50 protein-coding genes are annotated in these 54,166 nt (G+C 60.3%); all 50 read left to right on the plus strand.

Translation table 11 applies throughout. The features are described 5' to 3' along the window. The first annotated feature begins 346 nt into the window (after window positions 1–346). Window positions 347–1,087 carry a flagellar basal body rod protein FlgF gene (locus tag PMI34_RS05460; RefSeq protein ID WP_008052828.1) on the plus strand — a complete coding sequence of 247 codons (741 nt, stop codon included), beginning with the start codon at window positions 347–349 and terminating at the stop codon, window positions 1,085–1,087. Between the two features lie 45 nt (window positions 1,088–1,132). Further along, window positions 1,133–1,918 carry a flagellar basal-body rod protein FlgG gene (gene flgG, locus PMI34_RS05455; RefSeq protein ID WP_008052829.1) on the plus strand — a complete coding sequence of 262 codons (786 nt, stop codon included), beginning with the start codon at window positions 1,133–1,135 and terminating at the stop codon, window positions 1,916–1,918. A gap of 52 nt (window positions 1,919–1,970) precedes the next feature. After that, window positions 1,971–2,666: a flagellar basal body L-ring protein FlgH gene (gene flgH / locus PMI34_RS05450; protein WP_008052830.1), complete on the plus strand. Its 696-nt coding sequence runs from the start codon at window positions 1,971–1,973 to the stop codon at window positions 2,664–2,666. Window positions 2,667–2,684: 18 nt separating this feature from the next. After that, on the plus strand, window positions 2,685–3,794 hold the full coding sequence (locus PMI34_RS05445) for a flagellar basal body P-ring protein FlgI (protein WP_008052831.1): 1,110 nt from the start codon (window positions 2,685–2,687) through the stop codon (window positions 3,792–3,794). 11 nt (window positions 3,795–3,805) lie between these two features. Further along, window positions 3,806–5,092, plus strand: coding sequence for a flagellar assembly peptidoglycan hydrolase FlgJ (gene flgJ, locus PMI34_RS05440; protein WP_008052832.1), 1,287 nt, complete (start codon window positions 3,806–3,808; stop codon window positions 5,090–5,092). 23 nt (window positions 5,093–5,115) lie between these two features. Next, window positions 5,116–7,173, plus strand: a complete 2,058-nt coding sequence (gene flgK, locus PMI34_RS05435; RefSeq protein ID WP_008052833.1) for a flagellar hook-associated protein FlgK — start codon at window positions 5,116–5,118, stop codon at window positions 7,171–7,173. Window positions 7,174–7,186: 13 nt separating this feature from the next. After that, window positions 7,187–8,758: a flagellar hook-associated protein 3 gene (locus PMI34_RS05430; RefSeq protein ID WP_008052835.1), complete on the plus strand. Its 1,572-nt coding sequence runs from the start codon at window positions 7,187–7,189 to the stop codon at window positions 8,756–8,758. Between the two features lie 124 nt (window positions 8,759–8,882). Continuing rightward, on the plus strand, window positions 8,883–12,455 hold the full coding sequence (locus PMI34_RS05425; RefSeq protein ID WP_008052837.1) for a glycosyltransferase: 3,573 nt from the start codon (window positions 8,883–8,885) through the stop codon (window positions 12,453–12,455). Between the two features lie 290 nt (window positions 12,456–12,745). Continuing rightward, complete coding sequence (gene rfbF / locus PMI34_RS05420) at window positions 12,746–13,519, plus strand: glucose-1-phosphate cytidylyltransferase (RefSeq protein ID WP_008052842.1); 774 nt, start codon at window positions 12,746–12,748, stop codon at window positions 13,517–13,519. Continuing rightward, window positions 13,501–14,583, plus strand: a complete 1,083-nt coding sequence (gene rfbG / locus PMI34_RS05415) for a CDP-glucose 4,6-dehydratase (RefSeq protein ID WP_008052843.1) — start codon at window positions 13,501–13,503, stop codon at window positions 14,581–14,583. Before rfbF ends, rfbG begins: the two co-directional genes overlap by 19 nt. Beyond that, entirely contained in the window at window positions 14,580–15,140 is a 561-nt protein-coding gene (locus PMI34_RS05410) for a dTDP-4-dehydrorhamnose 3,5-epimerase family protein (protein WP_008052844.1), read from the plus strand. The genes rfbG and PMI34_RS05410 overlap by 4 nt, the downstream gene beginning before the upstream one ends. Next, window positions 15,137–16,363 carry a class I SAM-dependent methyltransferase gene (locus PMI34_RS05405; protein ID WP_008052845.1) on the plus strand — a complete coding sequence of 409 codons (1,227 nt, stop codon included), beginning with the start codon at window positions 15,137–15,139 and terminating at the stop codon, window positions 16,361–16,363. The genes PMI34_RS05410 and PMI34_RS05405 overlap by 4 nt, the downstream gene beginning before the upstream one ends. Next, the gene (locus PMI34_RS05400; RefSeq protein ID WP_008052846.1) at window positions 16,360–17,211 is read left to right on the plus strand and encodes an NAD-dependent epimerase/dehydratase family protein; all 852 of its coding nucleotides are present in this window, start codon (window positions 16,360–16,362) and stop codon (window positions 17,209–17,211) included. The genes PMI34_RS05405 and PMI34_RS05400 overlap by 4 nt, the downstream gene beginning before the upstream one ends. Further along, a complete protein-coding gene (locus PMI34_RS05395) occupies window positions 17,208–18,278 on the plus strand; it encodes a class I SAM-dependent methyltransferase (RefSeq protein ID WP_008052847.1) in 1,071 nt (356 codons plus the stop codon). Before PMI34_RS05400 ends, PMI34_RS05395 begins: the two co-directional genes overlap by 4 nt. 17 nt (window positions 18,279–18,295) lie before the next feature. After that, window positions 18,296–19,033 (plus strand): cephalosporin hydroxylase family protein, encoded by a 738-nt coding sequence (locus tag PMI34_RS05390; RefSeq protein WP_008052848.1) that lies wholly within the window; start codon window positions 18,296–18,298, stop codon window positions 19,031–19,033. A 51-nt stretch (window positions 19,034–19,084) separates the two neighbouring features. Further along, window positions 19,085–22,021, plus strand: a complete 2,937-nt coding sequence (locus PMI34_RS05385) for a TIGR00180 family glycosyltransferase (RefSeq protein WP_008052849.1) — start codon at window positions 19,085–19,087, stop codon at window positions 22,019–22,021. Between the two features lie 30 nt (window positions 22,022–22,051). Beyond that, a complete protein-coding gene (pseB, locus tag PMI34_RS05380; RefSeq protein ID WP_008052850.1) occupies window positions 22,052–23,053 on the plus strand; it encodes a UDP-N-acetylglucosamine 4,6-dehydratase (inverting) in 1,002 nt (333 codons plus the stop codon). Further along, window positions 23,050–24,213, plus strand: coding sequence for a UDP-4-amino-4,6-dideoxy-N-acetyl-beta-L-altrosamine transaminase (pseC, locus tag PMI34_RS05375; protein ID WP_008052851.1), 1,164 nt, complete (start codon window positions 23,050–23,052; stop codon window positions 24,211–24,213). Before pseB ends, pseC begins: the two co-directional genes overlap by 4 nt. A gap of 6 nt (window positions 24,214–24,219) precedes the next feature. After that, window positions 24,220–24,915, plus strand: coding sequence for a pseudaminic acid cytidylyltransferase (gene pseF, locus PMI34_RS05370; RefSeq protein WP_008052852.1), 696 nt, complete (start codon window positions 24,220–24,222; stop codon window positions 24,913–24,915). Then, a complete protein-coding gene (gene pseG / locus PMI34_RS05365) occupies window positions 24,912–26,417 on the plus strand; it encodes a UDP-2,4-diacetamido-2,4,6-trideoxy-beta-L-altropyranose hydrolase (protein ID WP_008052853.1) in 1,506 nt (501 codons plus the stop codon). Before pseF ends, pseG begins: the two co-directional genes overlap by 4 nt. Beyond that, on the plus strand, window positions 26,410–27,462 hold the full coding sequence (gene pseI, locus PMI34_RS05360; protein ID WP_008052854.1) for a pseudaminic acid synthase: 1,053 nt from the start codon (window positions 26,410–26,412) through the stop codon (window positions 27,460–27,462). The genes pseG and pseI overlap by 8 nt, the downstream gene beginning before the upstream one ends. Before the next feature lie 226 nt (window positions 27,463–27,688). Beyond that, complete coding sequence (locus tag PMI34_RS05355) at window positions 27,689–28,615, plus strand: ketoacyl-ACP synthase III (protein WP_008052855.1); 927 nt, start codon at window positions 27,689–27,691, stop codon at window positions 28,613–28,615. Between the two features lie 91 nt (window positions 28,616–28,706). Next, the gene (locus tag PMI34_RS05350; RefSeq protein WP_008052856.1) at window positions 28,707–29,999 is read left to right on the plus strand and encodes a motility associated factor glycosyltransferase family protein; all 1,293 of its coding nucleotides are present in this window, start codon (window positions 28,707–28,709) and stop codon (window positions 29,997–29,999) included. Further along, a complete protein-coding gene (locus PMI34_RS05345; RefSeq protein ID WP_008052858.1) occupies window positions 29,996–30,265 on the plus strand; it encodes a hypothetical protein in 270 nt (89 codons plus the stop codon). The genes PMI34_RS05350 and PMI34_RS05345 overlap by 4 nt, the downstream gene beginning before the upstream one ends. Window positions 30,266–30,520: 255 nt before the next feature. Next, window positions 30,521–31,366: a flagellin domain-containing protein gene (locus PMI34_RS05340; RefSeq protein ID WP_008052859.1), complete on the plus strand. Its 846-nt coding sequence runs from the start codon at window positions 30,521–30,523 to the stop codon at window positions 31,364–31,366. Between the two features lie 71 nt (window positions 31,367–31,437). Continuing rightward, window positions 31,438–31,803, plus strand: a complete 366-nt coding sequence (locus PMI34_RS05335; protein ID WP_008052860.1) for a flagellar protein FlaG — start codon at window positions 31,438–31,440, stop codon at window positions 31,801–31,803. Window positions 31,804–31,885: 82 nt separating this feature from the next. Next, the gene (fliD, locus tag PMI34_RS05330; RefSeq protein ID WP_008052861.1) at window positions 31,886–33,328 is read left to right on the plus strand and encodes a flagellar filament capping protein FliD; all 1,443 of its coding nucleotides are present in this window, start codon (window positions 31,886–31,888) and stop codon (window positions 33,326–33,328) included. 130 nt (window positions 33,329–33,458) lie between these two features. After that, the gene (gene fliS / locus PMI34_RS05325; RefSeq protein ID WP_008052862.1) at window positions 33,459–33,854 is read left to right on the plus strand and encodes a flagellar export chaperone FliS; all 396 of its coding nucleotides are present in this window, start codon (window positions 33,459–33,461) and stop codon (window positions 33,852–33,854) included. A gap of 10 nt (window positions 33,855–33,864) precedes the next feature. Continuing rightward, a complete protein-coding gene (fliT, locus tag PMI34_RS05320; RefSeq protein ID WP_008052864.1) occupies window positions 33,865–34,161 on the plus strand; it encodes a flagellar protein FliT in 297 nt (98 codons plus the stop codon). A gap of 172 nt (window positions 34,162–34,333) precedes the next feature. Further along, a complete protein-coding gene (locus PMI34_RS05315) occupies window positions 34,334–35,809 on the plus strand; it encodes a sigma-54 dependent transcriptional regulator (RefSeq protein ID WP_008052865.1) in 1,476 nt (491 codons plus the stop codon). A 128-nt stretch (window positions 35,810–35,937) separates the two neighbouring features. Further along, a complete protein-coding gene (locus tag PMI34_RS05310) occupies window positions 35,938–37,143 on the plus strand; it encodes a sensor histidine kinase (protein ID WP_162130369.1) in 1,206 nt (401 codons plus the stop codon). 5 nt (window positions 37,144–37,148) lie between these two features. Further along, window positions 37,149–38,534 (plus strand): sigma-54-dependent response regulator transcription factor FleR, encoded by a 1,386-nt coding sequence (gene fleR / locus PMI34_RS05305; protein WP_008052867.1) that lies wholly within the window; start codon window positions 37,149–37,151, stop codon window positions 38,532–38,534. Between the two features lie 214 nt (window positions 38,535–38,748). Continuing rightward, on the plus strand, window positions 38,749–39,075 hold the full coding sequence (gene fliE / locus PMI34_RS05300; protein WP_008052868.1) for a flagellar hook-basal body complex protein FliE: 327 nt from the start codon (window positions 38,749–38,751) through the stop codon (window positions 39,073–39,075). Window positions 39,076–39,091: 16 nt separating this feature from the next. Further along, window positions 39,092–40,879 (plus strand): flagellar basal-body MS-ring/collar protein FliF, encoded by a 1,788-nt coding sequence (fliF, locus tag PMI34_RS05295; protein WP_008052869.1) that lies wholly within the window; start codon window positions 39,092–39,094, stop codon window positions 40,877–40,879. Then, complete coding sequence (gene fliG, locus PMI34_RS05290) at window positions 40,872–41,891, plus strand: flagellar motor switch protein FliG (RefSeq protein ID WP_007983391.1); 1,020 nt, start codon at window positions 40,872–40,874, stop codon at window positions 41,889–41,891. Before fliF ends, fliG begins: the two co-directional genes overlap by 8 nt. Before the next feature lie 7 nt (window positions 41,892–41,898). Then, window positions 41,899–42,699 carry a flagellar assembly protein FliH gene (fliH, locus tag PMI34_RS05285; RefSeq protein WP_008052870.1) on the plus strand — a complete coding sequence of 267 codons (801 nt, stop codon included), beginning with the start codon at window positions 41,899–41,901 and terminating at the stop codon, window positions 42,697–42,699. Continuing rightward, entirely contained in the window at window positions 42,689–44,047 is a 1,359-nt protein-coding gene (fliI, locus tag PMI34_RS05280) for a flagellar protein export ATPase FliI (RefSeq protein ID WP_008052871.1), read from the plus strand. Before fliH ends, fliI begins: the two co-directional genes overlap by 11 nt. Window positions 44,048–44,053: 6 nt before the next feature. Continuing rightward, window positions 44,054–44,503 (plus strand): flagellar export protein FliJ, encoded by a 450-nt coding sequence (gene fliJ, locus PMI34_RS05275; RefSeq protein WP_008052872.1) that lies wholly within the window; start codon window positions 44,054–44,056, stop codon window positions 44,501–44,503. Between the two features lie 89 nt (window positions 44,504–44,592). Further along, window positions 44,593–44,892, plus strand: coding sequence for an STAS domain-containing protein (locus PMI34_RS05270; protein ID WP_008052873.1), 300 nt, complete (start codon window positions 44,593–44,595; stop codon window positions 44,890–44,892). 5 nt (window positions 44,893–44,897) lie between these two features. Next, the gene (locus PMI34_RS05265) at window positions 44,898–46,604 is read left to right on the plus strand and encodes an ATP-binding SpoIIE family protein phosphatase (RefSeq protein WP_008052874.1); all 1,707 of its coding nucleotides are present in this window, start codon (window positions 44,898–44,900) and stop codon (window positions 46,602–46,604) included. Window positions 46,605–46,634: 30 nt separating this feature from the next. After that, a complete protein-coding gene (locus tag PMI34_RS05260) occupies window positions 46,635–46,985 on the plus strand; it encodes an Hpt domain-containing protein (RefSeq protein WP_008052875.1) in 351 nt (116 codons plus the stop codon). Window positions 46,986–47,085: 100 nt separating this feature from the next. Next, complete coding sequence (locus tag PMI34_RS05255; protein ID WP_008052876.1) at window positions 47,086–48,450, plus strand: flagellar hook-length control protein FliK; 1,365 nt, start codon at window positions 47,086–47,088, stop codon at window positions 48,448–48,450. Window positions 48,451–48,685: 235 nt separating this feature from the next. After that, window positions 48,686–49,189: a flagellar basal body-associated protein FliL gene (fliL, locus tag PMI34_RS05250; RefSeq protein ID WP_008052877.1), complete on the plus strand. Its 504-nt coding sequence runs from the start codon at window positions 48,686–48,688 to the stop codon at window positions 49,187–49,189. Between the two features lie 9 nt (window positions 49,190–49,198). Then, the gene (gene fliM / locus PMI34_RS05245; RefSeq protein WP_008052878.1) at window positions 49,199–50,167 is read left to right on the plus strand and encodes a flagellar motor switch protein FliM; all 969 of its coding nucleotides are present in this window, start codon (window positions 49,199–49,201) and stop codon (window positions 50,165–50,167) included. A 66-nt stretch (window positions 50,168–50,233) separates the two neighbouring features. Further along, window positions 50,234–50,680 carry a flagellar motor switch protein FliN gene (gene fliN, locus PMI34_RS05240; protein ID WP_008052879.1) on the plus strand — a complete coding sequence of 149 codons (447 nt, stop codon included), beginning with the start codon at window positions 50,234–50,236 and terminating at the stop codon, window positions 50,678–50,680. 30 nt (window positions 50,681–50,710) lie between these two features. Then, window positions 50,711–51,124, plus strand: a complete 414-nt coding sequence (fliO, locus tag PMI34_RS05235) for a flagellar biosynthetic protein FliO (RefSeq protein ID WP_008052880.1) — start codon at window positions 50,711–50,713, stop codon at window positions 51,122–51,124. Further along, complete coding sequence (gene fliP / locus PMI34_RS05230; protein WP_008052881.1) at window positions 51,124–51,882, plus strand: flagellar type III secretion system pore protein FliP; 759 nt, start codon at window positions 51,124–51,126, stop codon at window positions 51,880–51,882. Before fliO ends, fliP begins: the two co-directional genes overlap by 1 nt. After that, the gene (gene fliQ / locus PMI34_RS05225; protein ID WP_007948918.1) at window positions 51,879–52,148 is read left to right on the plus strand and encodes a flagellar biosynthesis protein FliQ; all 270 of its coding nucleotides are present in this window, start codon (window positions 51,879–51,881) and stop codon (window positions 52,146–52,148) included. Before fliP ends, fliQ begins: the two co-directional genes overlap by 4 nt. A 3-nt stretch (window positions 52,149–52,151) precedes the next feature. After that, window positions 52,152–52,934, plus strand: a complete 783-nt coding sequence (fliR, locus tag PMI34_RS05220) for a flagellar biosynthetic protein FliR (RefSeq protein WP_008052882.1) — start codon at window positions 52,152–52,154, stop codon at window positions 52,932–52,934. Between the two features lie 3 nt (window positions 52,935–52,937). Further along, window positions 52,938–54,077: a flagellar biosynthesis protein FlhB gene (gene flhB, locus PMI34_RS05215; protein WP_008052883.1), complete on the plus strand. Its 1,140-nt coding sequence runs from the start codon at window positions 52,938–52,940 to the stop codon at window positions 54,075–54,077. Window positions 54,078–54,166 lie beyond the last annotated feature (89 nt).

Genomic DNA, 54,166 nt, shown 5'->3' on the forward strand with positions numbered 1-54,166 from the left:
GCCTGCGAGGCTGCGTTCGGCGGCGAAGCCGTCGTGAGACCAGACGCAGCGGTGTGCCAGGAAGACCAGGCATGCGGAATTTACGACGGCTTCGCCGCCGAACGCAGCCTCGCAGGCTCGGCAGCTGCTACAGGGGGGGCGGCGAACTCTTGAGGTCGACGTTTGCCGTAAGCGGCATGACACCGCCGGTTTTTCGTCTCTGATACAAATCACAAATCCCCTCTGAATCCTCCAAGTCCCCTGTTTGCCGGGCCTCGCACCACCAAAAACAAGTTGGTCTGCAAATTGCTTATGGCTCAGCAACACAGCAGTGGGCGGCAAACGTCCGGCAGGCAGAGGAAAGAGTGTGGACAAGTACCTTTATGTGGCAATGACCGGCGCCAGCCAGAATGCACTGGCGCAAAAGGCGCATGCCAACAACCTCGCGAACATCTCCACCAACGGCTTCCAGAAAGACCTGGAGCAGGCCCGTTCGATGCCGGTGTTCGGTGACAGCTTTCCGGCACGTGCGTTTGCCATGTCCGAACGCCCGGGCACGGACTTCTCCCCGGGTTCACTGGTGGAAACCGGTCGCGACCTCGACGTTGCCGTACAAGGCAACGGCTGGATTGCCGTACAGACCCCCGATGGCGGTGAAAGCTACGTGCGCACCGGCAGCCTGAACGTTGACGCCCTGGGCGTGCTGCGCGCCGGCAACGGCATGCCGGTCATGGGCAATGGCGGGCCGATTGCCGTGCCGCCCGAGCAGCAGATCGAAGTCGGCGAGGACGGCACCATCAGCATCCGCGCGATGGGCGAAGGTCCGCGGGTGATGGCCGAAGTCGACCGCATCAAACTGGTCAACCCGGACCTCAAGAACATGAGCAAGGGCCTGGATGGTTCGATCCACACCAAGGACGGCAAGCCTGCGCAGGCCGATGCCAACGTCAGGCTGGTGTCCGGGTTCCTCGAGTCGAGCAACGTCAATGCCGTGGAAGAGATGACCTCGGTTCTGGCCTTGTCCAAGCAGTTCGAACTGCACATCAAGATGATGAACACCGCCAAAGACGATGACCAGGCCATGGCTCGGGTCTTGCAGATCAGCTAATTACCAGAACGTCGCGCCGTAAAACAGGCGCACGAGGAGAATCGAATGCTTCCGGCTCTATGGGTTGCCAAGACAGGCCTGTCCGCCCAGGACACCAACCTGACCACCATTTCCAACAACCTGGCCAACGTGTCGACCACGGGTTTCAAACGTGACCGCGCCGAGTTCCAGGACCTGCTCTACCAGATCAAGCGCCAGCCAGGCGCACAGTCGACCCAGGACAGCGAGCTGCCGTCGGGTCTGCAACTGGGTACCGGTGTGCGCATCGTCGGCACCCAGAAAAACTTCACCGCCGGCAGCCTGCAAACCACCGAGCAGCCGCTGGACATGGCCATCGACGGTCGCGGGTTCTTCCAGATCCTGCAGCCGGACGGCACCACGTCCTACACCCGTGACGGTACGTTTCACCTGGACTCCAACGGCCAGATCGTGAACGCCAGCGGCTTTGCCCTGGAGCCGGCCATTGTCATTCCGAACGAAGCGCAGACCTTTACGGTCGGCCGCGACGGGACCGTGTCCATCACCGTTGTCGGCAACCCGGCTGCCCAGGTGATCGGCAACCTGCAAACCGCCGACTTCATCAATCCGGCCGGCTTGCAAGCCGTGGGCAACAACCTGTTCCTGGAAACCGCCGCCAGTGGCGCGCCGCAAGTTGGCACACCGGGCCTGAACGGTTTTGGCTCCACGCTGCAGAACACCCTGGAAACGTCCAACGTCAGCACCGTTGAGGAGATGGTCAACATGATCACCACCCAGCGCGCCTACGAGATGAACTCCAAGGTGATCTCCACCGCCGACCAGATGCTCTCGTTCGTAACGCAGAATCTGTAATCCAGTCTATGTGGCGGCCATGAGGCTGCCTGCAACACCGTGAGGTAGGGTCATGAATCGTTATGTATCTGTTCTGGCACTGAGTGGGATCACCGCGCTCGCAGGTTGCGTGCCTGCGACGCCCAAGCCCAATGACCCTTACTACGCTCCGGTGTTGCCGCGTACGCCGTTGCCGGCGGCCGCGAACAACGGCTCGATCTATCAGGCCGGTTTCGAACAGAACCTCTACACCGACCGCAAGGCGTTCCGGATCGGTGACATCATCACCATCACCCTGAACGAAAGGACCCAGGCCAGCAAAAACGCCAACTCGCAAATTGGCAAGAACAGCAAGGCCAACATCGGCCTGACTTCGCTGTTCGGCAGCAGCGCCACCACCAACAACCCGTTCGGCGATGGCGACCTGAGCCTGAGTGCCAGTTACGAAGGTGATCGCGCGACCAAGGGTGACAGCAAGGCGGCGCAGGGCAACACCCTGACCGGTTCGATCACGGTCACCGTCGCCGATGTGTTGCCCAACGGCATCATCGCGGTACGCGGCGAGAAGTGGATGACCCTCAACACCGGTGACGAACTGGTGCGGATTGCCGGCCTGGTTCGCGCCGATGACATCGCCACCGACAACACCGTGCCGTCGACCCGTGTCGCCGATGCGCGCATCACCTACTCGGGCACCGGTTCGTTTGCCGATGCGAGTCAGCCAGGCTGGTTCGACCGTTTCTTCCTCAGCCCGCTGTTCCCTTTCTAGGTGGCTTTCCAGTTGAGCATGTTGAACTTCAAACACCTGATGGTGGCCGCCCTGATGTTGTCTGCCGCCTTCAACGCTCAAGCCGAGCGCCTGAAGGACATCGCCAGCATTTCCGGCGTGCGTTCCAACCAATTGATCGGTTACGGCCTGGTGGTCGGGCTTAACGGCACCGGCGACCAGACGACGCAGACCCCGTTCACCCTGCAGACCTTCAACAACATGCTCTCGCAGTTCGGTATCAAGGTACCGCCGGGCTCGGGCAACGTGCAGTTGAAGAACGTCGCGGCGGTGTCGATCAGTGCCGATTTGCCGGCGTTCGCCAAGCCGGGTCAGCAGGTCGACATCACCGTTTCGTCCATCGGTAACTCCAAGAGCCTGCGCGGCGGCACCTTGCTGCTGACGCCACTCAAGGGTATCGACGGTAACGTCTATGCGGTGGCCCAGGGCAACCTGGTGGTTGGCGGTTTCGATGCGGAAGGGCGAGACGGCTCGAAGATCACCGTCAACGTTCCGTCGGCCGGTCGCATCCCCGGCGGTGCGTCGGTGGAGCGTGCGGTGCCGAGCGGTTTCAACCAGGGCAATAGCCTGACGCTGAACCTCAACCGTTCCGACTTCACCACCGCCAAGCGCATCGTCGACAAGATCAACGACATGCTCGGCCCTGGCGTGGCCCAGGCCATCGACGGCGGTTCGATTCGCGTCACCGCGCCGCTCGATCCTAGCCAGCGGGTCGACTACCTGTCGATCCTGGAAAACCTCGAAGTCGATCCGGGCCAGGCGGTGGCGAAAGTCATCATCAACTCCCGTACCGGCACCATCGTGATCGGCCAGAACGTCAAGGTTTCTCCGGCCGCCGTGACCCACGGCAGCCTGACCGTGACCATTACCGAAGACCCGATCGTCAGTCAGCCCGGCCCTCTGTCCAATGGCACGACGGCGGTGGTACCGCGCTCGAAGGTCAACGCCCAGCAGGAGGCCAAGCCGATGTTCAAGTTCGGTCCGGGCACCACTCTCGACGAGATCGTGCGGGCGGTGAACCAGGTCGGCGCGGCACCGGGTGACTTGATGGCGATCCTCGAAGCGCTGAAGCAGGCCGGCGCCCTGCAAGCCGATCTGATCGTGATCTGAGGACGGCCATCGTGGATATGCGCAAGAGCGGTCTGGTCAGCAGCAGCGATTCGGGCTCCTATTCGGACCTCAATCGTCTGAATCAGCTCAAGGTCGGCGACAAGAACAGCGACGGCAATATGCGCAAGGTGGCGCAGGAGTTCGAATCGCTGTTCCTCGGTGAGATGCTCAAATCCATGCGCTCGGCAACCGAAGCGCTGGGGCAGGACAATCCGATGAACACGCCGGCGGCCAAGCAGTACCAGGAAATGTACGACCAGCAACTGGCGGTTTCCATGTCCCGCGAAGGTGGAGGTATCGGCCTGGCGGACGTGCTGATGCGTCAGATGTCAAAGAACAAGCCAATGGCCCCTGGCGAGGCCGCCGCTGCATCGCTGGCCAGGCAAGAGGCTGCCAGGGCCGCCGTGGAAACGCCAGTGGCGGCAGGTACGGTGGCAATCAATGGCCCACTGTCGCGGGTCAATGGCCAGCGTCCGTTGTGGGCTTCGCGTTCAGTCCATACGCCGCAAGAAGCGGGTGAGGGTGCTCATCGCAATGACATGGCGCTGATCAATCAGCGACGCCTGGCACTGCCGCCGAAACTGGCTGACCGGTTGTTGGCCGGGCTGGTGCCTTCGGCGACGACCGCCGCCACGACGATCAACAAGACAACCCTGCCACAGCGCACGACGACCGCCGGCACGGGACCGTTGTACAACGGCGACTGGCTGGCGACCGCGCAACAATCCTCCACTGGCGGCATGCAGATCTACGGGCGCGCCATGGCGCAGATTCCTCTGGCGCCGGCGAAAAAAGCCTTCAGTTCCGCCGACCAGTTCGTCAACACCATGCTGCCGATGGCCAGGGAAGCGGCGGCCCGCATTGGTGTCGATCCACGTTACCTGGTGGCCCAGGCGGCCCTGGAAACCGGCTGGGGCAAGTCGGTCATGCGTGCCCAGGACGGCAGCAGCAGCCACAACCTGTTCGGCATCAAGGCCGGCAACAGTTGGCAGGGCAATTCGGCGCGGGCGATCACCAGCGAATTCAGGAACGGGGAGATGGTCAAGGAGACGGCCGAGTTCCGTTCCTACGACTCCTACAAGGACAGTTTCCATGACCTTGTGACTTTGCTGCAGACCAACAATCGCTATCAAGATGTCGTGAAGTCGGCCGATAACCCAGAACAGTTTGTACGCGAGTTGCAGAGAGCCGGTTACGCAACCGACCCGAACTACGCGAGCAAGATTTCGCAGATAGCCAAGCAGATGACGAGTTACCAGAACTACGCTGCGGCGGGCGTTTCCACCACGCCTTTATAGGCACAAGGTATAAGGTCTGAACCATGAGTTTGCTCAATATCGGGATGTCGGGGCTGAGTGCCAGTCATAGCGCCTTGGCGACTACCGGCAACAACATTGCCAACGCCGACACCGCCGGTTACTCGCGCCAGCAAACCGTGCAGGGCACCAAGGGGTCGATTCAGTACGGCAACGTCTACGTAGGCACCGGCACGACGCTGGCCGATGTGCGCCGGGTATACAACAGCTACCTCGATGCACAGTTGCAGACCACGACGTCGCTCAACAGTGATTCGGCGGCGTACCTTGGGCAAGTCACGCCACTCGATACCTTGCTGTCCGACAGTGGCACCGGTCTCAATGGTGCCTTGACCAAATTCTTCGCCTCGGTACAGAACGTCAATGCCAAACCGGGCGACGACGCCTCCCGCCAGTTGTTGCTCAGCGATGCCCAGGCCCTGAGCAATCGTTTCAATTCCGTGTCCAGTCAGTTGAGCACGCAGAATGCGAACATCAACGGCAACCTGACGAACATGGCCGATCAGGTCAACAAACTGGCCACGACCGTGGCGCAGTTGAACCAGAAAATCAGCGAGATTTCGAGCGCAGGCGGTACGCCGAATGAACTGCTCGACGCCCGCAACGAAACCATGCGCCAGCTGTCGACCTTCACCGGCGCACAGTATGTCGAGCGCGACGGCAACGTCGATGTGTACCTGGGTAGCGGTCAGCCACTGGTGATCGGCAGTACCGTCAACAAACTCGAGGCGGTGCCGGGTAAGGATGATCCGGGACGGTTGTCGCTGCAGCTCAATCGTGGCTCGAGCACTATCGACATCACCTCGATCATGACCGGTGGTGAAATCGGCGGCCTGCTGCGTTATCGCAGCGAAGTACTCGATCCGGCCATGAACGAATTGGGTCGTGTGGCGCTGGTCGTCGCCGATCAGATGAACAGTATCCAGGCTCAGGGCATCGACAAGAACGGTGATTTCGGTTCGAACCTGTTCAACAACATCAACAGCGCCGCGCAGATGTCTCAGCGCAGTATCGCTTCCACCGGCAACAGTGCCGGCTCCGGTAACTTCGATGTGAGCATCGAGGACACGGGCAAGCTGACCATCAACGATTACAAGGTCACGTTCACCAGTGCTACCGACTACACCGTTCAGCGCCTGCCCGATAACACGTCGATGGGCAGCTTCAGCACCACGACGACACCTGCGCCGGTGATCGACGGGTTCTCGATGACGTTCAACGGTGGGGCTGCCCAGGGCGACACTTTCAAGCTCACCCCGACACGTAACGCCTCGGCCAATATCAAAACCGAGATGACCGACTCCAAGCGTCTGGCCATCGCCGCACCGCTGGGTGCAGCGATTGCAGCGGGGGGCAGCGGCACGCTGACGATTCCGGCCAGCGGTCAACCGACCCTGACTACCAGGTTCGACCTCTACGACGCGGCCACCACCACCGCGATGCAGAACGGTATGAAGTATTCGACGCCGGTCAAAGTGGTGTTTGGCGATCCGTCGGCTGACGGCACGACCCAGAGCTATCAATTGCTGGATGCCAAAGGTGGCGTTCTCAGCAGCGGTACCATCCAGCCGGGCCAGAACAACACCTTGAACCTGAGCATTCCACTCAAGGACTCGACCGGTGCGCCGATCCCGCCAGCGCCTGCCACGCAGTACACCGTTAATTTCGACATGACCGTCGCCGGTTCACCTGGCAAGGGCACGGCGATCAATGTCAGCCTGAGCCAGCCAGGTTCCCTGGACAATCGAAACGGCACGGTTCTGGCGGGTCTGCAGACTGCGCAAACGGTCGACACCGGCTCGGCAAGCAAAGGTATTTCGCTGAATGATGCCTACGGCAAACTGGTCGAGGGTGTCGGTTCCAAGGCGGCACAAGGCAAGCTGGACAGTGCTGCGACCACCGCCATTCTGGCGAACGCCAAGGGCGCACGTGACTCGCTTTCGGGTGTCGACCTCGACGAGGAAACCGGCAACCTGGTCAAGTACCAGCAGTACTACACCGCCTCTTCGCAGATCATCAAGGCTGCGCAGGAAATCTTCAGCACACTGATCAACAGTCTTTAAGGAGTCGTAGCCCATGCGCATTTCTACCGCCCAGTTTTACGAGTCCTCGGCAGCGAACTATCAGAAAAATTTCGCCAACGTGGTCAAGAGCAGCGAAGAGGCGAGCAGCCTGGTTCGCGTCAACACCGCAGCGGATGATCCGGTTGGCGCTTCGCGTTTGCTGCAATTGGGTCAGCAGGCTTCGATGCTCGACCAGTATTCGACCAACATGACCACCATCAAAGGCACGCTCGGTCAGACCGAGGCGGTGATGACCAGCATCGGCAACGTGTTGCAGCGGGCCAAAGAGCTGGCGCTGGGTGCGGGCAACGCCGGTTTTACCGATGCCGACCGTCAGGCGAACGCATCCGAGCTGGGTGAGATCGAAGAGCAATTGCTCAGCCTGATGAACAGCAAGGACGAAAACGGCAAATACATCTTCGCCGGCTCCAAGGGTGATGTGGCTCCGTTCAGCCGCAACACCGATGGCACCTACAGCTACAACGGCGACCAGGTGACCCTCGACCTGCCAATTGGCGACAATCAATCGATGGCTTCCAACAGCACCGGTTGGGACGTGTTCCAGCAGGCGATCAACACCAACCGTACGTCCGCCACGCTCACTTCGCCAGCGGTGGATGACGGTCGTGTCGCGTTGTCCAACGGTCAAGTCGCGTCGGATGTCACCTACAACGCCAAGTTCCGTAGCGGTGAGCCTTACACCGTGGAGTTCTTGAGCAGCACTCAGCTGAAAATCACCGATGCGCTGGGTAACGACGTAACGTCTGAAGCGGGCCAGAACGGCGTGTTCAACTCCAACAACGCAGCCACGCAAACCGTGAGCTTTCGCGGCGTTGATCTGAAGCTCAATATTAACCTCAAGGCAGGTGACAGTGCCGACCCGGACGCGGCAATTGCCGGCCACAGTTTCACCCTGGCGGCCAAACCGGACAGCTTCAATACCTCGCGCAGCCCGGGCAATCCTTCGAGCGCCCTGGTGACAGGAGCCTCGGTGACCAACAGCACTGACTACCATGCCAGCTTCCCGGGCGGCGGTGCCGTGCTCAAGTTCACCAGCGCTACGGATTTCGAGCTGTATGCCGCGCCGGTGACGGCTGACAGCACGCCAGTGTCGACCGGCACCATGGCCGGCACTACCGCAACCGCATCGGGTGTTTCGTTCACCGTCGCCGGCACACCGGGCGCAGGTGACCAGTTCTCGGTAGCGGTCAACACGCACCAGACCCAGAACGTTCTGGATACGGTCAGCCAACTGAAAATGGCCCTGTCGACACCGACCAACAATAATCCGATCGCCATTCAGAAAATGAATGCGGCAGTCACAGCCGGTATCGGCAACCTGGCCAGCGGCATCGATCAACTGGCCGCCGGTGTCAGTTCTGTGGGTGGTCGCGGTGCATCGCTGGTGACCCAGGCTGACATCAATCAGAGTCTGGTACTGGCCAACACGCAGACCCAGGGCGCCATTCGCGACTCCGATCCGGCTGAAGTGATGACCCGCCTGACCCTGCAGCAAACCATGCTGCAGGCATCGCAATTGGCGTTCAGCAAGATCGCTCAGTTGGGCCTGTTCAACAAAGTCTGAGTCAGGGCCTTCCCGATGACCTCGCGAAGGCTTTCGACAACCGAGTGAAAACCGTCTTTCTTCTGCGGTTCAGGGAGTCTTGCTTCATCCAGGCAAGCTCCCGCCGCTCGCGAGTTCCCCTGCCGTGAAACCAGCACCTCTTGTCACCATCGCCATTCCCGCCTTCAACCCGCGGTTCTTCCTCGTGGCACTGGAAAGCGCCCTGAGTCAGACCTACGCCAATCTTGAAGTGATCGTCTGCGATGACAGTGGCGGTGACGAGATCCGCGAGATCGTCGATGCCTGTGAAGTGCCTGCCTCGATTCGTCTGCGTTATGTGCGCAATCCACGGCGCCTGGGTTTTCAAGGCAACCTCACCGCGTGTGCGCAAGAAGCCAGCGGCGACTATCTGAAATTGTTGTGCGATGACGATCAGTTGCTGCCTGAGTGCATTGCGCAACAGATCGCCGGATTCATCGATCACGACGACGTCAATCTGGTCATCGGCCAACGGCAGTTCTACGACGAAGACTGCATCCTGTTATCCGACCGTGTGGAAAATAGCTGCTTTTCCAAAGGTGTCACCTTGTTCAAGGGTGAGGATCTGTTGGGGATTCTGGAAACCAGTGTCCTTAATTTTCTCAGTGGCCTCAGTGGGGCCTTGCTGCGAACTCTGCATGCACTGGAATACTTGCCGACCCTGACACAGATCGGCGAGGGCTTTGTTGCGAACCTGGATTTTGCTTTGTTCGCGTGCCTGTTGCGACGTGGCAATCTTGTGGTGGTCGGGCAGATCCTGAGTCTTGAGCGTTTGCATCCGGCGCGTCTGAGCAACCAGCCCGCGGTCAAGGCTGCGGTCGTGACCGAACTCGACTGGCTCAAGCAAATGCTCGCTCTGCGCAGTGGCGAGCCAGCGCCGGCACCGGGCTGGGTGCGTCATGTTGCGCTGGCCGATGCCATTGAAGGGCAGGCTTATGCGTGGGAAGAGGCGGCCCTTGGCCGACAACTGGGTTTCATTCAAACCCTGGTGAATTCCCGGGTCGGCCCGGATTGCGAAAGTTTCGCTGACATGTATCGGCAATGGCTGTCCTGCCGTCATCTGAATCCGGCCCAGCAGAGTCTGCTTGATGCTCGCGTGCAGAGTTGGAGCTGGCGTCCGCGCGTCGTGCCGATCGTGCTCGACAGCGAAGGTGATTTGTCGGCGTTGGAGGACACCCTCAAAAGTCTTCGTCAGCAAGCCTACAGCGCTGAGCAAGTGGTGGTGCTTTCCCCATTGCGGCACGTACCTGTCGACGGTGTGCGTCATGTGCCACTGGAGGCGGACGCGGTTGCCCGGTTCAACCACCTGCTGGCCGAGTTGGACAACGCGGACTGGATCTATCTGGTTCGCGCCGGTGACCGCGTGCATGAACTGGCGTTGCTGTTGCTCGCCGAGCGCATGGTGGAGATGCCGGATGTGCGCTGCCTTTACAGCGACGAAGGCGGTTTGCGTGACGAGATCTCGATCGAGCCGGTGTTCAAGCCGGATTTCAATCTCGACTTGATGCGCAGCTTTCCTTATGTCGGCCGTGTGCTCGCGCTACAGCGCCAGTGCCTGCTGGAACTTGGCGGGATGGCGCCGGGCTTTGGTGAGCTTGGCGTGCACGATCTGCTCTGGCGCCTGGTCGAAAACAACGGGCCACACACAATCGGGCACATTGCCGAAGTTCTGGTGGAGTCCACCCTGCGCCTGTCCCAGTGGCTGACACAGCCACAGGTCATTGATCAGGCCCCGGTAGTGTTGGCCGCGCATCTGACGCGCCTGGGTGTTCCTCACCGAATCCGCACCGGCAGTCAGCTGATGATCAGTCGTGTGGATTACCTCCATGTTCAACCGGCCATGGTGTCGATCATCATCGCGACCCGTAATGAGCTGGCGTCTCTGGAGCGTTGCATTGAAAGCCTGCTGGAGAAAACCACCTGCCAGCGATTTGAAGTGCTCATTGTCGATAACGGCAGCACGGCGCTGGATGCCTGCAACTGGCTGTCGGCCGTGGAGCAAATGGGAAGCGACAAGCTGCGCGTGCTTCGTTGTGATCATGGCGACAATCTGGCAGCGGTGCACAACTTCGCCGCCGGCCAGGCTCGCGGTGACTACCTGTTGTTTTTCAGCCCGTGCAACCGCGTGGTCAATCCGGACTGGCTCGACGAGTTGCTCAACCATGCCCAGCGTCCGGAAGTCGGCATCGTCGGCGGCCGTCTGGTGAGTCCGCAAGGGCGCATCGAAGGGGCTGCGCTGGTGTTGGGGCTGCGGGGGGCAGTGGGGGTGCCCAATCGTGGCGAGCTACTGAATACGCCGGGCTACATGCAGCGCCAGCAGACCGTGCAGAACTTCAGCGCGGTGGGCATCGACTGCCTGCTGGTGCGCAAGAAGGTCTTCGACGAAGTGCTCGGCCTCGACGAAAAAGACCTGTCGCAGGCACTCAATGGCGCAGACTTCTGCCTGCGGGTGAAGCAAAACGGATACCTCGTGGTATGGACGCCGTACGCCGAACTGATGCGAGTGTCAGTGGCTTCCTATGCGGAACCGGCCCCGCGCACCCTGCAAAACGAGCAGAAAAGCTTTTATCAGCGTTGGTTGCCTCTGGTCGCCAGAGATCCGGCTTACAACCCTAACCTGAGTCTGGGCAGCAGTAATTTCAGTCTCGAACCCGGATTCAAAAACGGTTGGGATCCGTTCTTCCGCCAGTTGCTGCCCAAGGTGCTGGCGATCCCGATCAACACGTCAGCCGTGGGCCATTACCGGGTTGCCCAGCCGTTTCTTGAACTGGAAGCGGCCGGACGTATAGTCGGACATTTGAGTTATCACACGCCGACGAACATCGAGCTTGAGCGCAGTTCGCCGGACGTGATTGTGCTGCAGGGTCGCTATAGCCAGAACGCGGTCGACGAAGTGGAGCGCGTCAAAGACGCTTCCCGGGCATTCAGGATTTTCGAGCTGGATGACTATGTGATCGATGTGCCGAAAATGAACGCACACATTCGCAAGGCTGAAGTCGGCGTCGACAATATCGTGCGTCGTGGCATCAGTATGTGTGACCGGGTGGTGGTATCGACCCAGCCACTGGCCGATGCATTGCGTGGCATGCACCACGACATCCGGGTCGTCCCGAACATGCTGGCGCCACACCTGTGGGCCGGCCTGAGCAGTCGTCGACGTACTTCGCGCAAACCTCGCGTCGGCTGGGGGGGCGGGACCAGTCATGACGGCGACCTGGCGATCATTGCCGATGTCGTCCGTCTGTTGGCCAACGAAGTCGAGTGGGTGTTCTTCGGTATGTGCCCGCCGGCGCTACGTCCGTTCGTTCATGAATTCCATCCAAGCGTTGGCCTCGACGCCTACCCGGCCAAACTGGCCAGCCTGAACCTTGACCTGGCACTGGCGCCGCTGGAATTTCATATCTTCAACGACTGCAAGAGCAACCTGCGCCTGCTGGAATACGGTGCCTGCGGCTACCCGGTGATCTGCACCGAGACTGAGGCCTATCGCGGCTATCTTCCGTGCACCAGGGTCGTGAGCAACAGCGCCGAGGAATGGCTTGAGGCGATCCGCATGCATCTGTCCGATCCAGAGGCCAGCTACCGTATGGGCGATGCGTTGCGCGAGGAAGTGCTGCGCGATTACATGCTCAAGGGCAACAACCTCAATTACTGGGCCGAGGGTTGGCTGCCCAACTGATCCGAAGTGAATATTGGTGTTTTAGCAGGCGGCCTTGGGCCGCCTGTTTTGTTTGTGTCGAAAACGTCGCAAATCCCGCTGATGGACTCATCCCTTTTTGCATGGTCGATTACGCCACCGACATAGAGCCTGCGCGGCTGGCGCGTTTCCTGCACGTCCCCCTCAAATCGCCATAAAACGAGCGCTCGCGGTCATTCCACCAGCGCCCGGAACGGTAGAAGGTTTAGCCAGAAGGCCCGCAACGCTCAAGAAAGCGGCGCGCAGCCCGGTGAAGAACAAGAGGGGAGACGATGAAGGCAGTTATTTTGGCGGGTGGCCTCGGCACGCGCATCAGTGAAGAGTCGCACCTCAAGCCCAAGCCGATGATCGAGATCGGCGGCAAGCCAATTCTCTGGCACATCATGAAGCAATATTCCGCCCACGGAATCCACGATTTCGTGATCTGCCTTGGCTACAAGGGTTATGCGATCAAGGACTTCTTCGCCAACTACTTCCTGCACACCTCCGACGTCACCTTCGACATGCGTAACAACCGCATGGACGTGCACCAGAATTACAGCGAGCCGTGGAGCGTCACCCTGATCGACACCGGCGAAGAAACCATGACCGGTGGCCGTCTGCTGCGTGCCGGTCGTTACCTGAAGGATGAAGAGGCGTTCTGCTTCACCTACGGCGATGGCGTTTCCGATCTGAACATTCGTCAATTGGTGGACTACCACCGAGCCCATGGCCGTCTGGCAACCGTCACTGCCGTGCAACCTCCCGGCCGTTACGGCGCGCTGGACCGTCACGGTGATCAAGTGCTCGGGTTTACCGAGAAACCGCGTGGCGACGGTGGCTGGATCAATGGCGGATTTTTCGTTCTGTCTCCCAAAGTGCTGTCGTATATCGCCGGTGACGGGACTACATGGGAAGCCGAACCCTTGGCGCGTCTGGCCCAGGAAGAACAGTTGAAAGCCTTTGAACACAATGGTTTCTGGCAACCGATGGACACCCTGCGTGACAAGAACCATCTCGAAGCGCTGTGGCAGAGCGGGGAGGCCCCATGGAAGCAATGGGCCTGAGTACGGATTTCTGGCGTGGCAAGCGCGTCCTCGTTACCGGCCACACCGGTTTCAAAGGCAGCTGGCTGACTCTGTGGCTGCAAAGCCTCGGCGCACAAGTCAGCGGTTTTGCCCTTGATCCTTCAACCGGGCCGAACCTGTTCGAACTGGCGCGCGTCCACGAAGGCATCAACGATCAGCGCGGCGATCTGCGGGATCTCGGCGCCTTGCTGGAAATCATCGCCGAAACCGAGCCTGAGATCGTCCTGCACCTGGCCGCTCAGCCTCTGGTGCGTGAAGGTTATCGCGATCCGCTCGGCACTTATTCCAGCAACGTCATGGGCACGCTCAACTTGCTCGAAGCGATTCGACAGGTCGGCTGTGTGCGTGCCTGCGTGCTGGTGACCACCGACAAGGTCTACGCCAACAAGGAATGGCTGTGGCCGTACCGCGAAGACGAAGCCCTCGGTGGCCACGATCCTTACAGCAGCAGCAAGGCCTGCTGTGAACTGTTGGCGCAGTCTTATGCCGCGTCGTTTTTTCCGGCCGACAAATACGCCGGGCACGGTCTGGCCCTGGCTACCGCCCGTGCCGGCAATGTCTTGGGCGGCGGTGACTTTGCGCCTGAGCGACTGATTCCCGACGTGCTCAGAGCCTGGACGGCAGACGAGCCGGTGACCCTGCGCTACCCGCAAGCCGTGCGCCCGTGGCAGCACGCGCTGGAGCCACTGGCCGGTTATTTGCAGTTGGCCGCCGGCCTCTACGAGCAAGGCCCGGAATACGCCGGCGCGTGGAATTTCGGTCCGGGCGAAGCGGACATGTGCAGCGTCGGCGAAGTCGTCGAATTGCTTGCCAATCGCTGGCCACAAGCCCGCGGTCTGCGCATCGAGCCGAGTGAATTGCACGAGGCCGGTCTGCTGCGTCTGGACAGCAGCCGCGCGCGCCAGTTGCTCGGCTGGCAGCCACGCTGGACCTTGCAGCAATGCCTGACTCAAACCCTCGACTGGCATCTGGCATGGCAGAACGGCGATGACATGCGCGCCGTGACCCTTAGTCAATTGAACCTGTACCGAGGCGCACTGTGAGCGAGTTTTCCTTGCACGCGTTACCGCTGACCGGACTGTTCAGCGTCCAGCACAAGCGCTTCGAAGATCAGCGCGGGCACTTCGCCCGACTGTTCTGCGAGGGCAGCCTGAGCGCGTTTGGCAGTGAATTTCACATTCGTCAGATCAACCATTCCTGCACCCGCGAGAAGGGCAGTGTGCGCGGTCTGCATTATCAGAATGCTAATGCGCCGGAAGCCAAACTGATCACCTGCCTGCGCGGTGAAGTGTGGGATGTGGCGGTAGACCTGCGCCCCGAATCCGAGACCTTTTTGCATTGGCACGCCGAGCATCTGAAGGCGGGTGACGGTCGCAGTCTGCTGATTCCGGCGGGGTTCGCCCACGGTTTCCAGACACTGACTGAAGACGCCGAATTGCTTTACCTGCACAGCGCCGATTACGCGCCGGAACATGAGGGCGGTCTGTCGGTGAACGATCCACGGCTGGCGATTGCCTGGCCATTGCCTGTCAATAATTTGTCAGCGCGTGATTCCAGCCATCCCGCGCTCGATCAACACTTTGCTGGAGTGCCTCTATGAACTGCCGTGGTTGCGCCGCACCGCTGAGCCTGCCGCTGATCGACCTTGGCACCTCGCCACCGTCCAACGCCTACGTGCATGCCGATCGCCTGGAGCAGGCTGAACAGTGGATGCCACTGAAGGTCGCCGTGTGCCGGCAATGCTGGTTGGTACAGACCGAGGATTACACCCGCGCCGACAGCCTGTTCGACGCCGAATACGCCTACTTCAGTTCGTTCTCCAGCACCTGGCTGGCCCATGCCGAGCACTATGTCGCCGAAATGGTCGAGCGTTTCGGCCTGACTGCCGAAAGCCGCGTGGTTGAAGTCGCTGCCAACGATGGTTATCTGCTCCAATACGTGGCGGGTCGCGGCATCCCTTGCCTGGGTGTCGAGCCAACGCGCAGCACAGCGAAAGCGGCGCGGGAGAAGGGCCTGGAAATTCGCGAGCTGTTCTTCGGTCGTGAAACTGCCGCGCAGTTGAACAGCGAAGGCTGGGGCGCCGACTTGATGACCGCCAATAACGTGCTCGCGCATGTGCCGGACATCAATGATTTCCTCGGTGGTTTCGCAACGCTGCTCAATCCAACCGGCGTGGCCACTTTCGAATTCCCGCAACTACTGACGCTGATGGCCGGCGCGCAATTCGACACGCTGTATCACGAGCACTATTCCTACCTGTCTTTGACTGCCGTGCAGACCCTGTGCGAACGCAATGGCCTGGAAGTGTTCGACGTCAGCCAATTGAGCACTCATGGCGGATCGCTGCGGGTGTTTGTGCAGCGCAAGGACGGCGAACGTCGCGCGGTACAAGCGGCCGTGCAGCAACAGTTGCAGGCCGAGCTCGATGCCGGGGTGAAAACCGCCGAGTACTACGCGACCCTCGCACCCGCCGCTGAACACATCAAACATGAGCTGCTGCGCTTCCTGTTGCAGGCCAAGGCCGACGGCAAGCGCGTGGTCGGTTACGGCGCGGCGGCCAAGGGCAACACGCTGCTCAATTACGCCGGGGTCAAACCCGACTTGCTCGCCTGGGTGGCCGACGCCAATCCGCACAAGCAGGGCAAGTTTCTGCCGGGCAGTCGCATCCCGATTGTCGCACCGGCGCAGATCGATATCGAAAAACCGGACTACGTGCTGGTGCTGCCGTGGAACCTGCTGCACGAAGTCAGTCAGCAACTGGTGCAAGTGCGTCAGTGGGACGCCCGCTTCGTGATCGCCGTGCCTGAGTTGAAAGTGCTGTGAAGGTTCTGGTCACTGGCGCCACAGGCTTCGTTGGCCGGCATCTGGTCGCGCAATTGCTCGCCCGTGGCGACGACGTTCGCGCCGTGGCACGCAATGCAGACACGGCGCAGGGCATGCCGTGGATTAACGATGTCGAGTTCGTAAGCGCGGATATTCACGCCGCCGATCTCGATATCAGCGCGCTGACCGACGGCATCGACGCGCTGGCGCATCTGGCCTGGCCGGGGTTACCGAACTATCGGGCGCTGTTTCATTTTGAACACAACCTGATGGCCGATTACCGTTTTATCAAAGGCGCGGTCGAGGTGGGCGTGAAGCAGGTTCTGGTCACCGGGACTTGCTTGGAGTACGGTATGCAAGGCGGACCGCTCAGCGAAAGTACCGAGCCGCGCCCAAGCAATCCGTACGGTCTGGCCAAACACACGTTGCACCTGTTTTTGCAGAACCTGCAGCAGGAACATCCGTTCACCTTGCAGTGGGCGCGATTGTTCTATCTGCATGGCGAAGGGCAGAACCCCAACAGTCTGCTGGCGGCACTGGACTGTGCGATCGATGCCGGTGAGCAATCGTTCAACATGTCCGTCGGTGAACAGCTACGCGATTTTCTACCGATTGAAACCGCGGCCGGTTACCTCGCCGCAATCGTGCATCAGCGCGACTTCGACGGCGTTATCAATTGCGCCAGTGGTCAACCGGTGTCGGTACGGACGCTGGTCGAACAACGCCTGCGCGAGCGCGGCGCGACGCTGAAACTGAACCTTGGCCACTACCCATACCCGAGCCACGAACCGATGGCGTTCTGGGCCGTGACCGAGCGTTTGCAACAGTTATTGGGAGAGCCGCAATGAGGCACGAGTTGTATCGGGTCACCGACCTGCCGGTGCTGCAGAACCGCACTTTTACCGATGCCGAGTCGGCGCGAGCCTCTGCCAGTGCCGACATGTTGCTGGTACAGGACGAGCGCAGCGGCCTGATCTTCAATGCCGCCTTTGACGCCGACAAGCTCAGCTACGACGCTGACTATCAAAACGAGCAGGCACATTCAGGCCGGTTCCAGAAGCACCTGAGCGACGTCGAAGGCATCATCGCCAGGCGCTTCAAGGGCCAGGAACTGATCGAAGTCGGCTGCGGCAAGGGCTACTTTCTTGAGCTGCTCAAGGGCCTGGGCTATTCGATCACTGGCATCGATCCGGCTTACGAAGGCGATAACGCCAATGTGATCAAAGCCCCGTTCACTCGCGGTCTCGGTCTGGCTGCGGACGCCATCGTCCTGCGGCATGTTCTGGAGCACATTCAGGATCCGGTGAGCTTCCTCGCTGAAATTGCCAATGCCAACCAGGGCGGGCAGATCTACATCGAAGTACCGTGCTTCGACTGGATCATTGAGCATAAAGCCTGGTTCGATCTGTTCTACGAACACGTCAATTATTTCCGCCTCGATGACCTGCGCCGGATGTTCGGCACTGTGCACGAGGCTGGTCACCTGTTCGGTGGCCAATACCTGTACATCGTCGCCGATCTGTCCACGTTGCGCCTGACCCCGGAGCAACCGGTACCGCGCCTGACGCTGCCGCAAGATTTCACCGCCAGCCTCGACCGTGCGGTGCGGATCGTTCAATCCGCGCCCGGGCAGGGCTCGGCGATCTGGGGCGCCTCGTCCAAAGGCGTGATCTATTCGCTATTCCTGCAACGCGCGGGTGTGGCGGTTGATCGAGTGGTGGATATCAACCCGGCCAAGCAGGGACGTTATCTGCCGCTGAGCGGTGCCCGCGTGTCTTCGCCGCAAGAGGCCATGGACGCGTTGCCCGAAGGCGCCAACCTGTTTGTGATGAACTCCAACTACCTCGAAGAAATCAAGCGGATGACCGGTGGACGCTACGTCTATCACGCCGTTGACAGCGCTTCGTTCCAGTGACCCTTGAGATTTTGATAATGACCGACAACAGCATCAATAAAGCCTTCGAAGCCGAGTGCCGGGAACAGATTGCCCAGCAGGGTGACGACCAGAAACTCACTGGCCTGGCCCGAGATTTCTTCAATGAATCGGCCAGGCACAAGTACAGCTACCACTTTTCGTGGATGGGCCGTCCGATCATCCAGTTGCCACAAGACATGATGGCGATGCAGGAAATCATCTGGCAGGTCAAACCGGACCTGGTCATCGAGTGCGGCATCGCCCACGGTGGTTCCATCATCTACTACGCCTCGTTGCTGGAGCTGCAAGGCCACGGCGAAGTACTGGGCATCGACCTCGACATTCGCCCGCACAACCGCGAAGCGATCGAAAGCCATCCGATGGCCAGGCGCATCAGGATGATCGAAGGTTCCAGCATCGACCCGGCCATCGCCGCTCAAGTGCAAGCTGCCGCCAAAGGCAAAAAAGTCATTCTGGTCCTCGACTCCAACCACACCCACGACCACGTACTCGAAGAGTTGCGCCTGTACGCGCCGCTGGTCTCGGTCGACAGCTACTGCGTGGTGATGGACACCGTGGTGGAAGACATGCCGGCCGATTTTTTCCCGGATCGTCCATGGGGCCCGGGCGACAACCCGAAAACCGCGGTATGGAAATACCTGGAAGAGAACAAGGATTTCGAGATCGACCAGCAGTTGCAAAACAAGCTGCTGATCACCGTGGCGCCGGACGGCTATCTGCGTCGCGTTCGTTAATCAAAAACAGTTTCAGGCGTCAGGCGACTGGCCGGTTGTGGGGATAGGAAAATGCAGGTTCAAAGCAGTACGCAAACCAACGTGACACCGCTGGACGAATTGTTCACGGTGGTGCTGATCACCCACAACCGCAAGGCGTTCCTGCGACGCGCGTTGCAGTACTACAGCAGTTACTCCGCCAAGGTCCTGGTGCTGGATTCATCGGTGCAGGGCGATGACAGCATCGCGGGCGATTTTCCTTCGGTCGATTATCGCCATTTGCCTGATTACACCTATCTGGGGTTTCAGCAAAAGCTTGCCTATGGGGTCAGCCAGGTTACTACGCCCTACATGGTGCTGGCCGCTGACGACGATTTCATGCTGCACGGTGCATTGACCGACTCGGTCAATTTTCTGGAAGCCAACCCCGATTACGGCATGTGCCATGGCTATTGCCTGATGTACCTCACGCACGCCAACTTCGTGCAGTACTATCGCCGTGACAAGAAGGTGCAAGAGGACTACAGCGCCGAGCGTGCGCAGGATCGTATTCTCGACTACATGGGGCAGTACATACCGCCGTTCTATGCAGTGCATCGCACCGCGTTGTTGCAGGACTGGTATGCGGCGATGCCGCAAGGCACGATTTTCGAGTGGCAGGAAATCGGCCATGTGTATTACGTGCTGGCACGGGCCAAGGCGCGGATTCTGCCGATTCCGTATGTGGTGCGGGAGGTCAACTATGGCCGCTCGGATCACAACACCGAGATCATTCACGTCCTCCGTTTCCAGGATGCCCGTTCCGTCGCCGAGCGTGAGCGCTTTGCCGGGTTCCTTGCCACGTTGCCAACCGAAATAAATGAGCCGAACGCGGAGCAAACCGCAGCCTTTGCCCTGCAGAGTTTCCAGGCGCTGGCGGACAGCCTCGCCACGCGCAATGCACTGACGATCGAGCCGATCTTCGAGTCCTGGTGGAAAGACCCGACCACGGGCCCGAAACGAGTCTTCGGCCCCCGGCAATACGTCGAAATGCCGTTCTACAATCAGGCGTTTTTCGATCAGTTGACCGAGTTTGAATTCCTCCTGCATGCGATGCCCGCCGGGCGCTTGCAGCGGGAAGAAATGGAAGGTGCATTGCTCAAGCAGCACACGCTGCTGAGCACCTATTCCAATGACACGCCCGAGACTATCCATAATCGCTTGCTGGAAGCCGTGCAGTTGGGGCCATTCAACCGTCGTGTTGTGCAGAAAATGCATCGACAACTGCTGGATCTGGGCCAGAACGGTGATGCGCAAGTACTCGCAGACTGGATGGCGCGGCTGGACAGCGTGCCGACGTACGACAGCCGTCAAATGCTCGACAGCACGCGTTCCGGTCAGTTGATGAACTGGTTGCAGGCACGTCAGCCGAACGAGACCGCCATCGGCAAGATCAATCAGCAACTGGCGACTGTCGGGGGTGGGCCGCAGTTCGGCATTCTGTTGCTGGATCTTGAAGCTGACATGGACAAGCTTCAGGTCACCTTCGACAGCCTGATGGAAAGCGCTTTGCGCGCGTTCAAGGTGGTGGTCTTCACGACGGGGGATCTGCCGGCTGTCACGACCGAACAGAGCACCGTGCATTTCGTCAAAGTCAGCACCGCTAACTACGTCGACAAGCTGAACCAGATCGCCCGGCGCTCGAACGCCGATTGGTTGCTGCTGGCCGAGGCCGGTGACGAGTTCACCCGCAGCGGTTTCCTGCGTGCCGGCCTTGAGTTGCAGAACGCTGAAGGTTGCCGTGCAGTGGCCATGGATGAGATCCATCGTCGCACTGACGGCACGTTGAGCGACATGTTCCGCTCGGCGTTCAACCTCGATCTGCTGCAAAGCATGCCGTCGCTGACGGCCCGGCATTGGCTGATTCGCCGCGAAGTCATGGTCGAGGCCGGTGGCTTTGCCCGCGAGTACAGCGATGCGCTGGAGTTCGACCTGCTGTTGCGCCTGATCGAAGCCGGGGGCCTGGCTGGCCTGGCGCATCTGGCCGAGCCGTTGCTGATCACCCAGGCCGTGGCGCCGGCGCCGAGCGAGCATCAACGTCAGGCCCTCGTGCGGCATCTGGCAACCCGCGGTTATCAGGCGCAAGTGAGTGCCGAGGCATTCGGTGGCTTGCGCGTCGATTACCGCCACGCCGACCGACCGAAAGTGTCGATCATCGTCTGCAGCGATGACAATCAGGAACACCTGCAGCGTTGCCTGGTGAGTGTGTTGCAACGCACTCGTTATCAGAACAACGAGATCATCATTGCCGATAACCACAGCCAGTCGAGCGAACTGCTGGCCTGGCTGGAAAGCCTCGAGCAAAACGGGCGTGGGCGTATTCGTCTGATCAGAAATGAGCAGCGCCTGAGCGCTTCGGCTTTGGTCAATCAAGCTGCCGCTCAGGCTCAAGGCGAGTATCTGGTGCTGCTGGCGGCGGACGCCGAAGTGCTCAACGCCAGTTGGATCGAAACCTTGCTGAACCAGGCTCAGCGCCCGGAAGTCGGCGTGGTCGGCGCCAAACTGGTGGATCGTGAAGGTTCTGTGACCTGTGCCGGATTCATCCTGGGCCTTGGTGATGGTTTGGCTTCACCGTTCCTCGGCGAGAAAAAAGACGCAACGGGTTACATGCACCGGTTGCTGGTCGAGCAGAATTGTTCGGCGGTCTCCGGCGCTTGCCTGATGGTGCGCAAGGAGATTTTCGAGGCCTTGGGTGGACTGGATCAGGAACACTTCGATGAGGCGTTCGCCGACGTCGACCTGTGCCTGAAAGCCGCCGATGCCGGGCTGTTGACCGTATGGACGCCGCAGGTGCAGATCGTCCACACCGGTACGTTGCCGAACGATGCGCAGGCCGTTGCCGCACTGCAAGACAAGTGGCAAGCGCACTTTGCCCAAGACGTAGCCTACAACCAGAACCTTTCCCTGACCGGCAAGGGCTTCACCCTCGGCCAGGCCTCCAGTATCGACTGGGCACAGTTGCTCGCCTAAGCCTGACGATCAGGAAACAGGACTCAAGACATGTTCAACGGTCAATCGATTTTCATCTCCGGCGGCACCGGCTCGTTCGGTCGCAACTTCATTCGCCGCTTGCTGGAGCAATATCAGCCCAAGCGCGTGGTGGTGTTCTCGCGCGATGAACTCAAGCAATACGAAATGCAGCAGACGTTCAATGCGCCGTGCATGCGTTATTTCCTCGGAGACGTGCGCGACGCCGACCGTTTGCGTCAGGCGATGCGCGGCATCGATTATGTGGTGCACGCAGCTGCACTCAAGCAAGTGCCGGCGGCGGAATACAACCCGACCGAGTGTATTCGCACCAACGTCAATGGCGCGGAAAACATCATTGCCGCCGCCATCGACAATGGCGTGAAGAAAGTGGTGGCGCTGTCGACCGACAAGGCGGCCAGCCCGATCAACCTGTACGGCGCAACCAAGCTGCTGTCGGACAAACTGTTCGTGGCCGCCAACAACATTGCCGGCGAACAGCAGACCCGTTTTGCCGTGGTGCGCTATGGCAACGTGGCCGGTTCGCGGGGGTCGGTGGTGCCGTTCTTCAGCAAACTGATTGCCGATGGTGCCGAGGAGTTGCCGATCACCGATGAGCGCATGACGCGCTTCTGGATCACCCTCGACCATGGTGTGCAGTTTGTTCTCGACAGCTTTGCACGCATGCACGGTGGTGAAGTATTCGTGCCGAAGATCCCGTCGATCCGCATTGTCGATCTGGCGCGCGGCATGGCCGAGCATCTGCCGCACAAGCACGTCGGGATTCGTCCGGGCGAGAAACTGCACGAGCTGATGGTGCCGCTGGACGATGCGCGGATGACCCTGGAGTTTGCCGATCACTACACCATCCAGCCGTCGATCCGCTTCACCAGCGTCGACGTCGATTTCGCTGTCGACAAATCGGGCGAGCGCGGTCAGCCGGTGGGGGAGGAGTTCGAATACCGTTCCGACACCAACCCGCACTTCCTCTCGGTCGGGCAGATTGCCGACCTGCACGCGAAGCTGTCGAAATGATCCCTTACGGTCGGCAGAGTCTCGATCAGGCCGATATCGACGCTGTGGTCGACGTGCTGAAATCCGACTGGCTGACCCAAGGGCCGGCCATCGAGCGTTTCGAACAGGCAATGGCCGAACGTTGCCAGGCGGATTACGCGGTAGCGGTGTGCAACGCCACGGCGGCGCTGCACATTGCCTGTCTTGCGGCCGGGCTTGGCGCGGGTGATCGCTTGTGGACGACGCCGAACACTTTTCTGGCCTCGGCCAACTGCGGTCGTTATTGCGGCGCCGAGGTTGATTTTGTCGATATCGATCCGCTGACCTGGAACCTCGATACGTTCGCGCTGGCCAAGAAGCTGGAGCGGGCCGAGCGCGACGGTACGTTGCCGAAGGTATTGGTGGCGGTGGCGTTCTCTGGGCAAAGCTGCGACATGCGCCGGATCGGCGAACTGGCCGAGCGCTACGACTTCACCGTCATCGAAGATGCTTCGCATGCGGTCGGCGCCTCATACGCCGGTCGTCCTGTGGGCTGTGGTGAATTCGCGGCGATGACCGTGTTCAGTTTTCATCCGGTGAAGATCATCACCAGTGCCGAGGGCGGCATGGTGCTGACCAATCGCGCGGAGCTGGCCGAGCGCTTGCAGCGCTTGCGCAGCCACGGCATGACCCGCGATCGGCAACAGATGAGCGAGCCCAGCCACGGCCCGTGGTATTACCAGCAGGTGGAGTTGGGCTTCAATTACCGGATCACCGATTTGCAAGCCGCGCTCGGGCTGTCGCAGCTTGGCAAGCTGGATGAGTTTGTCGTCCGTCGACGTGAGCTGGCGGCGCGCTATGAGCGCTTGCTGGCCTGCCTGCCAGTGACATTGCCGAGCGCACAGTCCGAAGCCGAATCCGCCTGGCATTTGTACGTGGTGCGTTTGCAGAGCGAGCGCATCAACCTCAGCCATCGTCAGGTGTTCGAAGGCTTGCGCGCGGCCGGGGTCGGGGTGAATCTGCACTATATTCCGGTGCACTTGCAGCCTTACTATCAAGACCTGGGTTTTACCGAGGGAGACTTTCCCGAGGCCGAACGTTATTACGCAGAAGCGATCAGCCTGCCGCTGTTTCCACTGCTGACTGATGAGCAACAGGACTACGTGGTCGAGCAATTGCGACGGCTGGTTCTTGAGGAGTAGGACAAGGTGAGCTGCGTTGCGATCATCCCCGCCCGTGGTGGCAGCAAGCGCATTGCGCGCAAGAACCTGAAGCCGTTCGACGGCGTGCCGATGATCGTCCGTTCGATTCGCACGGCGCTGGAATCGGGATTGTTCGAGCGCGTGGTTGTCAGCACCGACGACGAAGAGATTGCCCAGGTAGCGCGAGCTCATGGCGCCGACGTGCCGTTCCTGCGGCCGGCCGATCTGGCCGATGATTTCACCGGTACCGCTGCTGTGATCGTCCACGCCTTGCAGCAGTTGCCGGGCTTCGATTACGCCTGTTGCGTGTACGCCACCGCGCCGCTGTTGCAGGCGCGGTATTTGCGTCAGGGTTTTGATTTGCTGGAGCGGCGTGGGGACAAATCCTTTGCCTTCTCCGTCAGCAGTTTCGGTTTCCCGATCCAGCGTGCGTTGACCCTCGACGGGCAGGGCGCGCTGACGGCGTTGTATCCGGAATTTCGTAATACCCGCTCACAGGATCTGCCTGAAGCATTTCAGGATGCCGGCCAGTTCTACTGGGGGCGCAGCGAGGCCTGGTTGCGCGGCGAGGTGTTGTTCTCACCGGCCAGTCTGCCGGTGATCGTGCCGCGGCATCTGGTACAGGACATCGACACGCCAGAAGACTGGACGCGCGCCGAGTATCTGTACGCCGCGCTCAAGGCGGGCGGAGAGCTTTCATGAGAGTGCTGATCCGTGCCGACGCCTCGCCGACCATCGGCAGCGGCCACATCGCTCGTTGCCTGAGTTTGGCGCGGGTGCTGCGCAAGCAGGGCAGTCATGTGGCGTTTGCCTGTCGGCGCTTGCCGGGACATCGGCTCGACGCCTTGCAGGTCGAAGGTTTCGAGACGTTCGCGCTGCCCGAGCGCTATGTCGATGAAGACCCGCAGCAGACCATCGAAGCGATGCTGCCTTGGCGGGCCGACATTGATGCGCTAGCCCAATTGCTTGATGGTCACGCCGGGTTCGACTGGATCATCGTCGACCACTATGGCCTCGATCATCACTGGCAAACGGCAGCCCGGCGCTGGGCACCACGGATTGCCGCGGTGGATGATCTGGGGACTCGGCGCTACAGCGTCGATCTGCTGCTCAATCAGAACTTGTCGGGCCTGACCGAGAATTACCCACCACTGCTGCCTGAAGGTTGCCGCACGCTGCTCGGCCCGCGCTACGCCATGTTGCGAGAAGAGTTCAGTTGCCCGGCCATTGCGATCAAACCCAGGGCGCAGCGGGTGCTGGTGAACTTCGGTGGTTTCGACGCGGCGATGCAGACCCATCACGCCATGTTGGCGCTGGCCGATTTTGCAGCGCTGGAAGTGGACTTTGTCGCCGGCGCCGATAACCCGGCATGGGCGCAGATGCAGGCGCTGGCCGAGACTCGGCCGAACTGGCATCTGCACAGTTTTGTCAGCGATTTTTATCAGCGCATGAGCGCGGCCGATCTGTTTATCGGCGCGGGTGGCGGTACCAGTTGGGAGCGCGCGGCCATGGGCCTGCCGACGATTTGTATCGCCGTGTCGAACAACCAGCAGGCCAATGGCGAAGTGATGGCGGCAGCGGGGGCGCATGTGTTCCTGGGCGCTCGCGAGCAGGTCAGTGTCGAGCAATTGCGCCAGGCCATCGGCTTTGTCGCCGGGAATTTTTATTTGCGTCAAAGCCTCGCCGATCGTTCGCGGCGACTGGTCGATGGTGGCGGTGCGCTTCGCGTCGCGGTAGCGCTGGCCGGTGCGGTGCTCAACCTGCGCGTGGCGACTACGCAAGATGCTCAGTTGTTGTTCGAAGGGCGCAATGCCAAGGCAGTGCGGCGCTGGTCGAAAAATCAAGGCGTGATCGACTGGGCGCAACACCTGAACTGGTTGAACGCAAGTTTGCGCAACCCGCAGCGTCTGCTGTTGATTGCCGAGGCCGATGATGGGCCGGTGGGGGTCTTGCGTTATGACTTGCGCGGGCTCGAGGCCGAAGTGTCGATTTATCTGTTCGAGGGGCGTTTCGGGCTCGGCTGGGGCAGGGCGTTGCTGGCTCGCGGCGAATCGTTCGTCAGCGAATACTGGCCGCAATTGACGGCCATTACGGCCCAGGTGCTGCCCGCCAATCACCCCTCATTGAATGTTTTTCGAGACGCCGGGTTCACTCAAAGTGCCTGCGCGTTCACCCGTGTTTTGAAGGAACATCCCCATGCCTAGTTTCAAGATCGGCGACCGCCTGATCGGTGCCGACGCGCCGCCGTTCATCATTGCCGAGATGAGCGGCAACCATAACCAGTCGCTGGACATTGCCCTGCAAATCGTCGAAGCGGCGGCCAGGGCCGGCGCGCATGCCTTGAAACTGCAAACCTATACAGCCGGGACCATGACTCTGGATATTGCCGAGGGGGAGTTCTTCATCAAGGATCCGGGCAGTCTGTGGGCGGGCACCTCGCTCTACGATTTGTATGAAAAGGCCCATACGCCGTGGGAATGGCATGCGCCGATTTTCGCCCGGGCCAAGGAGTTGGGGATACTGGCGTTCTCGACGCCGTTCGATGACACGGCGGTGGATTTCCTCGAAAGCCTCGATGTGCCGGCCTACAAGATCGCCAGTTTCGAAAATACGGATTTGCCGTTGATCCGACGTGTGGCCGCCACCGGCAAGCCGCTGATCATCTCCACCGGCATGGCCAGCATCGCCGAGCTTGACGAAACCGTGCGCGCGGCCCGCGAGGCCGGTTGCAAGGATCTGGTGCTGCTCAAGTGCACCAGTACTTATCCAGCGACCCCGCTCAACAGCAACGTGCGCACGATCCCGCATCTGCGCCAATTGTTCGGTTGTGAAGTGGGACTGTCCGACCACTCCATGGGCGTTGGCGTGTCTGTCGCCGCTGTGGCGCTCGGCGCGACCGTGGTGGAAAAACACTTCACCCTCGACCGCGCGGCCGGCGGGGTGGATGCCAGTTTCTCGCTGGAACCTGAGGAAATGGCCAGTCTGGTGCTCGAGACCGAACGCGCCTGGCAGGCCATGGGTCAGGTGCAATACGGCCCCACCGAGGCCGAGCGCAAGTCGCTGGTGTATCGCCGTTCACTGTACGTCACCGCTGACATGGCCGCCGGTGAGCTGTTTACCGGGGACAATCTGCGCGCCATTCGTCCGGGTCTCGGTTTGCCGCCCAAGCATACCGATGCGCTACTCGGTCGCCGCGCTCGGGCCCCGATCAAGCGCGGCACGCCGCTGGACTGGTCATTGGTTGAATGACCCGATATGCAACCGATTCGGCAAAATAGCGTGACCTGCGAGTCATAACGCGCATCTTCACTGTATTGTATTGATCGGGGAGGTGGCGCCTGGCCCTTTATCGGATCCAGTGATAGCCCTTTGCGCTCCCCGTGGCTGTCCGTTGTGGCGGCCATTTTCTGTTTGTCGGCGCCCCTCGAATCCTTGCGAGCGGTGGTCTTGGGCTGTTTTTTATTGGGAAGCCGTAATGATTGGCATAAAAAGCATTGCGAGCTACGTTCCTGTAGCCGGCGTGGACAATTACGCACAAGGTGCAAAATTCGAGAAGGATGAAGAATTCATCCTCGGCAAGATCGGTTCGGCATTCCTGCCGCGCAAAGGCGCTGAACAGGAAACCTCCGATTTGTGCGTGGAAGCGGCCAATGCGCTGTTTGCCGGCAACCCTGATCTGAAACGTGAATCGATCGACGCACTGATCGTCGTCACCCAGAACGGTGACGAAGAAGGCCTGCCGCACACCGCGGCGATCGTGCAGGACAAACTCGGTCTGTCGACCAATGTCGCTGCGTTCGATATTTCCCTGGGCTGCTCCGGTTATGTATACGGCATCTACGCGATCAAGGGCTTCATGGAAGCCGCTGGTCTGAAGAACGGCCTGTTGATCACCGCTGACCCCTATTCGAAGATCGTCGACCCGGAAGATCGCAACACCACCATGCTCTTCGGTGATGCCGCTACCGCGACCTGGATGGGTGAGGATCCGTCCTGGGCGCTGGGCAAGGCCAAGTTCGGCACCGACGGTTCTGGCGCACCGCACCTGAAAGTCACCGATGGCGTGTTCTTCATGAACGGCCGTCAGGTGTTCAACTTTGCGCTGCTCAAAGTACCGGCACACTTGCACGAATTGCTCAACGACTCAGGCCTCAAGGCCGATGACATCGATGCGTTCTGCATTCACCAGGGCAGTGCGGCGATAGTCGATGCCGTGGCGCGGCGCTTCGAAGGCGAGCCGGAGAAGTTCATCAAGGACATGGTCGAGACGGGAAATACCGTTTCGTCGAGTGTTCCGCTGCTGCTGGAAAAACACGTGCTCGATTCTGACTGGAAGCGCATTGCGATCAGCGGTTTTGGCGTAGGTTTGTCCTGGGGGTCGGCGATCATCTATCGTCCCTGAGCAAGCTCTTTATCGGTAAATCGCGGCACAAAAAAGCGCTCAAGGTGTAACCTTGAGCGCTATTTTTTTGCCCGAATTTTCACGAGGCGCCATGAGCGAGTTTTTTCAATCGAATGTCGACGTTATCCAGCGTCGCTGGCCTCTGGTGGCTGCCCGTCTGTTGGCGGAAGATCCGTCATCGCTGCAGGCGGATCTGGTGGAAGGGCTGGGTTCGACGTTGAGCATCAACGGCATTCAACTGACCAGCCGCCATGACCGGACGCGCGAGGCGCAAATCCAGGCGGCGAGCCTGGCACGCAACAGTCTGGTGCTGCACGTCTACGGCACCGGGCTGGGCGATCTGCAACTGGAACTGTTGCAGCGTCCGCAGCTCAAGCAATTGCACGTGCATCTGCTCAACGGTGCGGTGTTTGCGTTGGTTCTGCAGTTGCTCGATCAACAGCCGTGGCTCAAAGATCCGCGCATCGAATTGCATTACGCCGGCGATCTTGCGGAAATCTGCCTGCCGTTTTTCGCGTTGCCCTCGGAGTTGGTATTGGCCGACGACTACAACGCCAGGATCCGTGACCGGCTGATCAGCGAAACCCACCTGAGCTTCAATAATCGCGAGTTCGACCCGCAATCACCGGAAGTCGTCGAGCGCTTGCAAGCCGGCAAGACGCTGCTGCAGGGTGATGGCGATGTGGCTGAGCTGTTCGGTTCGCAGACTGGGCGCGATGTTTTCGTGATTGCCACGGGGCCGAGTCTGGAGCTGCACTTCGAGCGCCTGCGAGCCATTCGCGAGCAAGCCGAGCGGCCGTTGTTCATTTGTGTCGATACGGCGTATCGCCCGTTGCTGGAACACGGCATTCGTCCAGACTTTGTGGTCACCATCGATCAGCGCATTTCGGCCCGGCATCTGCCGCCGACGGACACTGCTTCAATAGCGCTGGTCTATATGCCCATGGTCGATCCGCAGGTGCTCAAGGACTGGCAAGGAGTGCGCTACGCCGCTTACTCGGCCAGTCCGATCTATCAGGCGATTCGCCATCAATTGCCTCGCGGTGAACTGTATGTCGGTGGCAGTGTGATTCATCCGGCGGTGGATCTGGCGGTGAAAATGGGTGCGGCGCAGATCACTCTGTTCGGCGCCGACTTTGCTTTTCCTGGCGACAAGACCCATGCCGGGTGGGGCGACGGTGATCTGGGGCCGCAACTGGTCGCAGCCAAACACTGGGTGCTCGATGGCCATGGACAGCGAATCAAGACCCAGCTCAACTTTCGCAGTTATCTGTGCGAACTGGAGCGCTACATCGCCAGGCATCCGCAGGTGCGTTTCCATAACACCAGCCGGGCAGGAGCGATGATTGCCGGAACAGCGTTTGATCCGGAGTGGACGGTATGAGCGTGAGCGATTCGTTTGTTGTCAGGGCGCGCGAGTGCGCTGTCCTGTTTCGCCTGGGGCGGGACGTGGAGGCCGGGGGCGTGATGATCGATCTTGTGACTGATATACAGCCGTCATTCGACAAGGCATCGCAGCAAAGTCAGCAGCAGTGGTTGCAGTTGCTTGCTCAGATGCTGCAATGCCAGGAAACCCAGAATTGGCTGGCGTTGGCCGACTATCTGGAATACGAGCTGGTACAGGTGGTGACTGACAATCTGTCCATTTGAACAATTTTGCTCTGTTGCGGCTGACAGGAGGGCATTGTTTTGAGTGAGTGGCGAATTCCTGACGCCATTTATTCGCTGTTGGGCAGCAGCCAAGACCTTGATTTACGGGGAGGTGGCCAGCTGATGGCAAAAAAATTCGAAATTCTGCTAAAGCAACCTGCGTTGGCGACGATAACTATTACGAAGGTTCTCTAGGCCATACCGGGCGGTTGCCAGGGCCGGAAGCCGTAGTACCCAACCAACGAGGAATTCGTCATGGCTTTAACAGTAAACACCAACACTACTTCCCTGGGTGTTCAGAAGAACCTGAACCGTGCGTCCGACGCACTGTCGACCTCGATGTCCCGTCTGTCCTCCGGCCTGAAAATCAACAGCGCTAAAGACGACGCCGCTGGCCTGCAGATCGCTACCCGCATGACTTCGCAAATCCGTGGTCAGACCATGGCTATCAAAAACGCCAACGACGGTGTTTCGATCGCTCAGACCGCTGAAGGCGCTCTGCAAGAGTCGAGCAACATTCTGCAACGTATGCGTGAAATCTCGCTGCAATCGCGCAACGACTCGAACGGTACCGCTGACCGTACCGCTCTGGACAAAGAATTCCAACAGTCCGTCGCTGAACTGACCCGTATCGCTCAATCGACCAACCTGAACGGTAAGGCTCTGATCGACGGTACTGCTGGTGCGATGGAGTTCCAGGTAGGTTCGAACACAACTTCCGACAACCAGATCACTCTGACCCTGTCGACCAGCTTCGACGCCAGCGCCCTGGGCATGACCGGTTTGGTCATCTCTGGTGTGGACAACGCCACCAACCACACCAACGTTGACGCTTCGATCTCGGCAATCGATGCTGCCCTGGCAAACATCAACGCCACTCGCGCTGACCTGGGTGCTGCTCAGAACCGTTTCTCGACCACCATCTCCAACCTGCAGAACATCAACGAAAACGCCAGCGCTGCACTGAGCCGCGTACAGGATACCGACTTCGCTGCTGAAACTGCACAGCTGACCAAGCAACAAACTCTGCAACAAGCTTCCACCGCAGTTCTGGCTCAGGCCAACCAACTGCCATCCGCTGTACTGAAACTGCTTCAGTAATAGCTGATGAGTTTTGGCGGGGGAGTGCGCTTGCGTGCTCTCTCGCTTTTTCACTTTGAGAGGTGATGGACATGGATATGAGCGTCAAGCTGAACTTGTCTTATCCTGCGGCACAGCAGGCGACGACTGTTGCCGACAAGCCTGCGCAGAAGCCTCGAGCGGAAACTACGCAAGTGGTAGCCGTCAAGGAAGAAAGTAAAAGCGCAAAAACCGAACAGGAAAAACTGAAGATGGCCGTTGAGGAAATCGAAAAGTTCGTACAGTCGGTCAAGCGTAACCTGGAGTTTTCGATTGATGAGCCTTCAGGCAAGGTAGTGGTCAAAGTGATTGCCGGCGACTCCGGTGAGGTGATCCGCCAGATCCCCAACGAAGAAGTCCTGAAACTGGCAAACAGTTTGAATGATGCAAGCAGCCTGTTGTTCAGCGCAAAAGCCTGACAGCTGGCACGAATTTTGTTGCTATGTTCTTTTGGGCGTTGTAGTGGTCAAAAGGCCGGCGACACACTGAAGGGAGCTCCACATGGCAAGTCCAATTCTACCGGGTCTGGGTTTAGGCTCCGGCCTCGATACCACCGCCATCGTCAAAGCATTGGTGGATGCAGATAAGGCCGCCAAGCAGAATCAGATCACTCGTCAGACGACTATCAACACTTCGCAGATCTCCGCGATTGGTAGCCTCAAAAGTGTCCTGGCGAACTTTCAGACTGCGATCAAGAATCTGGGCGATACCAAAAACCCGCAATTCCTGGGTTTCACTGCGACGTCCGCCGATCCGAAAGTGCTGACAGCGGTAGCCAGCAATACGGCCGTCAACGGTACGTATTCGATCAAGGTCACCAACCTTGCGACCTCCTCCAAAGTGGCGACTGCCGCTTTTGTTGGCGGCGCCACCAGCTCTATTCCTGAAGGTACGCTGAATATCACGCAAAATGGCGTCAGCCGTCCCGTGACCATTCCGGCGGGCGCAACGTTGCAATCGGTGCGTGATGCGATCAACACCCAGCAGGGCGCCAACGGCTTCAGCGCCAACATCGTGACCGACCAGTACGGTTCGCGTCTGGTGATGGGGTCGACGACGACCGGTGCCGGTTCCGATATCACCCTCAGCGGTATTGCAGGCCTGGAAATCACAGCTGGCCAGAAAATGGACACACCGCCGACGGCGACCTCGGCCGGTGCCATCGGCGAGTTCGCGATGGATGCGAACTTCAGCGTGGATGGTCTCGCGCTGACCAGCAAGAGCAACACGGTCGATAAGGCGATCTCCGGCTTGACCCTTAATCTGGTCGCCGGTGGTAACGCAACCTCAACGGTAACAGTTGGTCCGAACAACGATGGCTTGAAAAAATCCATTCAGACGTTCGTAGACGCTTACAACCAGGTCGTGACCAGCGTGAATTCCTTGACCAAGCCAACTCTGGATGCCGACGGCAAGCCGACCGTTGCGGCAGCGTTGACCGGCGATCCTCTGACGCGCGGTATTCTGGCGTCGATTCGTGAGCCGCTGACCACTACGGGGGCAGGTGACAAACTCACGGTTCTGTCGCAGTTGGGTATTACCACCAACCAGAAGACCGGTGCGCTGGATTTCGACAGTGCCAAGTTCACAGCCGCGATGGGTACGCAGCAGCTCGGTGGTGAGGTCCAGAAGCTGTTCCTGGGCGACCCGACAGCGACCGGTGCTGCCTCCAAAGGCTTGCTGGATCGTATGAACGATGCCATCACGCCTTATACCGTTACCGGCAAGGACGGCATCCTGGATGCGCGCTCGACCAACCTGGCCAAGGCCAAGACCAATCTGTCCAACCAGCAGTTAGCTCTGGATCGTCGGGTTGCAACGCTGACTGCCGTATTGACCAAAAAGTACAACGACATGGACACTCTGGTCGGAAAGCTGAAGGCCACTGCCAGCAACATTACTTCGATGTTCGAAGCAATCTCGGCGCAGCAGAAGAACAGCTGATAGCGCTGTAGACGCCAAAAGCCCGGCGACGTTTTTGGCGTTCCGGGCTTTTTGCATTTGCATCTAAAGTTTTTTGACGCGTCGTCGATATGCTGGTTATACGAACCAAAGATTTCAGATGAGGTACAACATGAACCCAATGTTAGCCCTTCGCCAATATCAGAAGATTGGCGCTCAGGCCCAGACTTCCGAAGCCAGCCCTCATCGTCTGGTGCAAATGCTGATGGAGGGAGGCCTGGATCGAATTGCCCAGGCCAAAGGCGCGATCGAACGCAAAGACATCCCGAACAAGGGTGTGTTCATCAGCAAGGCTATCGGCATTATCGGTGGTCTGCGTGAAGGTCTGGATCTGGATAACAAGGCTGAGTCGGTGGGCGAGCTGGACAGTCTCTACGCGTACATGATGAAGCGTCTGGCGCAAGCCAACGTCAATACCGATCCAAAGATCCTCGATGAAGTCGCTGACCTGCTGAGCACGGTCAAGGACGGCTGGGATGCCATCGGCACGCCAGGTCCTCAGTTTTAAGGAGATCACCATGAGTCTTGTATTGCAGCGAATCGAACAAACCCGGGAAGGTCTTGTTGGCGCTCTGGCCGAGCGTAACTGGGAAGCCATCGGGGAGTTGGACCAGGCTTGCCGTTCCTGCATGGAAGACGTCTTGAGTGAACCTTCGGTGGACGAGGCGGCGTTGCGCGATAATCTTGAAGAGTTGCTGGGGGTCTACAAGCAGCTGCTTGAGGCGGCAACGGGAGAGAGGCAGGCGATAGTCGATGAGATGTCGCAGATCACCCAAGCACAAAACGCGGCAAAGGTTTACCATCTGTTTGGTTAATTAATCCCCGGTTAATCCAAACAAGTGCGCCATAAATTTGACTGTGCACGGTTTTTTGACTTAACTAGTGGCTGGTTCCAGATTTCAGTCGTCTTCAGGCATATCAAGCCTGCAAGCGTTTAGCTTGCCCCAGCATTTTGGGCATTAAGTTGACTAGGGAAGTTGCTATTGCATGTGGCGTGAAACCAAAATTCTGCTGATTGATGACGATAGCGTCCGCCGCCGCGACCTGGCGGTGATTTTAAATTTTCTCGGCGAAGAAAATTTACCCTGCGGTAGCCATGACTGGCAGCAGGCTGTCGGCTCTTTGTCGTCAAGTCGTGAAGTGATCTGTGTCCTCATCGGGACGGTTAATGCTCCTGGTGCACTTCTGGGCTTGCTTAAGACACTCTCGACATGGGATGAGTTCCTTCCGGTTTTGTTAATGGGCGATAATTCTTCCATTGACCTGCCGGAAGACCAGCGTCGGCGAGTGCTTTCGACCCTCGAAATGCCGCCCAGCTACAGCAAATTGCTCGATTCGCTGCACCGTGCCCAGGTCTATCGCGAGATGTACGACCAGGCCCGCGAGCGCGGTCGTCATCGCGAACCCAATCTTTTCCGCAGTCTTGTCGGCACCAGCCGGGCGATCCAACACGTCCGCCAGATGATGCAGCAAGTCGCCGACACCGATGCCAGCGTGCTGATTCTCGGTGAGTCCGGCACCGGTAAGGAAGTGGTTGCGCGCAACCTGCACTACCATTCCAAGCGCCGCGAAGCGCCGTTCGTGCCGGTCAACTGCGGGGCGATCCCGGCCGAGTTGCTGGAAAGCGAATTGTTCGGCCATGAGAAGGGCGCCTTCACCGGGGCGATCACCAGCCGTGCCGGTCGATTCGAACTGGCCAACGGCGGCACACTGTTCCTCGATGAAATCGGCGACATGCCGCTGCCGATGCAGGTCAAGCTGCTGCGCGTGTTGCAGGAGCGCACGTTCGAGCGCGTGGGCAGCAACAAGACCCAGAGCGTCGACGTGCGCATCATTGCGGCGACCCACAAGAATCTCGAAAGCATGATCGAGATCGGCACCTTCCGCGAAGACCTGTACTACCGCCTGAATGTGTTCCCGATCGAGATGGCGCCGCTGCGTGAGCGCGTCGAAGACATTCCGCTGCTGATGAACGAGCTGATCTCGCGCATGGAGCACGAGAAGCGTGGTTCGATCCGTTTCAACTCGGCGGCGATCATGTCGCTGTGCCGCCATGGCTGGCCTGGCAACGTCCGCGAGCTGGCCAACCTGGTGGAGCGCATGGCGATCATGCATCCATACGGCGTGATCGGTGTGGTCGAGTTGCCGAAGAAATTCCGCTACGTCGACGATGAAGACGAGCAAATGGTCGACAGCCTGCGCAGCGATCTGGAAGAACGCGTGGCCATCAACGGCCATACCCAGGACTTCACCGCCAATGCCATGTTGCCGCCGGAAGGCCTGGACCTGAAGGACTACCTGGGTAGTCTGGAACAGGGGCTGATCCAGCAGGCGCTGGATGATGCCAACGGCATTGTGGCCCGCGCGGCCGAGCGCCTGCGCATCCGTCGTACCACGCTGGTGGAAAAGATGCGCAAGTACGGCATGAGCCGTCGTGATGGAGACGAACAGGCGGATGATTGACGCCTGTTTTCCAACTCATTCATTTATAAGCAGTTTTTTTTAGGCACGGGTATTGCTACGTCCCTCGCAACGTTCCGTTTCACTGACGGTCAGCCAAGCGAGAGAGCACCATGCCCCCATCCGCCCAGATATCTCCTGCCTCAGATGCTTTTGGGGATGCTTCGCGGCAACCGTCGTCCGTAGAGCAGGCGAGCCGGCTTGGCCTCGAGCAGGCATTCGCGCTGTTCAATCAGATGTCCAGTCAGTTGACCGATTCCTACAGCATGCTCGAAGCCCGGGTCACCGAGCTCAAGGGTGAACTGGCGGTGGTCAGCGCCCAGCGCATGCAGGAACTGGCGGAAAAAGAACGCCTGGCCAACCGCCTGCAAAACCTCCTCGATCTGTTACCCGGCGGTGTCATCGTCATCGACGCCCAGGGCATTGTGCGCGAAGCCAATCCGGCGGCGTGCGAGTTGCTGGGGTTGCCGCTGGAAGGTGAATTGTGGCGCCACGTCATTGCCCGCTGTTTTGCGCCGCGCGAAGACGATGGTCATGAAGTCTCCCTCAAGGATGGTCGGCGCCTGTCGATCGCCACGCGCTCGCTGGACGCCGAGCCGGGCCAGTTGGTGTTGCTCAACGACCTGACCGAAACCCGCCATCTGCAGGATCAACTGGCCCGTCATGAGCGGCTGTCGTCGTTGGGGCGCATGGTCGCTTCGTTGGCGCATCAGATACGTACACCGTTGTCCGCCGCGCTGCTGTATGCCAGTCATTTGACCGAGCAAGAGCTGCCGGTCGCTACCCAGCAGCGCTTTGCCGGGCGCCTCAAGGAGCGCCTGCACGAACTGGAACACCAGGTGCGCGACATGCTGGTTTTCGCCCGGGGCGAGTTGCCGCTGACCGACCGCGTGACCCCCGGTCAATTGATGCAATCGTTGCAAGCGGCGGCGCTGACCCACGTTCAGGATCTGCCGATCCGCTGGCAGTGCGACAGTCATTCGGGGGAGTTGCTGTGCAATCGCGACACCCTGGTCGGCGCGATCCTCAATCTCATCGAGAACGCCATTCAGGCCAGTGCCGGTCAATTGCGTCTCAAGATTCACCTCTACACCCGCGGCAACAGCCTGCGCCTGTGCGTCAGCGACAGTGGCTCCGGTATCGACGCTGCCGTTCTGGCGCGATTGGGTGAGCCCTTTTTTACCACCAAGACTACCGGTACAGGTCTTGGCCTGACCGTAGTCAAGGCAGTGGCGCGTGCTCATCAGGGAGAATTGCAGTTGCGTTCGCGGCTCGGTCGCGGCACTTGCGCGCAGGTGATCCTGCCGTTGTTCAGCAGCGCTCAAGGAGCGGAGTGACACAGATGGGTATCAAGGTTCTGTTGGTCGAAGATGACCGCGCGTTGCGCGAGGCGCTGGCCGATACGCTGTTGCTCGCGGGGCACGATTACAAGGCGGTGGGTTCGGCAGAGGAGGCGTTGCTTGCCGTTGGCGACGAGGCCTTCAGCCTGGTGATCAGCGACGTCAACATGCCGGGCATGGACGGCCACCAGTTGCTCGGCCTGTTGCGAGCACGGCAGCCGCAGTTGCCGGTATTGCTGATGACCGCCCACGGTGCGGTCGAGCGCGCGGTCGATGCGATGCGCCAAGGGGCGGCGGATTACCTGGTCAAGCCATTCGAACCCAAGGCTTTGCTCGATCTGGTGGGGCGTCATGCCCTGGGCAATCTCGGCCTGACCGAAGGCGAAGGGCCGGTGGCATTCGAGCCGGCGAGCGCGCAGCTACTTGAGTTGGCGGCGCGGGTCGCACGCAGCGATTCCACGGTGTTGATCTCGGGTGAGTCCGGCACGGGCAAGGAAGTGCTGGCGCGATACATCCACCAGCACTCTCATCGTGCCAGTCAGCCATTCATTGCGATCAACTGCGCGGCGATCCCGGACAACATGCTCGAAGCGACCTTGTTCGGCCACGAGAAGGGCTCCTTCACCGGCGCCATCGCCGCGCAAGCCGGCAAGTTCGAACAGGCTGACGGCGGCACCATTCTGCTCGACGAAATTTCCGAAATGCCCCTGGGGCTCCAGGCCAAACTGCTGCGCGTGCTGCAAGAGCGCGAGGTCGAAAGGGTTGGGGCGCGCAAACCGATCACATTGGACATTCGTGTGGTCGCCACCACCAACCGCGACCTGGCGGGGGAAGTGGCGGCGGGGCGCTTCCGCGAGGATCTTTACTATCGCCTGTCGGTGTTTCCCCTGGCCTGGCGCCCATTGCGCGAGCGCACCGCCGACATACTGCCGCTGGCCGAGCGACTGCTGGCCAGGCACGTCAATAAAATGAAGCATTCGGCTGCCAGTTTGTCCCCCGAGGCCCAGGCGTGCCTGATCGGTTATCCGTGGCCGGGTAACGTGCGTGAACTGGACAACGCGATTCAACGTGCGCTGATTCTGCAGCAGGGTGGCTTGATCCAGCCGCAGGATTTCTGCCTGGCCGGGCCGGTGGCCTGCGCTCCATTGCCTGCGTTGGCTGCGGCGCCGGCGCGTGCTGTGGAAATCGAGTCCGAGTCGGCCGGTGCGCTGGGTGATGACCTGCGTCGCCGTGAATTCCAGATGATCATCGATACCCTGCGCGGCGAGCGCGGTCGTCGCAAAGAGGCGGCCGAGCGCCTGGGTATCAGCCCGCGAACCCTGCGCTACAAGCTGGCGCAGATGCGCGATGCCGGCATGGATGTGGAAGCCTATCTGTTCGCCACCTGATTCGTGGGTTTGACAACCATTCATGCCGCAACACGATCCCTGTGGGAGCTGGCTTGCCAGCGAAGGCGGCGTCACGGCCACCATCGATTCGCTGGCAAGCCAGCTCCTACAGAGAATTGCGCGGAGTCCGGGAAGAGCTGGCACCCTTGTTGCTAACACCTCATGACCCGCCGAGTGAGTGTCAAAAAATTGCGGGTCGTCAAAGAGAGAGACCATGAGCCAAGGTATTGAATTCAATCGGTTGATGCTGGATATGCGCGCCATGCAAATGGATGCCATGTCTGCGCCGAAATCGACTGCCGTCCCTGAAATGACGGGCAGCAGCTTTTCCGACATGTTCGGTCAGGCCATCAATAAAGTGAACGACACCCAACAGGCTTCCACGCAGTTGGCCAGTGCGTTCGAAATCGGCAAAAGCGGCGTCGATCTCACGGATGTGATGATTTCCTCGCAGAAGGCCAGCGTGTCGTTCCAGGCGTTGACCCAGGTGCGCAACAAAGTGGTTCAGGCCTACCAAGACATCATGCAGATGCCGGTTTAAAGGACGAGATTGAGTCATGGCAGAAGCAGTCGCCGATAACGTTCCGGCCAAGGCCACTCCAATAGACGGCAAGCCGCCGCTGTTCGGGTTGTCCTTCCTGGAAAACCTCTCCGAGATGACCATGTTGCGTCAGGTGGGCCTGTTGGTCGGCCTGGCGGCGAGCGTGGCGATTGGTTTTGCCGTGGTGTTGTGGTCCCAGCAACCGGACTACCGGCCTCTGTACGGCAGCCTTGCCGGCATGGACGCCAAGCAGGTCATGGATACCCTGGCTTCCGCCGATATCCCGTACACCGTCGAACCCAATTCCGGTGCCTTGCTGGTCAAGGCCGATGACCTGTCCCGTGCGCGGCTCAAGCTCGCGGCCGCTGGTGTCACTCCCAGCGACGGCAACATCGGTTTTGAAATCCTCGACAAGGAACAGGGGTTGGGCACCAGCCAGTTCATGGAGGCGACCCGCTACCGTCGCGGCCTTGAAGGCGAACTGGCCCGCACCATCTCCAGCCTGAACAACGTCAAGGGTGCCCGTGTGCACCTGGCGATCCCGAAAAGTTCGGTGTTCGTGCGCGACGAGCGCAAGCCGAGCGCTTCGGTTCTGGTTGAACTCTATTCCGGTCGCTCCCTGGAACCCGGCCAGGTCGTGGCCATCATCAACCTGGTGGCGACAAGCGTTCCTGAACTCAGCAAATCGCAGATCACCGTCGTCGACCAGAAGGGCAATCTGCTCTCGGACCAGGCGGAAAACTCCGAGCTGACCATGGCCGGCAAGCAGTTCGACTACAGCCGTCGCATGGAAAGCATGCTCACCCAGCGCGTGCACAACATCCTGCAGCCGGTGCTGGGCAACGACCGCTACAAGGCCGAAGTCTCGGCCGACGTGGATTTCAGTGCGGTCGAGTCGACTTCCGAGCAATTCAACCCGGATCAACCGGCGTTGCGCAGCGAGCAGTCGGTCAACGAACAACGTACCGCCAGCAATGGCCCGCAAGGCGTGCCGGGTGCCCTGAGCAACCAGCCGCCAGCGCCGGCCTCCGCGCCGCAGACCACCGGCGGCACGCCAGGTGCAGCGGGCATGGTGCAGCCGGGCCAGCCGCTGGTTGATGCCAATGGCCAGCAAATCATGGACCCGGCCACCGGTCAGCCGATGCTCGCTCCGTACCCGGCGGACAAGCGTCAACAATCGACCAAGAACTTCGAACTCGACCGCTCCATCAGCCACACCAGGCAGCAGCAGGGCCGGTTGAATCGCCTGTCGGTGTCGGTGGTGGTCGATGATCAGGTCAAGATCAACCCGGCCAACGGCGAAACCACCCGTGCGCCATGGAGCGCCGATGAATTGGCGCGCTTCACTCGCCTGGTGCAGGACGCGGTTGGCTTCGATGCCAGCCGTGGCGACAGCGTCAGCGTGATCAACATGCCGTTCTCCGCCGAGCGCGGTGAAGTGATTGCCGAAATTCCGTTCTACTCCCAGCCGTGGTTCTGGGACATCGTCAAGCAAGTGCTGGGCGTGCTGTTCATTCTGGTGCTGGTGTTCGGTGTGCTGCGTCCGGTGCTCAACAACATCACCGGTGGTGGCAAGGGCAAGCAGCTGGTCGGCATTGGCAGCGACGTCGAGTTGGGTGGCATGGGTGGTCTGGACGGCGAACTGGCCAACGACCGCGTCAGCCTCGGTGGCCCGACCAGCATCCTGTTGCCGAGCCCGAGCGAAGGCTATGACGCCCAGTTGAACGCAATCAAGAGTCTGGTGGCAGAAGATCCGGGTCGTGTGGCCCAGGTCGTGAAAGAGTGGATTAACGCAGATGAGTGATAACCGAGCCGTTGCCGCCAAACTGTCCAAGGTCGACAAAGCCGCAATCCTGTTGCTGTCCCTGGGCTCCACCGATGCTGCCCAGGTGCTGCGCCACATGGGCCCCAAAGAGGTTCAACGCGTGGGCGTGGCCATGGCCCAGATGGGTAATGTGCACCGCGAGCAGGTCGAGCAGGTGATGAGTGAGTTCGTCGATATCGTCGGCGACCAGACCAGCCTGGGCGTCGGCTCCGACGACTATGTGCGCAAAATGCTCACCCAGGCCCTGGGCGAAGACAAGGCCAACGGCTTGATCGACCGCATCCTGCTCGGTGGCAACACCAGTGGCCTCGACAGCTTGAAGTGGATGGAGCCGCGCGCCGTCGCCGACGTGATCCGTTATGAGCACCCGCAGATCCAGGCGATCGTGGTGGCGTATCTCGACCCGGACCAGGCCGGTGAAGTGCTCGGCAACTTCGACCATAAGGTGCGACTGGACATCATCCTGCGGGTGTCCTCGCTGAACACCGTGCAGCCAGCGGCCCTGAAAGAGCTCAACCAGATTCTCGAGAAGCAGTTCTCCGGCAACTCGAATGCCTCGCGCACCACCCTGGGTGGCATCAAGCGCGCGGCGGACATCATGAACTTCCTCGACAGCTCGATCGAAGGCCAGCTCATGGACTCGATCCGCGAAGTCGACGAAGACCTGTCGGGTCAGATCGAAGACCTCATGTTCGTGTTCAACAACCTGGCCGATGTCGACGACCGCGGGATCCAGGCGCTGCTGCGCGAGGTGTCCTCCGATGTGCTGGTACTGGCCCTCAAGGGGTCGGACGAAGGCGTCAAGGAGAAGATCTTCAAGAACATGTCCAAGCGTGCGGCCGAACTGTTGCGCGACGACCTCGAGGCCAAAGGCCCGGTGCGCGTCAGCGACGTGGAAACGGCGCAGAAAGAAATCCTCACCATTGCCCGCCGTATGGCCGAAGCCGGAGAAATCGTTCTCGGCGGGAAGGGCGGCGAAGAGATGATCTAAGGTCACTATGTCGTCCAAACATGATGAGTCCAATACCGACCTGATCCGTGCCAAGGACGTCGGTGGTTTCGATATCTGGTCGTTGCCCAGCTTCGACCCGTTTGTGCCGGAACCCGAGCCGGAGCCGGAGCCCGAACCGCCGGAAATGGAAGAGGTGCCGCTGGAGGAAGTCCAGCCACTGACCCTCGAAGAGCTCGAAAGCATTCGCCAGGAAGCCTACAACGAAGGCTTCGCGGTGGGCGAAAAGGAAGGTTTCCACAGCACCACGCTCAAGGTCCGACAGGAAGCCGAGCAGGCGCTGGCGCCAAAGCTTGCCGGGTTGGAACAGTTGATGGCGCACTTGTTCGAGCCGATTGCCGAGCAGGACACCCAGATCGAAAAGTCCCTGGTCGACCTCGTCCAGCACATCACCAGGCAGGTGATTCAGCGTGAACTGGCCATCGACTCGACGCAGATCGAACATGTCATGCGCGAGGCGCTCAAGCTGTTGCCGCTAGGCGTGGGTAACGTGCGGCTGTACATCAATCCGCAGGACTTCGCGCAGGTCAAAGCCCTGCGCGAACGCCATGAAGAAACCTGGCGCATCGTCGAGGACGAATCGTTGTTGCCCGGCGGTTGCCGGGTCGAAACAGAACACAGCCGCATCGACGCCACGGTCGAAACCCGTGTTGCGCGTGTGATGGACAAGCTGTTCGATCAGTTGCACGAGCAGGCCTTGCACCCGGCCGCACCGGACCTGAGCCTGGATCTGCCGATCGACAGCAAACCGGCGACCGCGCCAGAACCGGATGCACCTGATGCGCCTTGAACGCACCAGTTTCGCCAAACGCCTGGGCAGTTATGCCGAGGCGACTGAATTGGCCGGTGCGCCGATCCTTGAGGGCCGCCTGCTGCGCATGGTCGGCCTGACGCTCGAAGCCGAAGGCCTGCGCGCGGCCATGGGCAGCCGCTGCATGGTCATCAACGACGACAGCTATCACCCGGTGCAGGTTGAAGCCGAAGTGATGGGCTTCTCCGGCAGTAAAGTCTTTCTGATGCCAGTCGGCAGTGTCGCCGGCATCGCACCCGGTGCCCGAGTGGTGCCCTTGGCCGATACCGGTCGCCTGCCCATGGGCATGAGCATGCTCGGACGGGTGCTCGATGGCGCCGGCCGCGCACTGGACGGCAAGGGCGGGATGAAGGCCGAAGACTGGGTGCCGATGGACGGCCCGACCATCAACCCGCTCAAGCGAGAACCGATCAGCGAACCGCTGGACGTGGGCATCCGTTGCATCAACGGCATGTTGACGGTCGGCCGCGGTCAGCGGCTCGGTCTGTTCGCCGGTACCGGTGTCGGTAAATCGGTGCTGCTGGGCATGATGACCCGCTTTACCGAGGCCGACATCATCGTCGTCGGGCTGATCGGTGAGCGGGGTCGTGAGGTCAAGGAATTCATCGAGCACATCCTCGGTGAAGAAGGGCTCAAGCGTTCGGTGGTGGTGGCATCCCCGGCGGACGATGCACCGCTGATGCGTCTGCGTGCGGCCATGTACTGCACGCGCATCGCCGAATATTTCCGCGACAAGGGCAAGAACGTCCTGTTGCTCATGGATTCGCTGACCCGTTTCGCCCAGGCCCAGCGGGAAATCGCCTTGGCCATCGGCGAGCCACCGGCGACCAAGGGCTATCCGCCGTCGGTATTCGCCAAGCTGCCGAAACTGGTGGAGCGAGCTGGCAACGCGGAGAAGGGCGGTGGTTCGATCACCGCGTTCTACACCGTGCTGTCCGAAGGCGATGACCAGCAGGACCCGATTGCCGACTCGGCGCGGGGCGTGCTCGACGGGCATATCGTGTTGTCCCGGCGCCTGGCCGAGGAAGGGCATTACCCGGCCATCGATATCGAGGCGTCCATCAGTCGGGTGATGCCGGCGGTGGTGTCGCCGGAGCACATGGCCCGTGCGCAGTATTTCAAGCAGTTGTGGTCGCGTTATCAGCAGAGCCGCGACCTGATCAGTGTCGGCGCCTATGTCGCTGGCGGAGATCGTGAGACCGATCTGGCGATTTCCCTGCAGCCGCAATTGGTCAAATACCTGCGCCAGGGCCTCAACGACAGCATCAGCCTGGGTGAAAGCGAGGCGTATCTGGCCTCGATCTTCGCGCCCGCGGCAGGCGGTTAAGCGGTCATGGCCCTGAGTCGGGCAGGAAGGCTGGCGCCAGTGGTGGAAATGGCCGAAAAGGCCGAAAAAACCGCGGTCCAGCGCCTGGGGCACTTTCAAGGGCAGGTTCGTCTGGCACAAAGCAAGCTCGCCGACCTCGAAGCCTTCCGTCTCGACTATCAGGAACAATGGATCGTGCGCGGCAGCGCCGGCGTCTCCGGCCAATGGTTGCTGGGTTATCAGGGCTTTCTCGCGCAACTGGGCACGGCCATCGACCAGCAGCGGCAAAGCCTGGCCTGGCATCAGAACAACCTGAACAAGGCCCGGGAAACCTGGCAGCAGGCGTTTGCCCGGGTCGAAGGCCTGCGCAAGCTGGTTCAGCGCTATGCCGACGAGGCGCGGGCGCTTGAAGACCGCCGCGAACAGAAACTGCTGGATGAATTGTCCCAGCGCTTGCCACGCGAGAACCCCTATTGAGCGTGCTTTCAAAAAACAGGCTGGCTTGCCCTCATTCCCTCCTGATGCTAAACCTTCTAAACGTTTTCCAAAGACAAGGAAGCCATTAAATGTCAGTCGTTACAGAAGTGTCCCAGGACGGGCAAAAGCTGACGATCTCGGTCAAGGGTCGTTTCGATTTCGCCAAGCATCAGGAATTTCGTCAGTCCTACGAAGATAAACAGCTATCGGCGGTCGTGGTCGACCTGAAAGACGCCACTTACCTCGACAGTTCGGCCTTGGGCATGCTGCTTTTGCTGCGCGATCATGCCGGTGGCGACGACTCCGATGTGCGTGTCGTCAACAGCAGTACCGATGTGCGCAAAATCCTCGCCATCTCCAATTTCGACAAACTGTTCGACATCAGTTGATCGCCATGCAGCCACTGGAGCCGCTGACGATCCTGATTGCCGAGGACAGCGCCGCCGATCGCCTGCTGTTGTCGAGCATCCTGCGTCGCCAGGGGCACCAGGTGCTGACGGCGGCCAACGGTGCCGAAGCGGTCGAGGTGTTTCGTCTGCAACAACCGCACCTGGTGTTGATGGATGCGATGATGCCGGTCATGGACGGCTTCGAGGCGGCCCGGCAAATCAAGGCCATGGCCGGGGAAACCCTGGTGCCGATCATCTTCCTTACTTCGTTGTCCGAAAGCGAAGCCCTGGCCCGTTGCCTGGAAGTCGGCGGTGACGACTTTCTGGCAAAGCCCTACAACCAGGTGATTCTCGCTGCCAAGATCAAGGCGATGGATCGCTTGCGGCGCTTGCAGGACACCGTGCTGCAACAGCGTGACCAGATCGCCCGGCACCACGACTACCTGCTCAACGAACAGCGCGTGGCCAAGGCCGTTTTCGACAAGGTGGCGCACTCCGGCTGCCTGAATGCCGCGCCGAATATCCGTTATCTGCAATCGCCCTATGCGCTGTTCAACGGCGACCTGTTGCTGGCCGCGTTCACCCCGGCCGGAGACATGCACGTGCTGCTGGGCGACTTCACCGGCCACGGTCTGCCGGCGGCGGTGGGCGCCATGCCCTTGGCCGAGGTTTTCTACGGCATGACCGCCAAGGGCTATGGCCTGGCGGAAACCCTGCGCGAGATGAATGCCAAACTCAAGCGCATCCTGCCGGTGGACATGTTCTGCTGTGCCACGTTGTTGTGCCTGAGTTTTCAGCGTCGTTTGGTGGAGGTCTGGAACGGCGGCATGCCCGACGGTTACCTGCATCGCGTTGCCAGTGGCGAGCGCACGCCTCTGCCGGCGCGGCACCTGCCTTTGGGGGTGCTGAGCCCGGATTCCTTCGATGAGCGTACCGACGTGTATCCCATGGCCCTCGGGGATCGGGTGTTTCTCCTGTCTGATGGGGTGATCGATACCTGCGACGCCAATGATCAGTTGTTTGGCGTGCAGCGATTGCAGCAGGTATTTGCCGCCAATCGACACCCGGATGCGCTGTTCGAAGAGATTGAGCAGGCGTTGCGTCATTTCGGCGGAGAAACCCGTGACGATGTCAGCATGGTCGAAATCAGCCTGCTGGAGTCGACGCAGATCAGCCCGCCGGCGTTGATCTACTCCGACAGCGGCCAGTCCTGCCCGCTGGACTGGTCGGTGAGCTTCGAGTTTCGCGCAGCCACGCTCAAGCGTTTCAACCCGTTGCCCTACCTGCTGCAATTGCTGCTTGAAGTCCATGGCCTTCGGGCTCAGAGCGGTGCGCTCTACAGTGTGCTGGCGGAACTCTATTCCAATGCGCTGGAGCATGGCGTGCTGGGGCTGGACTCGAGTCTCAAGCGCGATGCCTCGGGGTTTGCGCGGTATTATCAGGAGCGCAATACCCGCCTGGATGAGCTGCGCGAAGGCTATGTACGGTTACATTTTCAGGTGACGCCAACGGATGATGGGGGTTGCCTGACCATTCACATCGAAGACAGCGGCAAGGGTTTCGATGTCGAGCGGGTGATGGCAAGGCCTGTGGAAGACATCCGCCTGTCGGGACGTGGGGTCAGTCTGATCCGCCAGTTGGGGCGTAATGCCCGCTGGACCGACGATGGTCGAAGTGCACGCGTGGAGTTTATCTGGGAGGCTCTGGCATAATCCGCGCATTCTTGATCAAGGAGTGAGCAAGTGGACGACACACATGTGGATCGCGACGTGCTGAGTGCATTGCGCGAAGTGATGGAAGAGGGCTATCCGGATCTGCTGGATATCTTTCTTGCGGACTCCGAAGAGCGCCTGAAAGTCTTGAGAATAGCTGACAGTGCCGCACTGCTCGTTGAAACCGCCCATAGCTTCAAGGGCAGCAGCAGCAATATGGGCGCCCTCAGGTTGACCGGGCTCTGCCACCAGCTTGAGCAGCAGGCCGCCAATTTGCCATGCGCGGCCGTTCTGGAACTGGTCGGCGAAATCGACCGTGAATTCGCCGTTATCCGCCCTCTGTACGAAGCTGAGCGACAGCGTTGCCCGGCGAAAATCTGAGCAAGCGCTGCTTTTGGTCTCTATCGAGTGAAACTGGCTCGACCTTTGCAGTTATCTAACCCAACTGTACTTACGAGCCCTGTGCAGCGGAGACCGTTTCATGCCCGTTACCCCTAATATTCTGCTTCAGGCCTCCAGGCAGGCCAAGACTCAGGCCGGCTCCGCCAATCCTCCGGCAGTGGCCGCAGAGCCCGGGGAGAAGGCCACAAGCTTCGCCCATGTCTACGCCAATCAGGCCCCAAACAAGCCCAATGCGTCGGCGGATGCTGCGCTCAAGTCTGAGCGTGACAAAACCTCCGGTGTCGGCGCAAAGACGGACGCTGGCGACGACAAGTCTGCCGCCGGGGAGCCGGTCGTTGCCGATGGCGGCAAATCCTTGCCTGCCGACCAATCGGTGCAGGCTGACGACAAGACTGCCGGCGACGATGCGGCAGAGGTCGACCCGGCTCAGGTCGTCGATGCCGCGCTGGTCGATCCGGCGCTTGATCCTGCATTGCAGCAAGCCATGCAGCCAGTGGTGCCAGCGCCAGCAACGCCAGCGCCAGCCGTAGCCGATGCGGTGCTGCCAATGGTTGAAGCGCCGGTTGCTGCGGCGATCGCGGCTACAAACGTTCCGGCGCCGACCAGCACCGACGGCGACTTCGATCCCGAGGCCGATCCACTCGACGCCCTGCCGGCGTTACGCCTGGCGATGGAGCAGGGCGGTCACGTATCGGCGTCCAGCCAGGCGCAGCCCAAGGCTGCACCGACACAGGCGCAGGCCCAGGCTGACGGAGAGCTGACGTCGGCGCAAAACTTTGCCACGGGCATGGCAACCATGCTGGATGTTCAGGGCGACAAGAGCGGCACCGGCCAAGGCGACGACAAGGCTTTCAGCGGCTTGATCGATGACGGCCTGAAGGACCTCAAGTCCGCCAGCAACGACACCCGTGTCGATGATTTCGCCAACCGTCTGGCTGCGCTGACCCAGGCGGCCACACCGAAGACAGCCAATGCCTTGCCGGTGAACCAACCGATTGCCATGCATCAGAGCGGCTGGACCGAAGAGGTGGTGAACCGGGTCATGTACCTGTCCAGCGCCAATCTCAAGGCGGCGGACATCCAGTTGCAGCCCGCTGAACTCGGGCGTCTGGATATTCGGGTGAACATGGTTCCCGATCAACAGACCCAGGTCACGTTCATGAGTGCGCATCCGGGGGTCCGTGAGGCGCTGGATGGGCAGGTCCATCGCTTGCGCGACATGTTCGCGCAGCAGGGCATGGGGCAGGTCGATGTCAATGTTTCGGACCAGTCCCGTGGTTCGCAGCAAGGGCAGGAACAAGCCGGGCAAAGCCACAGCGGTCGGGCCGGTACCAGCGGCGGTCGCCTTGATTCAATGGATGACGACATCATCCCGGGCATCGCTGAAGTGGCGGCCAATACCATCAGCGTGATCGGCTCCAGCGCGGTCGATTACTACGCCTGACCCCGGCAGACATATACCCCTGTGGGAGCGGGCTTGCTCGCGAAGGCGTCGGCACAGTCAGCATCAATGTTGAATGTTCCGGCCTCTTCGCGGGCAAGCCCGCTCCCACATTGGTTTGTGGTGTTTGGTCAATTGCGCCCGGCCTCGGCCATTCTGCTTCCGACACTTCTGGCATAACACTTGCTCTTGCCTTGCCGTGCGACTGTGAAAACCCGAATAGTGACGGATTATTGGCATGGCGAAGAGCGACGCAGCAGTAAAAGACCCCGCAACCAAAGGCAAACTCAAGCTGATTATCGCGATCGTGGTGGCCCTGCTGCTGGCGATCGGTTTGTCCGTGGGGGCGACCTGGTACTTCATGCACAGCGCCCAGAGCAAGCCTGCCGCCGCCGTGGCTGAAACCGCTCCGATCGGCAAGCAGCCAGCGATTTTCGAACCGATGGCGCCGGCTTTCGTGGCCAACTTCAACCAGAACGGTCGCCAGCGCTACATGCAAGTGAGCATCACCATGCTCGCGCGCAATCAGACGGATCTGGAGGCGCTCAAGGTCCACATGCCGGTGATCCGCAATAACCTGGTCATGCTGTTCTCCGGGCAGGACTTCGCGACCCTCGCCTCGCCGGTCGGCCAGGAAATGCTGCGGCAGAAAGCCACCGCCAGCGTCCAGGAAGTGGCGCAGAAAGAGCTCGGCAAAGTGGTGATCGAACAGTTGCTTTTCACTAATTTCGTACTGCAGTAGGAACTCGACATGGCCGTGCAGGACCTGCTGTCCCAGGATGAGATCGACGCGCTGTTGCATGGCGTCGACGATGGTCTGGTACAGACCGAGAACGCCGCCGAACCCGGTGCCGTCAAAAGCTATGACCTGACCAGCCAGGATCGCATCGTCCGTGGACGCATGCCGACCCTGGAAATGATCAACGAGCGTTTCGCCCGCTACACGCGCATCAGCATGTTCAATATGCTGCGTCGCTCGGCGGACGTGGCGGTCGGCGGCGTGCAGGTGATGAAGTTCGGCGAATACGTGCACTCGCTGTACGTGCCGACCAGTCTCAACCTGGTCAAGATCAAACCCCTGCGCGGTACCGCGCTGTTCATCCTCGACGCCAAACTGGTGTTCAAGCTGGTGGACAACTTCTTCGGCGGTGACGGCCGGCACGCCAAGATCGAAGGGCGTGAATTCACCCCGACCGAACTGCGTGTGGTGCGCATGGTGCTGGAGCAGGCGTTCGTCGACTTGAAGGAAGCCTGGCAGGCGATCATGGAAGTCAACTTCGAGTACATCAACTCGGAAGTGAACCCGGCCATGGCCAACATCGTCGGCCCGAGCGAGGCCATTGTGGTGTCGACCTTCCATATCGAACTCGATGGTGGTGGCGGCGACCTGCACGTGACCATGCCGTACTCGATGATCGAGCCGGTGCGCGAAATGCTCGACGCCGGCTTCCAGTCGGACCTCGACGACCAGGACGAGCGCTGGGTCAACGCCCTGCGCCAGGACGTGCTGGACGTCGACGTGCCGATCGGTGCGACGGTGGCTCGTCGTCAGTTGCGCCTGCGCGACATCCTGCACATGCAGCCGGGGGATGTGATTCCGGTCGACATGCCGGAAGAAATGATCATGCGCGCCAATGGCGTGCCGGCCTTCAAGGTCAAGATGGGCTCGCACAAGGGCAACCTGGCGTTGCAAGTGATCGAGCCGATCGAGCGCCGTTGACCGGCGCTCGTACCCATTCGCGATTAACCGAATTCTGAATTTTTGCTCGCCGAGGACACTGACAATATGAACACGCAGGACGATCAGGCACTGGCCGATGAATGGGCTGCGGCCCTGGAAGAAACCGGCGATGCCGGGCAAGCTGACATCGACGCTTTGCTGGCGGCCGATTCCGGCAATTCCGCGTCCAGCCGCCTGCCAATGGAAGAGTTCGGCAGCGTGCCGAAAAACAACGATCCGGTGAGTCTCGAAGGTCCGAACCTGGACGTGATCCTCGATATCCCGGTGTCGATTTCCATGGAAGTGGGCAGCACCGACATCAACATCCGCAACCTGCTGCAACTGAACCAGGGTTCGGTGATCGAGCTTGATCGCCTGGCCGGCGAGCCGCTGGACGTGCTGGTCAATGGCACGCTCATCGCCCACGGCGAAGTGGTGGTGGTCAACGAAAAGTTCGGCATCCGCCTGACGGACGTGATCAGCCCAAGCGAACGCATCAAGAAGCTGCGCTGAGTGAAAAGGGTTCTCGGATTTGTGTTGGCGATGCCGTTCAGCGTACTGGCGGCCGAGCCTGTCGCAACGGCTTCAACGGCTGCTGCGCCGGCGGTGAGCAGCGGTGTGGCGGGCCAGTTGACGCAGTTGGTGTTCGGCTTGCTACTGGTGCTGGGGCTGATCTTCTTCCTCGCCTGGTTGCTGCGTCGGGTCCAGCAGGCCGGTCCGGCCGGCAAGGGGCAGGTGATCGGGATTGTCGGCTCCCGCGCGCTGGGGCCACGCGATCGCCTGATGCTGGTGCAGGTCGGCAACGAGCAGATCCTGTTGGGCCTGAGCCCCGGCAACATCACTGCGCTGCACGTCCTCAAGGAGCCGGTGCAAGTGCCGGGTACCGAGAAGCCGACGCCGGAGTTTGCCCAGCGCCTGTTGGAGATGCTGGGTAAAGATCAGAAGGATAAGAAGTAATGGGTGCGCTGCGCATCGTCTTGACGCTGACCCTGATGCTGGCCGCGCCGCTGGCTTTCGCCGCCGACCCGCTGTCGATCCCGGCAATCACCCTGGGCACCAATGCGCAGGGTGCGCAGGAATACTCGGTCAGCCTGCAAATCCTGCTGATCATGACCGCGCTGAGTTTTATCCCGGCGTTTGTCATGCTGATGACCAGTTTCACCCGGATCATCATTGTCTTTTCGATCCTGCGCCAGGCCCTGGGCCTGCAGCAGACACCGTCGAACCAGATCCTCACCGGCATGGCGCTGTTCCTGACCCTGTTCATCATGGCGCCGGTGTTCGACCGGGTGAACCAGGACGCCCTGCAGCCGTATCTGGCGGAAAAACTGACGGCACAGGATGCGGTCGCCAAGGCTCAGGTGCCGATCAAGAACTTCATGCTCGCCCAGACTCGCACCAGCGATCTGGAGTTGTTCATGCGCCTGTCCAAGCGCACTGATATCGCGACGCCGGATCAGGCGCCGTTGACTATCCTGGTGCCGGCCTTCGTGACCTCCGAGCTGAAAACGGCGTTCCAGATCGGCTTCATGATCTTCATTCCGTTCCTGATCATCGACCTGGTCGTGGCCAGTGTGTTGATGGCCATGGGTATGATGATGCTCTCGCCGCTGATCATTTCCCTGCCGTTCAAGATCATGTTGTTCGTGCTGGTGGATGGCTGGGCGCTGATCATCGGCACGCTGGCCAGCAGCTTCGGCGGTGTTTCGCCATGACCCCGGAAGTTGCGGTCGATATCTTCCGCGAGGCGCTGTGGCTGACCACCATGATGGTGGCGGTGCTGGTGATTCCGAGTCTGCTGGTCGGCCTGCTGGTGGCGATGTTCCAGGCCGCCACCCAGATCAACGAACAGACCCTGAGCTTCCTGCCGCGCCTGCTGGTGATGCTGGTGACCCTGATCGTGGCCGGTCCGTGGCTGGTGCAGACCTTCATGGAGTACATCCTGCAGTTGTACGGCAGTATTCCTCAGGTCATCGGCTAAACCATGTCACTGCTAGCGTTGACCGATACCCAGATCAGCACCTGGGTGGCGACGTTCATGTTGCCGCTGTTTCGCGTCGGCGCCTTGCTGATGGTCATGCCGGTGTTTGGCACGACCCTGCTGCCCCGGCGCATCCGCCTGTATTTCGCGTTGGCCATTACCGTGGTCATCGTGCCGGGGCTGCCGCCGATGCCGCCGGTCAATCCCCTGGATTTGAGTGGGTTGTTGCTGATTGCCGAGCAGATTCTCATCGGTGCGGTGATGGGGTTTTCCTTGCAGCTGTTCTTCCAGGCCTTTGTGGTGGCCGGGCAAATCGTCGCCATCCAGATGGGCATGGGCTTCGCCTCCATGGTCGATCCGACCAACGGTGTATCGACGGCGGTGATCGGGCAATTTTTCACCATGCTGGTGACGCTGCTGTTCCTGTCCATGAACGGTCATCTGGTGGTGTTCGAGATCCTCACCGAGAGCTTCACCACGCTGCCGGTGGGGGGAGGCCTGATGGTCAATCACTACTGGGAACTGGCCGGTAAGCTCGGCTGGGTGCTAGGTTCGGCGTTGTTGCTGGTACTGCCGGCGATCACCGCGCTGCTGGTGGTCAACATCGCCTTTGGTGTCATGACCCGTGCAGCGCCGCAATTGAACATTTTCTCCATCGGCTTCCCGCTGACCCTGGTGCTTGGGTTGTTCATCGTCTGGGTCGGATTGGCGGACATTCTCAACCAGTATCAACCGCTGGCCACCGAGGCCTTGCAGTTGTTACGCGAAATGGCACGGGCGAGCTGAGCCATGGCCGAGAGCGAAAGCGGTCAGGACAAAACAGAAGATCCCACGGAGAAGCGCAAGCGGGACTCCCGTGAAAAGGGTGAGATCGCGCGTTCCAAGGAGCTCAACACCCTGGCGATCATGCTGGTCGGCGCCGCGGCGCTGCTGATTTTTGGCGGCGCCATGGCGCAGGACATGATGGAGCTGATGCGCATCAACTTCTCGCTGCCGCGGGAAGTGATCCTGGATCAGCGCTCCATGTCCACCTACCTGATGCGCTCGGGGCAAATTGCCCTGTGGTCGATCCAGCCTGTGATGATTGCGCTGGTGCTGGCCGCCATCATCGGCCCGATTTCCCTGGGCGGCTGGCTGTTCGCGGCGGGTTCCATGGCGCCCAAGTTCAGTCGCTTGAACCCCGGTCCCGGCCTCAAACGCATGTTCTCCACCAAGTCGCTGGTCGAACTGCTCAAGGCCCTGGCCAAGTTCATCATCATCCTGTTCGTGGCGCTGGCGGTATTGTCGTCGGACATCGATGACCTGCTGCGCATCGCCCATGAGCCCCTGGACATGGCGATCATTCACAGCCTGCAAGTGGTCGGCTGGAGCACGTTGTGGATGGCGTGCGGGCTGATCCTGATCGCGGCGGTGGATGTGCCGGTTCAGCTCTGGGAAAGCCACAAGAAACTGCTCATGACCAAGCAGGAAGTGCGTGACGAACATAAGGATCAGGAGGGGCGGCCGGAGGTCAAGCAGCGGATCCGGCAGCTGCAACGCGAGATGTCCCAACGCCGGATGATGGCCGCCATTCCCGAGGCGGACGTGGTCATCACCAACCCGACCCACTACGCCGTAGCGCTCAAGTACGATCCGGACAAGGGCGGGGCACCGATGTTGATCGCCAAGGGGAGCGACTTCCTGGCCCTGAAGATCCGTGAAATCGCTGTGGCCAACGAAGTGCTGCTGCTTGAGTCGCCGGCACTGGCGCGTTCGATCTATTACTCCACCGAACTTGATCAGGAAGTCCCTGGCGGGCTCTACCTTGCCGTCGCCCAGGTGCTCGCTTACGTCTACCAGATCCGCCAGCACCGCGCCGGCAAGGGTAAGCGCCCGGATCCGCTCAAGGACGACCTGCCGATTCCGCCCGATCTACGCCGCGACGCCTGAGTTTGTAGCAGCTGCCGAGCCCGCGAGGCTGCGTTCGAGGACGCAGTCCTCGTCGGGAACTGACGACTGCTGCGCAGCCGAACGCAGCC

This window comes from Pseudomonas sp. GM74, assembly GCF_000282455.1.
Taxonomy (GTDB): domain Bacteria; phylum Pseudomonadota; class Gammaproteobacteria; order Pseudomonadales; family Pseudomonadaceae; genus Aquipseudomonas.

What these genes read in the sequence shown, in the direction of transcription:
- PMI34_RS05395 (WP_008052847.1), top strand. Translation starts at nt 17,208, where the DNA reads ATGAGGCACGAGTTGTATCGGGTCACCGACCTGCCGGTGCTGCAGAAC.
- fliD (WP_008052861.1), top strand. Translation starts at nt 31,886, where the DNA reads ATGGCAAGTCCAATTCTACCGGGTCTGGGTTTAGGCTCCGGCCTCGAT.
- flhB (WP_008052883.1), top strand. Translation starts at nt 52,938, where the DNA reads ATGGCCGAGAGCGAAAGCGGTCAGGACAAAACAGAAGATCCCACGGAG.
- fliL (WP_008052877.1), top strand. Translation starts at nt 48,686, where the DNA reads ATGGCGAAGAGCGACGCAGCAGTAAAAGACCCCGCAACCAAAGGCAAA.
- fliI (WP_008052871.1), top strand. Translation starts at nt 42,689, where the DNA reads ATGCGCCTTGAACGCACCAGTTTCGCCAAACGCCTGGGCAGTTATGCC.
- PMI34_RS05335 (WP_008052860.1), top strand. Translation starts at nt 31,438, where the DNA reads ATGGATATGAGCGTCAAGCTGAACTTGTCTTATCCTGCGGCACAGCAG.
- rfbG (WP_008052843.1), top strand. Translation starts at nt 13,501, where the DNA reads ATGGAAGCAATGGGCCTGAGTACGGATTTCTGGCGTGGCAAGCGCGTC.
- PMI34_RS05405 (WP_008052845.1), top strand. Translation starts at nt 15,137, where the DNA reads ATGAACTGCCGTGGTTGCGCCGCACCGCTGAGCCTGCCGCTGATCGAC.
- PMI34_RS05340 (WP_008052859.1), top strand. Translation starts at nt 30,521, where the DNA reads ATGGCTTTAACAGTAAACACCAACACTACTTCCCTGGGTGTTCAGAAG.
- fleR (WP_008052867.1), top strand. Translation starts at nt 37,149, where the DNA reads ATGGGTATCAAGGTTCTGTTGGTCGAAGATGACCGCGCGTTGCGCGAG.
- PMI34_RS05390 (WP_008052848.1), top strand. Translation starts at nt 18,296, where the DNA reads ATGACCGACAACAGCATCAATAAAGCCTTCGAAGCCGAGTGCCGGGAA.
- flgH (WP_008052830.1), top strand. Translation starts at nt 1,971, where the DNA reads ATGAATCGTTATGTATCTGTTCTGGCACTGAGTGGGATCACCGCGCTC.
- fliM (WP_008052878.1), top strand. Translation starts at nt 49,199, where the DNA reads ATGGCCGTGCAGGACCTGCTGTCCCAGGATGAGATCGACGCGCTGTTG.
- fliS (WP_008052862.1), top strand. Translation starts at nt 33,459, where the DNA reads ATGAACCCAATGTTAGCCCTTCGCCAATATCAGAAGATTGGCGCTCAG.
- fliE (WP_008052868.1), top strand. Translation starts at nt 38,749, where the DNA reads ATGAGCCAAGGTATTGAATTCAATCGGTTGATGCTGGATATGCGCGCC.
- fliO (WP_008052880.1), top strand. Translation starts at nt 50,711, where the DNA reads ATGCCGTTCAGCGTACTGGCGGCCGAGCCTGTCGCAACGGCTTCAACG.
- pseI (WP_008052854.1), top strand. Translation starts at nt 26,410, where the DNA reads ATGCCTAGTTTCAAGATCGGCGACCGCCTGATCGGTGCCGACGCGCCG.
- pseG (WP_008052853.1), top strand. Translation starts at nt 24,912, where the DNA reads ATGAGAGTGCTGATCCGTGCCGACGCCTCGCCGACCATCGGCAGCGGC.
- PMI34_RS05430 (WP_008052835.1), top strand. Translation starts at nt 7,187, where the DNA reads ATGCGCATTTCTACCGCCCAGTTTTACGAGTCCTCGGCAGCGAACTAT.
- PMI34_RS05270 (WP_008052873.1), top strand. Translation starts at nt 44,593, where the DNA reads ATGTCAGTCGTTACAGAAGTGTCCCAGGACGGGCAAAAGCTGACGATC.
- flgG (WP_008052829.1), top strand. Translation starts at nt 1,133, where the DNA reads ATGCTTCCGGCTCTATGGGTTGCCAAGACAGGCCTGTCCGCCCAGGAC.
- PMI34_RS05445 (WP_008052831.1), top strand. Translation starts at nt 2,685, where the DNA reads ATGTTGAACTTCAAACACCTGATGGTGGCCGCCCTGATGTTGTCTGCC.
- pseC (WP_008052851.1), top strand. Translation starts at nt 23,050, where the DNA reads ATGATCCCTTACGGTCGGCAGAGTCTCGATCAGGCCGATATCGACGCT.
- fliN (WP_008052879.1), top strand. Translation starts at nt 50,234, where the DNA reads ATGAACACGCAGGACGATCAGGCACTGGCCGATGAATGGGCTGCGGCC.
- PMI34_RS05255 (WP_008052876.1), top strand. Translation starts at nt 47,086, where the DNA reads ATGCCCGTTACCCCTAATATTCTGCTTCAGGCCTCCAGGCAGGCCAAG.
- fliR (WP_008052882.1), top strand. Translation starts at nt 52,152, where the DNA reads ATGTCACTGCTAGCGTTGACCGATACCCAGATCAGCACCTGGGTGGCG.
- fliJ (WP_008052872.1), top strand. Translation starts at nt 44,054, where the DNA reads ATGGCCCTGAGTCGGGCAGGAAGGCTGGCGCCAGTGGTGGAAATGGCC.
- flgK (WP_008052833.1), top strand. Translation starts at nt 5,116, where the DNA reads ATGAGTTTGCTCAATATCGGGATGTCGGGGCTGAGTGCCAGTCATAGC.
- PMI34_RS05265 (WP_008052874.1), top strand. Translation starts at nt 44,898, where the DNA reads ATGCAGCCACTGGAGCCGCTGACGATCCTGATTGCCGAGGACAGCGCC.
- PMI34_RS05345 (WP_008052858.1), top strand. Translation starts at nt 29,996, where the DNA reads ATGAGCGTGAGCGATTCGTTTGTTGTCAGGGCGCGCGAGTGCGCTGTC.
- pseB (WP_008052850.1), top strand. Translation starts at nt 22,052, where the DNA reads ATGTTCAACGGTCAATCGATTTTCATCTCCGGCGGCACCGGCTCGTTC.
- PMI34_RS05355 (WP_008052855.1), top strand. Translation starts at nt 27,689, where the DNA reads ATGATTGGCATAAAAAGCATTGCGAGCTACGTTCCTGTAGCCGGCGTG.
- rfbF (WP_008052842.1), top strand. Translation starts at nt 12,746, where the DNA reads ATGAAGGCAGTTATTTTGGCGGGTGGCCTCGGCACGCGCATCAGTGAA.
- PMI34_RS05350 (WP_008052856.1), top strand. Translation starts at nt 28,707, where the DNA reads ATGAGCGAGTTTTTTCAATCGAATGTCGACGTTATCCAGCGTCGCTGG.
- fliF (WP_008052869.1), top strand. Translation starts at nt 39,092, where the DNA reads ATGGCAGAAGCAGTCGCCGATAACGTTCCGGCCAAGGCCACTCCAATA.
- fliP (WP_008052881.1), top strand. Translation starts at nt 51,124, where the DNA reads ATGGGTGCGCTGCGCATCGTCTTGACGCTGACCCTGATGCTGGCCGCG.
- fliT (WP_008052864.1), top strand. Translation starts at nt 33,865, where the DNA reads ATGAGTCTTGTATTGCAGCGAATCGAACAAACCCGGGAAGGTCTTGTT.
- fliH (WP_008052870.1), top strand. Translation starts at nt 41,899, where the DNA reads ATGTCGTCCAAACATGATGAGTCCAATACCGACCTGATCCGTGCCAAG.
- fliG (WP_007983391.1), top strand. Translation starts at nt 40,872, where the DNA reads ATGAGTGATAACCGAGCCGTTGCCGCCAAACTGTCCAAGGTCGACAAA.
- fliQ (WP_007948918.1), top strand. Translation starts at nt 51,879, where the DNA reads ATGACCCCGGAAGTTGCGGTCGATATCTTCCGCGAGGCGCTGTGGCTG.
- PMI34_RS05315 (WP_008052865.1), top strand. Translation starts at nt 34,334, where the DNA reads ATGTGGCGTGAAACCAAAATTCTGCTGATTGATGACGATAGCGTCCGC.
- PMI34_RS05385 (WP_008052849.1), top strand. Translation starts at nt 19,085, where the DNA reads ATGCAGGTTCAAAGCAGTACGCAAACCAACGTGACACCGCTGGACGAA.